This window comes from Streptomyces sp. A1277 (genome assembly GCF_004795015.1).
Classification (GTDB): domain Bacteria; phylum Actinomycetota; class Actinomycetes; order Streptomycetales; family Streptomycetaceae; genus Streptomyces.
The window spans coordinates 1-57,671 of sequence record NZ_SSBI01000045.1; the positions used below are offsets into that span (position 1 = coordinate 1).

The 57,671-nt window shown below is 72.7% G+C and carries 46 protein-coding genes and 3 pseudogenes (1 of these 49 running past the window's edge); 24 read left to right on the forward strand and 25 right to left on the reverse strand.

Going from position 1 to position 57,671, the window contains the following annotated elements; all coding sequences use genetic code 11:
- The 3 genes and pseudogenes from E6R18_RS34475 to ligA all read right to left on the reverse strand — a co-directional run.
- Positions 1-187: pseudogene (locus tag E6R18_RS34475) on the reverse strand (2-oxoglutarate dehydrogenase, E2 component, dihydrolipoamide succinyltransferase); the annotation flags it as partial.
- 116 nt (positions 188-303) lie between these two features.
- Positions 304-1,119, reverse strand: coding sequence for a rod shape-determining protein (locus E6R18_RS26095; RefSeq protein ID WP_136319350.1), 816 nt, complete (start codon positions 1,117-1,119; stop codon positions 304-306).
- A 238-nt stretch (positions 1,120-1,357) separates the two neighbouring features.
- Positions 1,358-3,472, reverse strand: coding sequence for an NAD-dependent DNA ligase LigA (gene ligA, locus E6R18_RS26100; RefSeq protein WP_168712439.1), 2,115 nt, complete (start codon positions 3,470-3,472; stop codon positions 1,358-1,360).
- Between the two features lie 253 nt (positions 3,473-3,725).
- Here ligA and E6R18_RS26105 point away from each other — a divergent pair, with 253 nt between their 5' ends.
- The 3 genes from E6R18_RS26105 (at position 3,726) to E6R18_RS26115 (ending at position 6,516) form a co-directional block, all read left to right on the forward strand.
- The gene (locus E6R18_RS26105; RefSeq protein WP_240799860.1) at positions 3,726-4,706 is read left to right on the forward strand and encodes a DUF1996 domain-containing protein; all 981 of its coding nucleotides are present in this window, start codon (positions 3,726-3,728) and stop codon (positions 4,704-4,706) included.
- Between the two features lie 77 nt (positions 4,707-4,783).
- Complete coding sequence (locus tag E6R18_RS26110) at positions 4,784-5,389, forward strand: DUF305 domain-containing protein (RefSeq protein ID WP_136319353.1); 606 nt, start codon at positions 4,784-4,786, stop codon at positions 5,387-5,389.
- 74 nt (positions 5,390-5,463) lie between these two features.
- Positions 5,464-6,516, forward strand: coding sequence for a LacI family DNA-binding transcriptional regulator (locus E6R18_RS26115; RefSeq protein ID WP_136319354.1), 1,053 nt, complete (start codon positions 5,464-5,466; stop codon positions 6,514-6,516).
- Between the two features lie 17 nt (positions 6,517-6,533).
- Here the strand turns inward: E6R18_RS26115 and E6R18_RS26120 are convergent, their stop codons facing one another.
- On the reverse strand, positions 6,534-8,642 hold the full coding sequence (locus E6R18_RS26120) for a phage holin family protein (protein WP_136319400.1): 2,109 nt from the start codon (positions 8,640-8,642) through the stop codon (positions 6,534-6,536).
- A gap of 119 nt (positions 8,643-8,761) precedes the next feature.
- On the reverse strand, positions 8,762-9,166 hold the full coding sequence (locus tag E6R18_RS26125; protein WP_136319355.1) for a hypothetical protein: 405 nt from the start codon (positions 9,164-9,166) through the stop codon (positions 8,762-8,764).
- Positions 9,167-9,389: 223 nt separating this feature from the next.
- Here E6R18_RS26125 and E6R18_RS26130 point away from each other — a divergent pair, with 223 nt between their 5' ends.
- Both E6R18_RS26130 and E6R18_RS26135 read left to right on the forward strand, forming a co-directional pair.
- Positions 9,390-10,172, forward strand: a complete 783-nt coding sequence (locus tag E6R18_RS26130; RefSeq protein WP_136319356.1) for an MBL fold metallo-hydrolase — start codon at positions 9,390-9,392, stop codon at positions 10,170-10,172.
- Positions 10,169-10,795 (forward strand): VTT domain-containing protein, encoded by a 627-nt coding sequence (locus E6R18_RS26135; protein WP_136319357.1) that lies wholly within the window; start codon positions 10,169-10,171, stop codon positions 10,793-10,795. The genes E6R18_RS26130 and E6R18_RS26135 overlap by 4 nt, the downstream gene beginning before the upstream one ends.
- 117 nt (positions 10,796-10,912) lie before the next feature.
- Here E6R18_RS26135 and E6R18_RS26140 read toward each other — a convergent pair whose 3' ends face one another.
- Genes E6R18_RS26140 through E6R18_RS26150 form a run of 3 tightly spaced genes read right to left on the reverse strand, consistent with a single transcriptional unit; the run spans position 10,913 to position 14,093 of the window.
- Entirely contained in the window at positions 10,913-11,959 is a 1,047-nt protein-coding gene (locus E6R18_RS26140) for an MBL fold metallo-hydrolase (RefSeq protein ID WP_136319358.1), read from the reverse strand.
- A gap of 36 nt (positions 11,960-11,995) precedes the next feature.
- Positions 11,996-13,246 carry an aminotransferase class I/II-fold pyridoxal phosphate-dependent enzyme gene (locus E6R18_RS26145; RefSeq protein WP_136319401.1) on the reverse strand — a complete coding sequence of 417 codons (1,251 nt, stop codon included), beginning with the start codon at positions 13,244-13,246 and terminating at the stop codon, positions 11,996-11,998.
- 55 nt (positions 13,247-13,301) lie between these two features.
- Complete coding sequence (locus E6R18_RS26150; protein WP_136319359.1) at positions 13,302-14,093, reverse strand: IclR family transcriptional regulator; 792 nt, start codon at positions 14,091-14,093, stop codon at positions 13,302-13,304.
- Positions 14,094-14,337: 244 nt separating this feature from the next.
- Here E6R18_RS26150 and E6R18_RS26155 point away from each other — a divergent pair, with 244 nt between their 5' ends.
- From E6R18_RS26155 to E6R18_RS26165, 3 genes are all read left to right on the forward strand, one after another.
- A complete protein-coding gene (locus E6R18_RS26155) occupies positions 14,338-15,843 on the forward strand; it encodes a bifunctional phosphatase PAP2/diacylglycerol kinase family protein (RefSeq protein ID WP_136319360.1) in 1,506 nt (501 codons plus the stop codon).
- Positions 15,844-16,019: 176 nt separating this feature from the next.
- A complete protein-coding gene (locus E6R18_RS26160) occupies positions 16,020-16,829 on the forward strand; it encodes a methyltransferase domain-containing protein (protein WP_136319361.1) in 810 nt (269 codons plus the stop codon).
- Positions 16,830-16,932: 103 nt separating this feature from the next.
- Entirely contained in the window at positions 16,933-17,286 is a 354-nt protein-coding gene (locus tag E6R18_RS26165; protein WP_136319362.1) for a VOC family protein, read from the forward strand.
- 10 nt (positions 17,287-17,296) lie between these two features.
- Here the strand turns inward: E6R18_RS26165 and E6R18_RS26170 are convergent, their stop codons facing one another.
- Complete coding sequence (locus E6R18_RS26170) at positions 17,297-17,845, reverse strand: AAA family ATPase (RefSeq protein ID WP_136319363.1); 549 nt, start codon at positions 17,843-17,845, stop codon at positions 17,297-17,299.
- 41 nt (positions 17,846-17,886) lie between these two features.
- Positions 17,887-19,857, reverse strand: coding sequence for a DUF5107 domain-containing protein (locus E6R18_RS26175; RefSeq protein WP_136319364.1), 1,971 nt, complete (start codon positions 19,855-19,857; stop codon positions 17,887-17,889).
- Between the two features lie 214 nt (positions 19,858-20,071).
- Here E6R18_RS26175 and E6R18_RS26180 point away from each other — a divergent pair, with 214 nt between their 5' ends.
- Together E6R18_RS26180 and E6R18_RS26185 are read left to right on the forward strand one after the other, a co-directional pair.
- Positions 20,072-20,419 carry a DUF6204 family protein gene (locus E6R18_RS26180; RefSeq protein ID WP_136319365.1) on the forward strand — a complete coding sequence of 116 codons (348 nt, stop codon included), beginning with the start codon at positions 20,072-20,074 and terminating at the stop codon, positions 20,417-20,419.
- A 396-nt stretch (positions 20,420-20,815) separates the two neighbouring features.
- Entirely contained in the window at positions 20,816-22,684 is a 1,869-nt protein-coding gene (locus E6R18_RS26185; RefSeq protein ID WP_136319366.1) for a transketolase, read from the forward strand.
- A gap of 25 nt (positions 22,685-22,709) precedes the next feature.
- Here E6R18_RS26185 and E6R18_RS26190 read toward each other — a convergent pair whose 3' ends face one another.
- From E6R18_RS26190 to E6R18_RS26220, 7 genes are all read right to left on the reverse strand, one after another.
- A complete protein-coding gene (locus tag E6R18_RS26190; RefSeq protein WP_136319367.1) occupies positions 22,710-23,255 on the reverse strand; it encodes a GNAT family protein in 546 nt (181 codons plus the stop codon).
- A gap of 70 nt (positions 23,256-23,325) precedes the next feature.
- A complete protein-coding gene (locus E6R18_RS26195; RefSeq protein WP_136319368.1) occupies positions 23,326-23,565 on the reverse strand; it encodes a DUF1049 domain-containing protein in 240 nt (79 codons plus the stop codon).
- Between the two features lie 127 nt (positions 23,566-23,692).
- Positions 23,693-24,637 (reverse strand): LD-carboxypeptidase, encoded by a 945-nt coding sequence (locus tag E6R18_RS26200; protein ID WP_136319369.1) that lies wholly within the window; start codon positions 24,635-24,637, stop codon positions 23,693-23,695.
- A complete protein-coding gene (locus E6R18_RS26205; RefSeq protein WP_136319370.1) occupies positions 24,634-26,625 on the reverse strand; it encodes a prolyl oligopeptidase family serine peptidase in 1,992 nt (663 codons plus the stop codon). The genes E6R18_RS26200 and E6R18_RS26205 overlap by 4 nt, the downstream gene beginning before the upstream one ends.
- 24 nt (positions 26,626-26,649) lie before the next feature.
- The gene (locus E6R18_RS26210; RefSeq protein WP_136319371.1) at positions 26,650-27,993 is read right to left on the reverse strand and encodes a M20/M25/M40 family metallo-hydrolase; all 1,344 of its coding nucleotides are present in this window, start codon (positions 27,991-27,993) and stop codon (positions 26,650-26,652) included.
- A complete protein-coding gene (locus tag E6R18_RS26215) occupies positions 27,986-28,819 on the reverse strand; it encodes a M55 family metallopeptidase (protein ID WP_136319372.1) in 834 nt (277 codons plus the stop codon). Before E6R18_RS26215 ends, E6R18_RS26210 begins: the two co-directional genes overlap by 8 nt.
- Positions 28,820-28,934: 115 nt before the next feature.
- On the reverse strand, positions 28,935-29,936 hold the full coding sequence (locus tag E6R18_RS26220) for an aldo/keto reductase (RefSeq protein ID WP_136319373.1): 1,002 nt from the start codon (positions 29,934-29,936) through the stop codon (positions 28,935-28,937).
- Positions 29,937-30,090: 154 nt separating this feature from the next.
- Here E6R18_RS26220 and E6R18_RS26225 point away from each other — a divergent pair, with 154 nt between their 5' ends.
- The gene (locus E6R18_RS26225; RefSeq protein ID WP_136319374.1) at positions 30,091-30,981 is read left to right on the forward strand and encodes a LysR family transcriptional regulator; all 891 of its coding nucleotides are present in this window, start codon (positions 30,091-30,093) and stop codon (positions 30,979-30,981) included.
- 70 nt (positions 30,982-31,051) lie between these two features.
- Here E6R18_RS26225 and E6R18_RS26230 read toward each other — a convergent pair whose 3' ends face one another.
- From E6R18_RS26230 to E6R18_RS26245, 4 genes are all read right to left on the reverse strand, one after another.
- Positions 31,052-31,771 carry a class I SAM-dependent methyltransferase gene (locus E6R18_RS26230; protein ID WP_136319375.1) on the reverse strand — a complete coding sequence of 240 codons (720 nt, stop codon included), beginning with the start codon at positions 31,769-31,771 and terminating at the stop codon, positions 31,052-31,054.
- 100 nt (positions 31,772-31,871) lie between these two features.
- Positions 31,872-34,316, reverse strand: a complete 2,445-nt coding sequence (locus E6R18_RS26235) for a SpoIIE family protein phosphatase (protein ID WP_136319376.1) — start codon at positions 34,314-34,316, stop codon at positions 31,872-31,874.
- 155 nt (positions 34,317-34,471) lie between these two features.
- Positions 34,472-36,919, reverse strand: a complete 2,448-nt coding sequence (locus E6R18_RS26240; protein ID WP_136319377.1) for an MFS transporter — start codon at positions 36,917-36,919, stop codon at positions 34,472-34,474.
- A 185-nt stretch (positions 36,920-37,104) separates the two neighbouring features.
- Positions 37,105-37,548, reverse strand: coding sequence for an SRPBCC family protein (locus E6R18_RS26245; RefSeq protein WP_136319378.1), 444 nt, complete (start codon positions 37,546-37,548; stop codon positions 37,105-37,107).
- 149 nt (positions 37,549-37,697) lie between these two features.
- Here E6R18_RS26245 and E6R18_RS26250 point away from each other — a divergent pair, with 149 nt between their 5' ends.
- A complete protein-coding gene (locus E6R18_RS26250; protein WP_136319379.1) occupies positions 37,698-38,744 on the forward strand; it encodes an Rv2578c family radical SAM protein in 1,047 nt (348 codons plus the stop codon).
- 132 nt (positions 38,745-38,876) lie between these two features.
- Positions 38,877-40,451, forward strand: coding sequence for an alpha/beta hydrolase (locus tag E6R18_RS26255; protein WP_136319380.1), 1,575 nt, complete (start codon positions 38,877-38,879; stop codon positions 40,449-40,451).
- A 54-nt stretch (positions 40,452-40,505) separates the two neighbouring features.
- Here E6R18_RS26255 and E6R18_RS26260 read toward each other — a convergent pair whose 3' ends face one another.
- Positions 40,506-41,081 carry an adenylosuccinate lyase gene (locus tag E6R18_RS26260; protein WP_136319381.1) on the reverse strand — a complete coding sequence of 192 codons (576 nt, stop codon included), beginning with the start codon at positions 41,079-41,081 and terminating at the stop codon, positions 40,506-40,508.
- A gap of 343 nt (positions 41,082-41,424) precedes the next feature.
- On the opposite strand from E6R18_RS26260, the gene E6R18_RS26265 reads away from it, so the two are divergent.
- The 11 genes from E6R18_RS26265 (at position 41,425) to E6R18_RS26315 (ending at position 55,860) form a co-directional block, all read left to right on the forward strand.
- Entirely contained in the window at positions 41,425-43,206 is a 1,782-nt protein-coding gene (locus tag E6R18_RS26265; RefSeq protein WP_136319382.1) for a 3-hydroxyacyl-CoA dehydrogenase, read from the forward strand.
- A gap of 91 nt (positions 43,207-43,297) precedes the next feature.
- Positions 43,298-44,113 (forward strand): TetR family transcriptional regulator, encoded by an 816-nt coding sequence (locus E6R18_RS26270; protein ID WP_136319383.1) that lies wholly within the window; start codon positions 43,298-43,300, stop codon positions 44,111-44,113.
- A 54-nt stretch (positions 44,114-44,167) separates the two neighbouring features.
- Positions 44,168-44,980: a GNAT family N-acetyltransferase gene (locus tag E6R18_RS26275; RefSeq protein ID WP_136319384.1), complete on the forward strand. Its 813-nt coding sequence runs from the start codon at positions 44,168-44,170 to the stop codon at positions 44,978-44,980.
- 390 nt (positions 44,981-45,370) lie between these two features.
- Complete coding sequence (ccrA, locus tag E6R18_RS26280) at positions 45,371-46,732, forward strand: crotonyl-CoA carboxylase/reductase (RefSeq protein WP_206308431.1); 1,362 nt, start codon at positions 45,371-45,373, stop codon at positions 46,730-46,732.
- Position 46,733: 1 nt separating this feature from the next.
- A complete protein-coding gene (locus E6R18_RS26285; protein WP_136319385.1) occupies positions 46,734-48,746 on the forward strand; it encodes a protein meaA in 2,013 nt (670 codons plus the stop codon).
- Positions 48,743-49,759, forward strand: a complete 1,017-nt coding sequence (locus E6R18_RS26290) for a CoA ester lyase (RefSeq protein WP_136319386.1) — start codon at positions 48,743-48,745, stop codon at positions 49,757-49,759. The genes E6R18_RS26285 and E6R18_RS26290 overlap by 4 nt, the downstream gene beginning before the upstream one ends.
- Before the next feature lies 1 nt (position 49,760).
- Positions 49,761-50,294 carry a MaoC family dehydratase gene (locus tag E6R18_RS26295; RefSeq protein ID WP_136319387.1) on the forward strand — a complete coding sequence of 178 codons (534 nt, stop codon included), beginning with the start codon at positions 49,761-49,763 and terminating at the stop codon, positions 50,292-50,294.
- Positions 50,291-51,496, forward strand: a complete 1,206-nt coding sequence (locus tag E6R18_RS26300; RefSeq protein ID WP_136319388.1) for an acyl-CoA dehydrogenase family protein — start codon at positions 50,291-50,293, stop codon at positions 51,494-51,496. Before E6R18_RS26295 ends, E6R18_RS26300 begins: the two co-directional genes overlap by 4 nt.
- A 181-nt stretch (positions 51,497-51,677) precedes the next feature.
- On the forward strand, positions 51,678-52,325 hold the full coding sequence (locus tag E6R18_RS26305) for a phosphatidylserine decarboxylase (protein ID WP_136319389.1): 648 nt from the start codon (positions 51,678-51,680) through the stop codon (positions 52,323-52,325).
- Between the two features lie 22 nt (positions 52,326-52,347).
- Entirely contained in the window at positions 52,348-53,166 is an 819-nt protein-coding gene (gene pssA, locus E6R18_RS26310) for a CDP-diacylglycerol--serine O-phosphatidyltransferase (protein WP_206308433.1), read from the forward strand.
- A gap of 315 nt (positions 53,167-53,481) precedes the next feature.
- Positions 53,482-55,860, forward strand: a complete 2,379-nt coding sequence (locus E6R18_RS26315; protein WP_136319390.1) for a discoidin domain-containing protein — start codon at positions 53,482-53,484, stop codon at positions 55,858-55,860.
- Positions 55,861-55,937: 77 nt separating this feature from the next.
- On the opposite strand, the pseudogene E6R18_RS26320 reads toward E6R18_RS26315, so the two are convergent.
- The 3 genes and pseudogenes from E6R18_RS26320 to E6R18_RS26330 form a co-directional block, all read right to left on the reverse strand.
- Positions 55,938-56,779, reverse strand: a pseudogene (locus E6R18_RS26320) (ABC transporter substrate-binding protein); the annotation flags it as partial.
- A 1-nt stretch (position 56,780) separates the two neighbouring features.
- A pseudogene (locus E6R18_RS26325) lies at positions 56,781-57,032 on the reverse strand (ABC transporter ATP-binding protein); the annotation flags it as partial.
- Between the two features lie 175 nt (positions 57,033-57,207).
- Positions 57,208-57,671: the final stretch of a glycerate kinase gene (locus E6R18_RS26330; RefSeq protein WP_136319391.1), read on the reverse strand. It continues 652 nt past the right edge of the window; 464 of the gene's 1,116 nt are visible here — the last part of the coding sequence; the start codon falls outside the window, past its right edge; the stop codon is at positions 57,208-57,210.

Genomic DNA, 57,671 nt, shown 5'->3' on the forward strand with positions numbered 1-57,671 from the left:
CCGAGGCGGGGGCGGCCACCGAGGCAGGCGCGGCCACCGAGGCGGGGGCGGTGGCCCGCGCAGGGGTCGAGGCGCGTACCGGGAGGCCGGGGGCGGCCGCAGCGGGCGTCCCGGCAAGCGCCGCCACCGCGCGTACGGGCAGACCGGCCCCCGCCGCCACGGGTGCGCCACCCGCGACGGTGAGCACCGCGAGGAACAGCGCCGCCAGGAACCGCCGTGTCGCCGAAGCGCCTGCGCCGGGTGCCGGGGTGGCCGGCCGGCTCCCGGGGTGCGCGTTCCCCGGGGGCGGCCCCGGGAGAGGGGTCACCCGGATCGGCCGGGCAGGGCGGGTGCGGCGGCGTGGCGGAGCACCGAGCTGAGGATCAGTCCGGCCCCGCGCACGACCGTGGTCGCCGGGTCGTCCGTGAGCCGGACCGGGACGCCGAGGCGGACCGCTATCCGGTTGGTGACGTCCGGGCGCAGGGCCCCGCCTCCCGCGAGCAGCGGCCCCCGGCGCAGGGCGCCGAGCAGCGCGCCGTGCCGGTCCTGCCGCCACATGGCCATGACCATGTCCAGGACGGCGCGGACCACGGCGGCGGGCGCCTCACCGGGTTCCAGGTCGCTGAGCCCGGTCTCGGCCAGCCGCGCGTCGCGCACCAGGCCGTCGACCAGCAGGGTCGCCTCGGTCAGCTCGGCGCCCAGGTCCACGACGAGGAGTGGGCCCCCGTCCTGCGGTCCGGCGTACGCGGCGGCGGCCCTGGCGCTGTCCAGGACGATGACGTCGCGGGGGCCGAGCGCGTGGAGCATCTCCCGGGCGGCGGCGCGGTGTCCGGGGCCGGCGAGGACGGGGTGGCTGAGGACGATCACCGTGTCGTCGCGGTCGTCGCCGAGGGCCCGGTCGGCGATGCGGGCCAGCATGCGGCCGCACGACTCCGGGTCCACGATGCGTCCGCGCCGGACGGGGCGGCCGTGGCCGTACTCACCGCCGTCGGCGCTCGCGGTATCCGCGACGACGCCCTGTCCGGGAATCCAGGCGCGGGTGCGGGAGCTGCCGAGGTCGAGCGCGAGCCCCCGGGTGGCGCCCCGGTAGTGCCGGTGGACGGAGCGGTCGTGCCGCCGTACGTCGCGCAGAGAACGCATCGCCCCTCACCCCCGGCCCGCTGCCGCGGCCGTCCACACACCCAGTGACCCGCTGATAGCGAGGCATGGCCGAGCCCTCACTATGCAATAGGGAGGCAAAGAAAGCCACTCCCAAGCAAAATCGAAGGATGCTCCACCGGGCCCGAACGGCTCGGCCCACCGGCCACCGCTTCGCCCCGGACCGCACCCCGCCGCACCGGCCCCCGTTGCCCCGGCCCCGCTCCGCACGGCGGACAGGTCAGGCATCGACGGGCAGGAACTCCCCGATCAGCTCCGCGAACTCCTCCGGCCCCGCGATCCGCACCCCCAGGTCCTCCGCCTTCGTCCGCTTGGATCCCGCCTTCTCACCGGCCACCAGCAGCGTGGTGCGCTTGGAGACGCTGGAGGAGGACTTTCCGCCGGCCCGCTCGATCAGCTCGTTCATCTGGTTGCGAGACAGCTTCTCCAGCGTGCCCGTCATCGCACCGGTGACCACCACGGTCATCCCGGTCAGCGGAAGCCCGCCCTCGCCGGTGCTTTCGCCGTCCGGCGCGGCGGCCCCTTCGCCGTCCTCGCCCGGCTCCGGCGGCGGGGTGGCGCCCGGCTCGGTCATGGTGAGCCCGGCGGCGACCAGCTTCTCGATCAGCGGGGCCAGCTCCACCAGCTCCGCGACCACGGCCGCCGCCTTCTCCTTGCCTATGCCGTCGACCCGCTGGAGCTCGTCCACGCCGGCGGCTCTGATCCGGTCCATCTCCGCGAAGTACCGGGCGATCCGGCGGGACATGGAACGTCCGGTGCCGCGCACGCCGAGGGCGCAGAAGACCCGGGACAGCGGCTGCGCGCGGGCCGCGTCGATCGCGGCCAGCAGATTGTCGGTGCTCGTTGCGCCCATCCGGTCGAGCGCGAGCAGCTGCTCGCGCTCCAGGGTGAACAGGTCGGCGAAGTCCGCGACCAGGCCGGCGTCCACGAGCTGGACCACGCGGGTCGTGCCGAGGCCCTCGATGTCGAGCTGGTCGCGCCCGGCCGCGTAGGAGATGGAGGCGACGAGGCGGCAGTCGCGGCCGCGCACACAGCGCCAGCGCTGCTCGTTGGTGTCGATGTCCGAACCGCACTGCGGGCACACCTCGGGGAACACGACGGGCTTCTCGTCACCGGTCCGCAGCTGGGCGACGGGCGCCTCGATGCGGGGAATGATGTCGCCCGCCTTGTAGACCATCACATGGTCGCCGATGCGCAGATCCCGGCGGGTGATGTCGGCCGGGTTGTGCAAGGTGGCGTAGCCGACTGTCGATCCGTCGATCTCGACGGGCTCCAGCACCGCGCGCGGCGCGATGATGCCGGTGCGGCCCACGTTCCACTCGACGCCGAGGAGGCGGGTGACCTTCTCGACGGCCGGCAGCTTGTAGGCGATGGCCCAGCGCGGCGCCCGGGTGCCGACGCCCGCGTCGCGCTGGTCGGCCGCCAGGTCCGCCTTGATGACGATGCCGTCGATACCGAAGGGCAACGAGGCCCGCAGCGCGGCGACTTCCTCGATCCGCGCCTGGACCTCCTCGACGGTGGTGACGGTGCGCGGCGCGACCTCGGTGTCCCCGGCGGTGTGCACACCGAGGCCCGCCACGTACGCCAGAGTCTCGCTGTGGGGCAGCTCGGCGAGCGTGGCGGTCGGTTCGCCGGAGTCGGGCAACGGCAGGGCCCCGTAGGCGAAGAACGTCATCTCCACCGTGTAGGCACGGTCCTTGGCGCGCAGGGTGCCGGCGGCGCCGTTGCGCGCGTTGGCGAAGGGGGCGCCGCCGTGGGCGGTGCGGACGGTGTTGGCCTGCTCGAACTGCTCCGTCGTCATGAGGACCTCGCCACGTATCTCGATCGTGGCCGGTTCGGCGAGCTGCCCGGGGAGTCCGACGACGGTGCCGATCGCATGCGACACGTCCTCACCCGCGGTGCCGTCGCCGCGGGTGATCAGCTGCTCCAGGCGGCCTTCGCGGTAGCGGGCGGCGATCGCGAGCCCGTCGAGCTTCGGCTCGACGCTCCAGGCGGTGACGGGCCGTCCGATCCGGCGCTCCAGCGAGGCGGTCCAGGTGGCGAACTGCTCGGCCGAGAACACGTTGTCGAGGGAGAGCATCGGCACGGTGTGCGGCACATCCCCGACCACCGCGCCGCCGGCCACCTTGCCGGTCGGCGATGCGGGCAGCACCTCCTGCGGATGCTCCTGCTCGTACGCGGCGATACCGCGCGCCAGCCGGTCGTAGGCGTCGTCGTCGAGCGTGCTCTCGCCCGTGGCGTAGTACGCGGCGGCGGCCTGCGACGCCTGTTCGACCGCAGCGGCGTAGGCCGCGGTATCGGCGAGCACAACAGCTGAGTTCGTCATGCCCTCCATCCTGCCGTCCACCACTGACAACGCACCGGCCACGACCTTCGGCCCCGGCCCCGGAAGGCCGGAGGGGTCCCCTCCGGTTTCCCGGGCGCACCCCTTTCGGTCAAGGCGCGCGAGAGAGCGCTCTCCAAAGCCCGGCACCCATCAACTGGCTCTACTTCACGGAAAACTGCCGTGCTGTGCGGTCTATTGACATGCCCGCAACACGCTTTTACGTTCCATGCAGAGAGCGCTCTCTCGCCCTGATCAGAACCCCATGATCAGGCCCCCCACTTCCCCGAACAGGAGTGCCGTGCTCTTCTTCCGTCAACGACGCACCGGCGAAGCCGGCCACCGCAGAGCCCTGCCGCCCAGGCGGTACCGCGCGGCGGCGCTCGCCGCCGCCGCGCTCGCCCTGACCTTCCTCCAGACCTCCACCGGCAGCGCGTCCGCCGGCCCGGCCACCGCGGCGGCCCCCGCCCCCAAGGCGGCCGCCGATGTCGTCCGGGTCGCCGAGTTCCTCGCCGAGTGCCCCTACACCCACCGGGCGCCCGACGACCCGATCATCTTCCCGGGCCTGCCCGGGGCCTCCCACATGCACAGCTTCTTCGGCAACGACTCCACGAACGGCAACTCCGACCTCGCCTCACTGGAGCGGGCCAGGAGCACGTGTTCCCCCGACATCGACCTGTCGTCGTACTGGGTGCCGACCCTGTACGACCGGAACAAGGAGGTCGAGCCCACCGGCACGACGTTCTACTACCTGGGCGAAGGCGTCCGGGACGACGTGATCCGGCGGATCCAGCCCTTCCCCCGGGGGCTGCGCATCGTCGCGGGGAACGCCAAGGCGACCGGCCCCGACGACAACACCATTTCCCGCTGGTCGTGCCTGCACCACGGCGAGGTCAACCCGTCGCACGACTTCGTCAACTGCCCAGCGGGCGCGATGCTGGAGTCGTACCTCGACTTCCCGCAGTGCTGGAACGGCAAGGACCTCGACTCGGCCGACCACAAGAGCCACATGGCGTATCCGGTCGGCGGCGAGTGCCCCTCGACCCACCCGGTGCCGGTTCCCAAGCTCCGTCAGGTGCTGCGGTACCCGGTCAACGGCGACCCGTCGCGGTTCCGGCTGGCGTCCGGTCCCGGCTACACGATGCACGGTGACTTCTTCAACGTGTGGCCCGAGGCCGAGATGGCGCAGCGCGTCCGCGACTGCATCAACGCCATCGTGAAGTGCGGGGCCAACGGCACCCCCTGATCCTCGCACCCCCCGTCCCCCGCCCGTCCGGGGCCCCGCGCCCCGGACGGGCTCTGCCCCCCGAGGGAACTCCCGTGATGAAGGCGGCCCGCAGCACCGCAGCGCTCGTCCTGCTCCTCCTCGCGGCCGGTTGCGCCGCTCCCGCGGACGGGAACCACCCGCCCGCACCGGCCTCCGCTCCCCCGGCCTCCGCTCCCCCCGCGTCCGCTCCCCCGGCCTCCGGAGCCCCCGCCGATCCGACGGATGCCGCCTGGGTCCAGCTGATGACCCCGATGAACGAGCAGGCCGTGGCGCTGCTCTCGCTCGCCGTCGACCGCGCCGGTGACGCAGGCGTGCGGCGCTGGGCGGCCGGGCTGCTCGCCTCGCAGAACGGTGAACTCGCCCGGCTGCGCCCGCTGCTGGCCCGGATGGGGCTGCCGGACACCAATGTGCACGAGGGCCACGACATGCCGGGCATGGTGACGGCGGACGACCTCGCCCGGGCCCGCACGGTGAAGGACGCCGCCTTCGACCGGTTCCTGGTCGCACAGCTGGAGGACCATCTGCGCCAGTCCGCCGAGGTGTCGCGTTCCGAGACCGAGGCCGGCACCCGGCCCGACGCCAAGCGGCTCGCCGCCGACCTGGTGGCGGCCCGGCGCACCGAACTGGACAGGCTCCCCGCCCTGCCCGGCGGCTCCGGCTGACCCGCCGGTCAACGTACTCCCAAGGCCCGCACAGTCGTTCACGTACCGGTCGTACCACCCGGTATAAAGACTGCATGACTGCCGACGCCCCGCTGCCCGCCCGTCCCGTCACCCTGGAGGACGTCGCCGGAGTGGCCGGGGTGTCACGGGCGACGGTGTCCCGGGTGATCAACGGGGCGACCACCGTGGACCCGGTGATGCGGCGGATGGTGGAGGCGGCGGTGGACGCCACGGGTTACGTGCCCAACCGGGCGGCCCGTTCGCTGGTGACCCGGCGCACCGACTCGATCGCCCTGGTCGTCTCCGAGCGGGAGCGGCGCACCGTGCCCGAGCCGTTCGTCGGCCGGATGTTCTCCGATCCGTACTTCGGGCGTGTGGTCGGCGGGCTCCTCGAAGTGCTGCGCCCGGCGGGCATCCAGCTGGTGCTGATGCTGGCCGACGACCGGGAGTCCCGCGACCAGTTGCTGTCGTACCTGCGCCACGGGCACGTCGACGGGGTGGTGCTGATCTCGTCCCACGCGGACGATCCCCTGCCCGGGCTGCTGCACGGAACCCGGCTGCCCGCCGTGCTCGCGGGGCAGCCGCTCAGACCGACCCCGCTGACCTACGTCGAGGCGGACCAGCGGGCCGGGGCGCAGCTGGCCGCCGACCATCTGGCCGCGCTGGGCCGCCGCCGGATCGGCACGGTGTCGGGCCCGCAGGACATGCCGGCCGGTCAGGCGCGGCTCAGCGGTTTCCTGGACGCGCTCGCGGTGCACGGCATCCGGGACGTGGCGACCGCCGAGGGCGACTTCACGCATGCCGGGGGCGCGGCGGCCATGCGGCGGCTGCTCGCGGAGCGTCCGGACCTGGACGCGGTGTTCATCGCGTCGGACCTGATGGCGCTGGGTGCCGTGCCGGTGCTGTTGCGGGCCGGCAAGGACGTGCCCGGGGACGTGGCCCTCGTCGGATTCGACGACAGCAGTGCTGCGCTGGCCTGCGATCCGCCGCTGACGACGGTCCGCCAGCCGGTGGAGGAGATGTCGGCGGAGATGGCCCGGCTGCTGCTGAAGCAGATCGGCAAGCCGGGCGACCCGGCCCCCTCCGTGATCTTCCACCCGACCCTCGTACGGCGGCAGTCCGCCTGACCCGGGGCGTCGGGCGGTCAGATCCGGGCGCCCGTTCCGGAGTCCTTGCCCTGTCCGCGCCCGGTCCGGCGGCCGGCCCGGCCACCCGGCCGCCCGTCCGGCCGCACCGGCACCTCGGGGCCCGATGCCTCGCGCAGCCAGCACCGCAGGACCCGGTGGACGGCCTCGGCGCCCACGAGTGCGTCCGGCCGCTCCCCGTCCTCGTGCGCGAGGGCGTCCAGCGGGTCCGTCATCTCGCGCGGCCACAGCAGGAACGGCCGGGACTGGTCGCCGCCCAGGCCGCCGTGCGAGCCGATCTGCTCCTCGAAGGCGTGCACGGTGCCGGTGGCGGGGTCGTACATGGAGTTGACCATCACATCGGCGACGTGCGGGAAGGTGTCCGTACGCCGGATCGCGTCCGCCGCCCCCGGCCCGTACGGGGCCAGTGGTCCCCGGCCGTCCACCAGGTCCGCCACCGGCACCCGCGCCCCGTCGCGGGCCAGCAGCACCGAGCCGTGGTGCTCGCTGCGGACGAGCAGGAAGCCGATGCCGGGGTGGTTGGCGAGCGTGGAGAGCAGGGCGGGGTGGCGGCGCTCCAGCTGCTCCAGGGATGCGCGTCCCTTGATGTCGGGGAAGGAGATCAGACCGAGGTTCCCGGAGGCGAGAACGATCGGGTCGGAGGGCTTCGCGACGTGCTCCTCCTGGCCCTCGGTGACCGGCCGGTGCAGCGCGATCCGGACCGCGTCGCGTGCCTCGGACGCGCTGCGGGTGCGCTGGGCCCTGCGGGGCACCGGCAGTCCGCTGCCCGCCCGCACCAGGTCCTTGAGGGTCAGCCCGTACACGCCCGCGAAGGTGTCCCCGGGGCTCTGGCCGTGGTCGGACAGGAGCACGATCCGGTAGGTGCGCGGGGTGTGCTCGGCGACCTTGGCGATCAGGGCGAGCGACCGGTCGAGTCGGGCGAGGACCTTCTCCGCGTCGCGGCTGCGCGGCCCGGAGTGGTGCGCGACCTCGTCGTACGCCACCAGGTCGGCGTAGACCGCGGTGCGCCCGGCGAACATGTCGCCGATGACGGCGGCGACCACCACGTCGCGTTCCACGACGGTCGCGAAGGCGCGGATGAAGGGGTACAAACCGCCGCGCTTGATGCGGGGCGTCTCCTTGCGGATGCGGGCCCGGGTGGACTGGGCGATCTCCCGGCAGACCTCCGCGACGAAGGAGCCGGCGGTGCGGACGGCGTTGGCCGGGTCGGAGAAGTAGGCGAAGTACCCGGCCCGCGACCGGCGGCCCTTGCCGAGCCGGGCGGCCATCGACAGGACGAGCGCGAGCTGGCGGGCGCCGCCGCTGAAGAGGTTGCCCCGGCTGGCGCCGTCGAGCGCGAGCAGTCCGCCGTCCCCGGTGCGGGCGACGGCGCGGCGCTGGAGCTCCAGGGCGCTCGCCGGTTTGCTGGAGACCATCACGACGCCGGTCTCCTTCTCGTACCAGCGGAAGGCGGGGACGTCGTGGTTGCTGCCGTGCAGGATGCCGAGCTGGCTGGCACCGGTCTGGCTGGACCAGTCCGTGCGCCAGGGGGTGAGCCGGTGCCCGTCGGGGTCGGCCAGCCAGTGCGCGACGGTCGGCATCACGCTCCCGGCGGCGGCCTGGACGAGGGCGTCGTGGCCGACCCCGTCCAGCTGGATGAAGACGGTGCCCGGCGGGCCCCCGCGGGCGTCGTCCGTGCCGCTGCGCCGGCGGCGCCGGTCGGCCAGGCGGGAGAGCCGGCGGCGGTAGGCGTTGTCGTCGCGGACGGCGAGCGCGGTGGAGGTCGCGGAGGCGACGGCCGACATCACGGCCGCGACGACGACGGCGGTCTCCGGGGCGGCGGCGCCCCGGCCGTCCGGAATGAGTCGCAGCGCGATCAGCAGCAGCGAGCCGTTGAGGAAGAAGACGAGCATGCCGAGGACGAGGGCCGGCACGATGAGCAGGGCCCGTACGAGCACCGGCCAGACCAGCGCGGAGAGCAGCCCGAAGGCGCCCGCGCCCCAGGCCGCGGTGAACGCGGTCTTGGTGACGGTGTCGCCGTCCTCGGACTGGAGCCGGAAGTCCGGGAGGATGCCCGCGAGCGCCAGCATGGTGAGCGTCGAGACGGCCCAGACCGCGATCACTCGCATCAGCGCGCTGCCGGCTCGCCGCCATCGCCTGTCCACGCCCTTGTCACCTCACGTCCGGGCCCTGCCGTTCCGGGCCCCGCCTCAGCCTTTCACAGGGGCTCGCGCGGGCTTGCGGGCGGTCAGCAGCCGTCGTATCCGGCGGTCGGCATGGAGAGCCTGCGGTGCACTCCGGCCTTGTGGTCGGCGGTGTAGGACGGCTCGTGGAGCCCGGCGATCTCCAGGCGTACGCCGCGCCGCTCGCACTCCGCGGTGAACTGCGGCACCGAGGCCAGGGCGCGGGCGAGGACCCGGTCGCTGGGGGCGACGAACAGCTCGACCTCGCCGCTGTCGACGTCGGCCCACAGCGCGGGGTGGTCGGGGCGCAGCCCGTAGAGGCGCAGCTGCCGGGTGACGGTGTAGCCCTGGTCGGCGGCCCAGCGGGCGCACATGGCGTGCTGGCCGCGGGTGTCCACCAGGAACGGATCGCTGTCCAGTTCTTCGAGCGGCGTGAGACTGGCGATGGCCGCCACTCGTACGTCCCCCATGGCCGTCTCCCCGTGCTTGTCCTTTGACCTCGACCCTATGCGCCCGCTCCCCGGCCCCCAGGGCGCGTACCGGGGCGGTGAGGGGGCGCACGGGGGCACGGCCCGAGGCCCCGGAATGCCGGGTGCGCCGGGGTGCGCGAACCGGAGCGGGGTGACTGCCCGTAGGCTCGTCGGGCAGGTGTGGAGGGTCCGAAGGGCCCGGTGAGCAGGAGGAGGAGACGACGTGCCGGTGGAGATCACCTGGTGGGGTCATGCCACGTGCACGATCGAGGACTCCGGGGTGCGCTTCCTGACCGATCCGCTGTTCGCGCGGCGCTTCGCGCATCTGCGGCGCCGCCGCGGCGCGCTGCCCGGCCCGGACGCGGCCGTCGCCGACGTGGTCCTCATCTCGCACCTGCACTCCGACCATCTGCATCTGCCGTCGCTGGCGCGCGTCGCCCCGGGTGTCCGGCTGATCGTGCCGCGCGGCTCGGTCCGGGCGGTCCCGGGGCTGCGGCTGCTGCGCAGGACGCGCGGGCTGCGGATCACCGAGGTGGCGGCGGGCGACGCGGTGCGGGTGGGCGAGGTGCGGGTGCGGGCCGTCCCGGCGCTGCACGACGGCCGGCGCCTCCCGCTGGGCCCGCACCGCTCCCCCGCCCTGGGGTACGTGGTCGAGGGCGCGGCCCGCACGTATTTCGCCGGGGACACCGGGCTCTTCGACGACATGGCGAAGGCGGTCGGCCCGGTGGACGTGGCCCTGCTGCCGGTCGGCGGCTGGGGGCCCCATCTCGGCCAAGGGCACCTGGACGCGGGGCGCGCGGCGGAGGCGCTGACCCGGCTTGAGCCGGCCTCGGCGGTGCCGGTGCACTACGGCACGTACTGGCCGATCGGGATGGACGGGGTCCGGCCGCACGAGTTCCACGCCCCGGGCGAGGAGTTCGTGCGCAAGGCCGCGCTGCGGGCGCCGGGGGTCGTGGTGCACCGGCTGGCGCACGGGGAGCGCGTGCGGCCGGAGGGCTGCGCGTGAGCGAGTTCCTGCGGCAGACGGCGCAGCTGCCCGCGGAGTCGACGCAGCAGGCCGTCGGCTATCCGTCGCTGTTCCTGCTGGTGGCGCTGGGCGCGCTGGTCCCGGTGGTGCCGACGGGCGCGCTGGTGAGTTCGGCGGCCGTGGTGGCGTTCCACCAGTCCTCGCCGTTCTCCCTGCTGGTCGTGTTCGCGGTGGCGTCGGCGGCGGCCTTCCTGGGGGACGTATCCCTGTACTGGCTGGGGCAGCGCGGGGTGCGGTCGAAGAACGGGTCGCGGTGGCTGCGGACCATCCGGGACCGGGCCGCGCCGGAACGGCTGGAGCAGGCGCAGCGGAAGCTGGACGAGCACGGGGCGACGGTGCTGGTGCTGTCCCGGCTGGTGCCTGCGGGGCGCATACCGGTGATGCTGGCGTGTCTGCTGGGCCGGATGCCGATGCGGCGGTTCGCCCGGGGCGATGTGCCGGCCTGTCTGGCGTGGGCGGCGACGTATCAGCTGATCGGCATCCTGGGCGGTTCGCTGTTCCCGGAGCCGTGGCAGGGGGTGGTGGCGGCGGTGGGTCTTACGCTGCTGATCAGCGGGGCGCCCGCGGTGTGGCGCCGGACGCGGGCGCGCTGGGTGCGGTGACCCGGGCGAGGTGGCGCGCTGGGTGCGGTGACCCGGGCGAGGTGACCTGGGTGCGGTGACCCGGGCGAGGTGACCTGGGTGCGGTGACCCGGGCGAGGTGACCTGGGTGCGGTGCGCTCAGCCGGCCGGGGCCTCCAGCAGGCGTGAGCCGCCGATCGGCAGGTCCCAGAGCCGTTCGCGCGGGTGGCCGGCGCGCTGCCAGGCGGTGCGCAGCCGGCTGAGCGGTTCGAGCACCGGCTCCGCGGACAGCAGGAACGTCGCCCAGTGCATCGGGGCCATGGCGTGGGCGCCCAGGTCCTCGTACGCCTGCACGGCCTCCTCCGGGTCGGTGTGGACGTCGCCGAGCCACCAGCGCGGTTCGTAGGCGCCGATCGGGAGCAGGGCGAGGTCGATGCCGGGGTGGCGGCGGCCGATCTCGGTGAACCAGTGGCCGTATCCGGTGTCGCCGGCGAAGTAGATCCGGCCGCCGGGGCCGGCAGCGGCGGTGTCCTCGATGACCCAGCCGCCCCACAGCGAACGGCAGGTGTCGGTGAGGGTGCGCCGGGACCAGTGGTGGGCGGGCACGAAGTCGAAGCGGACGCCGCCCAGCCGGGCGGACTCCCACCAGTCGAGTTCGGTGACCCGGTCGAAGCCGCGGCGGCGGCACCACTGGCCGAGGCCGGCGGGGACGAACAGCGGGGTGTGCCGGGGCAGCCGGCGCAGCGTGGGGGCGTCGAGGTGGTCGTAGTGGTTGTGGCTGATGACGACGGCGTCGACGGGTGGCAGGTCCTCCCAGCGGACGCCGACGGGGGTGATCCGGGCCGGGGTGCCGAGGATGCGGCGTGACCACACGGGGTCGGCCAGGACGGTGAGGCCGCCGGTGCGGATGATCCAGCTGGCGTGCCCGGCCCAGGTGACACAGCTGGAACCGGCCGGGACGGGCGGCAGGGGCTCGGGGGCGTACGGCAGGCGGCGGATGTGGCGCAGTCCCTCCGCGTTGGGCCGGATGGAGTGCTCGCGGGCCAGCCGGGACATGGCGAGGACGCCGGGGAGCGGGGCGGTCAGCCGGTCCGCGAAGCTCCTGGGCCAGGCGCGCACCTCGCCGAGCGGACGCGGTGGGACGATGTCGCCGCAGGACACCGGGGGTGCGTCCGGGGCGGGGGAGCGCTCGGTCCGGTCCGTCATCGAGGGGCTCCCGTCCAGGAGTGCGCCGGCACGGCGTCAGCGCAGTTCGTCGAGGGCTGCTCGGAAAATGCTCAGGGCTGCCGCGACATGCGGCAATTCGAGGGGCGCCGTGGCGGTGAGCGACCGGTTCTGCTGCTCCGGGGTCGCGCCCAGCAGTGATCCGGTGCCCAGCCGTACCCGAAGGGCCCCGAGTTCGTCGCCGAAGCGGTGGCCGCCGGGGGCGGGCGCGTTGAGCCGTGCGCTGAGGTACTCCTCCAGTTCGAGCGAGTCGGTGACCCCTCGGGCGGCGAGCCGGGAGCGCAGCGGGCCGAGGTCGGCGTAGAGGTGGCGGCCGGCCTGCGGGGGCCGGGCCAGGGCGCCCGTCGCGAGCACCGCGCGGTGGGCCTCGGCGGCGACACGGGCCTGGAGGGCGGCGGCGCGGCGGACCCGTTCGGTGACGGCGTCCGGTTCGCCCAGCGCGTGGGCGGCGGCCGCCGCGACCGGTCCGGCGACGAAGGCGCCGAGCGCGGTGAGGATGTCCAGGGTGCGGGCCCGGCGCGCGGCGGAGCGCCCGGTGCCGGGGAACCGGGCGACGGCGACCGGCCAGGCGGGCGGGGTCAGCGCCCCGTACAGCCCGGAGACGACCGTCACGTCGTCCGGGCACATCTCGGCCGGGCTGACCAGCACGGTGTCCTGCGGCCTGTGCAGGGTGTCGCGCCAGGTCTCGTCGCTGACGATGTGCAGGCCCTCGGCGACGGCGGCCTCGCACGCCTCGCGCACGAGTTCGGGCGGGGCGACGGTGGCGGTGGGGTCGTCGGCCACGGAGAGCAGCAGCAGCCGGGGCCGGCCGCCCTCGGCGCGCACCCTGCGTACGGTCTCCAGGAGCGCGTACGGGTCGGGCACGCCGCCGCACTCGGCGGGGGTGGGGACCTGGTAGGCGGGGCGGCCGAGCAGCCGGGCCTGTGGGATCCAGGAGGCGGGGCAGGGGCGCGGCAGCAGCACGTCGCCCCCGTGCGCGGCGACCAGGGCGAGCAGCAGCGGGGAGGTGCCGGGGGCGGCGGCGACCTGGTCGGGGCCGCCGCGCAGTCCGCGCCGCGCCCAGTAGGCGCAGGCGGCCTCGCGCAGGACGGCCGATCCGCCGGCGGGTTCGGGCGCGGCCCGGTCCGCCGCTGCCGCCAGCACCTCGGCCAGTTCCGGCAGGACGGGGAGCCCGGGCCAGGGGGCGGGCGGTCCGTACCGAACGGGTCCGCGGTCCTCCCGGACCGTGTGCGTGCCGTGCTCGTGGCCCCCGGTCCGCTCCCGGCCCATCCGGGCCTCCTTCGCCGCCGCTCGGTCGATCACTCGCCGTTCGCCCTCCGGACCTTTATACGAGGGAACGAGGCGACGCGCCCCCCAGGTGGTGTCCGAGGCGGCCGGACAGCTCGTCGGCGCCCTCGACGGCGAGCGCGGCCAGCTCCTGCTCGCGCTCCTCGTTCCAGCGGATCATCGGGACGGAGACGGACAGCGCGGCGACGACCAGCCCCGAGCGGTCGCGTACGGGCGCGGCGACACAGCCCACGTCGGGGTCGGACTCCTGGCGCTCCACCGCGACGCCTCGCTCCCGCGCGGCGTCGAGCGCGGTCCGCAGCTGCGTTTCGTCGGTGATGCTCTCCGGGGTCATGCCGGTCAGTGCGAGCCCGTCGAGCCGGGCGCCGAGGTCCCGGGCGGGCAGCGAGGCGAGCAGCATCTTGCCGACGGCCGTGCAGTGGGCGGGCACCTTGCGGCCGGCCGCCGCCACCATGCGGACCGCGCGGGTGGAGTCCGCCTGGGCGATGTAGATGACGTCGGCGCCCTCCAGGACCGCCACGTGCACCGCCTCGCCGCACGTCTCGGCCACCCGCTGCGCCACTTGCCGGCCCTCGGCGGCGAGGTCGAGCTGCTCCGCGTACCGGCTGCCGAGCTGGTACGTGCGGACGCCGAGCCGGTAGCGGCCGGGCCGGTCGGGGACCGTGACCAGGTAGGAACGGGCGGCGAGCGTGGTCAGCAGCTCGTGGACGGTGGTACGGGGGAGCTGGAGCTTGCGGGTCACTTCGGGCGCGGAGAGCGTGCCGTCGCCGTGGAGGAAGAGTTCCAGTACGTCGAGCGCCCTGGTCACCGCGGGGACGAGTCGCCCCATGGTCGTGCACCACCCTCTCGTTCGGCATGCCGGTCGGTGACCGGCATCACGAACGCAGGCTAAGCGCGGCGGACTTGCCGGGGCAACGAGGGGGTGACGCCGGGCACGCGGCACTCGCCCGCCGGGACGCTTTGCCCCTCTATGAGACCGGATGGCGGCCGGACATCGGCCCTCGGCCCGCGCTGCCGCCGCCCTCCGGCGCGCCTGCTGGTTCGGGGCGGCGTTGCCGGGTATTCGCTGTTCCATGTCGTCAGCGAGCATCCCTTCCGTCCCGTCACGGCTGACCGGACTGCGCGGCCGGCTCCACAGCCGCGATGTCGCCGTGTTCCAGAACCTGGCCCGGCGGCACTGGCCGGCCGCCGGCCCCGTGCTGCCCCGGCTGAGCCGGAGCGCCAACCACGGGCTCCTGTGGGTCGGGGCCGCCGCCGGCATGGCCGCCTTCGGGGGCAGCGCCCGGGCCCGGCGGGCCGCGCTGCGGGGCGTCGCCTCGCTGGCGGTGGCCTCGGCCGCGATCAACACCGTGGGCAAGGGGGCGGTCCGCAGGCAGCGGCCGATACTGGACGCCGTGCCGGTGATACGGCAGCTGAAGCGTCAGCCGGTGACCACCTCGTTCCCCTCGGGACACGCCGCGTCGGCCGCCGCTTTCGCCACCGGGGTGGCGCTGGAGTCGAAGGGCTGGGGGGCGGTGATCGCGCCCTTCGCGCTGTCCGTGGCCGCGTCCCGCGTCTACACCGGGGTCCACTACCCGAGCGATGTGCTGGCCGGTGCGGTTCTGGGCGTGGGGGCGGCGTTCGCCCTGCGCGGGGTCATACCGACGAGGAATCAGCTGCCGGCTCCCGGCCGCCCTCCGGCCGAGGCGCCCGCCCTGCCCGACGGGCAGGACCTCGTGGTCGTCGTCAACCAGGAGTCGGGCACGGCCACGGCCACCGCCTCGCTGGTCAAGGACGCACTGCCGGCGGCGGAGGTGATCGAGTGCCCGCCCGACCGGCTCTCGGCCGAGCTGGAGAAGGCGGCGGGCCGGGGCCGGGCGCTGGGTGTGTGCGGCGGTGACGGCACGGTCAACCAGGCGGCGGCGGTGGCGGCCGTGCACGACGTGCCGCTCGCGGTGTTCCCCGGCGGGACGCTCAACCACTTCGCGTACGACCTGGGCATAGAGACGGTCGCGGACGCCTGCGCCGCGCTGGGTGCGGGGAGCGCGGTCCGGGTGGACCTCGGCCGCTTCCGGCCCGGTCCCGAGGGGCCCGGCGGCGCCCACGGCTACTTCCTCAACGCCTTCAGCCTGGGCGTGTATCCGGAGCTGGTCCGGATGCGGGAGCGCTGGTCGCCCCGGATCGGCGGCTGGCCCGCCGGAGTCCTGGCGGCCCTGCACGTGCTGCGTGGCGAACGTCCACTGGAGGCCGAACTCCAGGGAAAGTGCCGCCCGTTGTGGCTGCTGTTCGTCGGCAACGGCCTGTTCCAGCGGATGGGCCCGGCGCCGGGCCGGCGGCACAACCTGGCGGACGGCCTGCTGGACGTACGCGTGGTGCACGGCGGCCGGACCCCCGGCCTCAGGCTGCTGGCCGCCGCCGTGGCGGGCCCGCTGACCCGCTCCCCCACGCACGCCGCCGTCCGCCGCCAGCGGGTGCGGGTCTCCGGACTCAAGCCCGGCACTCCGTACGCGTACGACGGTGAAGTGGCGCACAGCGGCAGTGAGTTGATGATCGACAAGCTGCCGGAGGCGTTGACGGTCTACTGCCCGAGGCCCGTGTAGGGAGCCCGGAGCACAGAGGCGACCAAGGGCGGCCGACGCCGAGTCGGCCGCCCTTTCGCATGCACCGCGCCTGTCCACATCGCAAGATGCCCATCTCATCATTCGGCAGCAGGGCCTACGGTGGTCCTACCGATCAGCGCTTTCGCGGTTCGCGTTTCGAGAGAGGATGCACGGCCATGCCGAAGGAGACCGCCGTCTACACCCACGGCCATCACGAGTCGGTGCTGCGCTCGCACCGGTGGCGCACCGCCGCCAATTCCGCGGCCTACCTCATCGGCGAACTCCGCCCGGGCCTGAGCGTGCTGGACGTGGGCTGCGGCCCCGGCACCATCACCGCGGACCTGGCCGAGCTGGTCGCCCCCGGCCGGGTGACGGGGCTGGACACCACCGACGAGATCCTGGGCCAGGCGGCCGCGTCCGCCGCCGAAAGGGGCCTGGAGAACGTCGAGTTCGCCGTCGCGGACGTACACGCCCTGGACTACCCCGACGACTCCTTCGACGTGGTCCACGCCCACCAGGTCCTCCAGCACGTGGGCGACCCGGTGCAGGCGCTGCGCGAGATGCGCCGGGTCTGCCGCCCCGGCGGCGTCGTCGCGGCGCGCGACAGCGACTACGCGGCGATGACCTGGTTCCCCGAGTCGCCGGGCATGGACCGCTGGCAGGAGCTGTACGGCCGGGTGGCCCGCGCCAACGGCGGCGAGCCGGACGCCGGACGCCGGCTGCTGTCCTGGGCCCGGCGGGCGGGGTTCACCGACATCACCCCCACGGCGGGCTCCTGGTGCTACGCCACCCCGGAGAGCCGGGCGTGGTGGAGCGGCCTGTGGGCGGACCGTACCGTCGGCTCGGCGTACGCGGGGCGTGCGGTGGACGGCGGCCACGCGACGGCACAGGAGCTGGCGGAGATCGCCGAGGCGTGGCGCGCGTGGGGCGAGCAGGGCGACGGCTGGTTCATGGTTCCGCACGGCGAGGTGCTCTGCCGCGCCTGAGTACACCGCCCCCGGACCCGGGCCCGGGTCCCGGTCCCGGGGGCGGCCGCTCCCCCGCCCGAATCGATCACGCGGAACCGGCCTGCCAACTACCCTGGTGGGCATGGAAATCCTGGGAACCACGCTGCGTATCTGCGTCGACGACCTGGAGGCCGCGGTGGCCTTCTACGAGGAGCTCACGGGCGGCCGGGCGCTGCGCTTCGAGCGCGGCGGGGTCTCCGTCGCGGCCATCGGATGCTTCCTGTTGATGAGCGGCCCCGAATCGGAGCTGGAGATCCTGCGCAAGGTGACCGCGACGATCGCCGTGAAGAACGTCGACGAGGCGCACGACGCCCTGACCCGGGTAGGCGCCCGCGTCATCGCGGGCCCCGTCCCGACCCCGGTCGGCCGCAACCTGATCGCCGTGCACCCGGACGGCTCGGTCTTCGAGTACGCCGACCGCAACCTCGCGGCCTGAGGCGGGGCCCTCAGACCACGGCCCCGGGCAGCCCGGTCCGCTCCAGCACCCGGTCGGCCAGCTCGCGGGTGGGCAGCTCACCGTCCGGCACCACGGTGTCCTCCCGCAGGCTGCCCACGGCCGCCACGCACTCGGCGATCCGCGCCTTCCCCCAGCGCCGCACCGCCTCGTCGCCCTCCGGGTCGCCGGGTACCACCACCCGGTCGTGCAGGCGCTGTTCGAGGACTCCGGCCGAGACGTCGAGGAAGAAGTGGTGGACCGGCACGCCCGCCTCGTCCAGGGCGCCGAAGATCTCGTCGGCGTACTGCCGGCGGACCACGGTCATCGGTGCCAGGACCGGCCGCCCGTACTCCTCGACCAGCCCCCGGGCCAGCGACGCCACCTGCTTGCGCCAGAGCGGGATGTGCTGGAAGTCGCCGTCCGGCGCCTCCACGATCCCGCGCAGCACGAAGCCGACGTGCTCGGGGTCGTAGACGAGGGCGTCCGGGAGCCTGCGGTGCAGCTCCGTGACCAGCGTGGTCTTGCCGCTGCCGAACGCCCCGTTGATCCAGACGATCACGTATCGATGCTCCCGTTCCCCGCTCCCCGTACCGCGTGCCGTCAGCTTCGCGGACGCATCCGGTAGTTGTACACGTCGGGCAGCGGTTCGTCCGTGAGCTGTTCCCACACCTCTTCCAGGATCTCCGCCCCCTCGCGCAGGTCGGCGACCTCGAAGCCCGCGTCGAACAGGGCGCGTGCGGCGGCGATTCGGCCCTCCGCGATCAGCAGCCGGGCCTCCAGCAGACGGAAGCGGCCCCGCTCGCGGATCGCCGGGGGCAGCGCCGCCCGGACCGTGCGGACAGCCTCGGTCCGGCGCGCCGCGAGCAGCGCCTCGATCGCCTCCCGGCCCAGGGCCGCGGTGGCGGCGGTCCACGCCTCGTCACCGTCGCGGCGCTCCGCGCACAAACCGTCGAACGCCTCCGCGTAGTGGTCGGCGGCCCGCTCGCGCTGGCCGCTCTCCTGCGCGGCGACGGCCAGGCAGCGCAGCAGCGGCCAGCGGGACGAGGCGGCGGCCAGGCCGCGTTCCCAGCTGCGGACCGCCTGGGCGCGGTCACCGGCGTGCCACTGCGCGACGCCGAGGTGGTACTCGGTGAGCGGTTCGGCGGGGGCCGTCTCCAGCATGTCGCGCCAGTGCCAGGAGACCAGGGTGGGCCCGGGCGGGGCCGGCTCGGACGCTGCGGGGAGCGTGCCCTGCTCCAGCAGCTCCAGCCAGGGCGCCTGCTGCTCACCGAGCGTGGAGTCGGCGAACGGCGTGCCGGGCAGCTTGTACCGTCCGCGGCGCACCTCCAGGGCGCCCCAGCCGGAGCCGGTGGCGAGGCTCTCGCCCGGTTCGGTGTCGGCACACGCGCGCCAGGCGGCGTAGGCAGCGTCCACATCGGCGCGCGGCAGGGCGGCGGCGAGCCGCTGCTCGGTCTCTGTACGGGCCGCCGCCCAGTCGGTGCCGTGCACGGTGGCGGGGTCGGCGGCCAGCGGCCCGTACGACTCCAGCCAGCTGAACTCGCCGCCCGGCTCCAGCGGTATGTGCTCCAGCTGGGTACGGGCAAGGCCCGCCTGGATCTCGGCGTAGCCGCCGGTGCCGGGTCCGGTGAGCCATTCCTGCCAGCGCCGGCCGCCGGGGCCCCGGCCCCAGAGGAACAGCTTGCGGCCGCGCAGCAGGTCGGTGGAGGTCTGGACGAGCCCGTGGCCGTGCTCGTCCAGGGAGGCGATCCAGCGGCGGGCGCCGTCCGGCAGCTCGTAGAAGTAGTCGGCGGGGTACTCGCTGCGCAGCGGGTAGGTGCGGTCGGTGCCGCCGGACTCGGGGACCGGGACCCGGGTCAGCGTCCGCTCGTACCCGAAGTGCCAGGCTTCGTCGGCGGGGGCGAGGACCCGGGTGCGTTCGTCCTCGGGAACGGCGATGTTGGACCACCAGTAGACGGGTGCGGGCTGCTCGTGCGGGTTGCGTATCCGGACGCCGACGTGCAGGAACGCGGAGTCGTCGGGCAGCCACAGGTCCACCTGGAAGGGCAGGTCGCGCAGCCGCTCCCACTCCCAGAGCCGGACCATCTCGCCGCCGTCGGGCGCCGGGACGCGGGCCGCGTGCACCGGGGCGCAGGAGAGGGTGGTGTGGCCGGTCGCGCCGATGTTCCATTCGATGCCGCCGGAGAACCAGGCCCCGTTGAGCGCGAAGTCGGCGGGCTGGAGGACGGGGTTGGCGTGGACGAGGTCGCGGCCGGCCGGCTTGTGGACGAGGGAGTGGACACGGCCGCCGAGCCCCGGCAGCACGGTGACGCGCAGGTGGTCGTTCTCGATGACGATGGCGTCGAGGCCCGTGGGGGTGCGCTCGCGCCCGTATCCGTCGATGGTGCGGACGGGCAGGACGGTGGCCAGGGGTGCGTGGCCGAGCTGGCGGGCCATGTCGCGCGGGAGGCCGGCCCGGTCACGGTCGTCGATGACATGCGTGCCGTCCAGCGGCCGCAGCGCGGGCAGCGGGTTCTCCGGCCCCGTCGCCGCGGCGGGCAGGGTCAGTACGGCACGTCGTACGGTGGTGGCCAAGGCAACCTCGCTCCCTCGCGCGGGCCGCCACAGGTCCGGGCGTCCCCCGATGACCATGGAACACTCCGGTCGCCGCCCGGACCAGGGGCTCAGGCGTCACTCTTCGGCAAAGGGCCCGGCCGCCGCCCGCCCGGAATTCCGTTTCGCCCCGCTCCCGGCCCCCGTACGCTCGCTTCGCGAACGGAACGCGGCAGGCGAGAGAACGGCGGGACACATGGGCACGCAGCACACGTACCGAGTGATCGTGCGCGGCACGTGGGAGGGGCTGGCGGACGCGGCGCGCGAGCGGCTGCTCGCGGAGGTGGAGGAGCACGGCCTCGCCGCGATGCAGTTCACCGAGGAGGGCTCGCTGACGTACGACCGGGTTCTCAAGCACTTCAGTTTCCGGTACGTGGTCGTCTCGGACGCCGAGGACGGCGAGGAGATGGCGGCCGCGCTCGCCGAGGACCGGGCGCAGACGGCGCTGCGGGAGGCCGGTTACGGACACGGCGAACTGCGGTCGACGGCGACGGACATGGACACGATGAAGATCAATTACAAGGATCGCGGCAGGGCTCGCTGAGCGGCCGTACAGCGCGGCGCCGGCCCCCGCGAGGAGCCGGCGTCGCAGACCTCGATGGCGGCCTCCGCGAACTGGACCGTTTCGGGGTTGTAGTGGAAGCTCCAGCACCGGCCTGCCCCGTCCGGGCGGTCACGGCGAGCAGTGCGGTGGCCACGAGGGCGCCGAGCTTGGCAGTCATGCTTCGCATGAGGGCAACTCCGTGCGTCGAGGCGTGGTCGTCACGCCCATTCACCACGGACGGCAAACAATGATTACGCGCGGTGACGTTACTGCACGGAATGCGCTCTCCTCGAACCACCGGGTCGGCGCAAAGGGGGCAACCTGCGCCCGGGAGGTGATGGACCGGGCTAATTCGGGAACCCGTCTCGCATCGCCCCCACACGAAAGGCCCGGACCATGACCACCGAACAGACCACCACGCTCGGTCCCGACAGCGATCTCACCGAGGTCTTCGAGCTCGCGCAGCAGTTGCGGGTGGACTCGGTGCGCGCCAGCACCTCGGCCGGCTCCGGGCACCCCACCTCCAGCCTGTCCGCGGCCGATCTGATGGCCGTCCTCATGACCCGCCATCTGCGCTACGACTGGGACACCCCCGACAACCCCGCGGGCGACCACCTGATCTTTTCCAAGGGCCACGCCTCGCCCCTGCTCTACGCCATGTTCAAGGCGGCCGGTGCCATCAGCGACAAGGAGCTGATGACGACCTACCGCCGCTTCGGCCACCGGCTGCAGGGCCACCCGACGCCCGAGCTGCCCTGGGTGGACGTGGCCACCGGTTCGCTCGGCCAGGGCATCGCCTACGGCGTCGGCATCGCGCTCGCCGGTCGGGACCTGGAGAAGCAGCCCTACCGGGTGTGGGTGCTGTGCGGCGACAGCGAGATGACCGAGGGGTCCGTATGGGAGGCCCTGGACAAGGCAGGCCGGCACAAGCTCGCCAACTTCATCGCCGTCATCGACGTCAACCGCCTCGGGCAGAGCGGCCCGACCGAGCTGGAGTGGGACACCGACACCTACGCCCGCCGTGCCGAGGCGTTCGGCTGCCGCGCCATCGTCGTCGACGGCCACGACCTCACGGCGATCGACCGGGCCCTGAAGACCGCGGCGGACGGCACGGCCCCCACCGTGATCGTGGCCAAGACGGTCAAGGGGCGCGGGGTGAGCGAGGTCGCGGACCAGGAGGGCTGGCACGGCAAGCCGCTGCCCTCGGACATGGCCGACCGCGCCATCGAGGAGCTGGGCGGCGTCCGCGACCTGCGGGTGAGCGGCGCCCGGCCGCCGAAGGCCGCGCCCGCCGCCGCGCAGACCGCCGGCGCCGTGGAGCTGCCGCGCTTCGACAAGGGGGACGAGGTCGCCACCCGGGTCGCGTTCGGCAAGGCCCTGGTAGCGCTCGGGGTGCGGCCCGACGTCGTCGCCCTGGACGCCGAGGTCGGCAACTCCACGCACTCCGAGGACTTCAAGAAGGCGTACCCCGAGCGGTTCTTCCAGGCGTACATCGCCGAGCAGCAGATGATCGCCGACGCCGTCGGCATGGCCGTGCGCGGCTACCGCCCCTACGCCACCACCTTCGCCGCCTTCCTCACGCGGGCCCACGACTTCATCCGCATGGCCGCCGTCTCGGACATCACGATGGCCCTGTGCGGCACCCACAGCGGGGTGGAGATCGGCGCCGACGGGCCCTCGCAGATGGGCGTCGAGGACCTGGCCATGATGCGCTCGGTACGCGGCTCGACCGTCCTGTACCCGAGCGACGCGACCTCGGCGGCGGCGCTGACCGTGGCCATGGCCGATCTCGACGGCATCTCCTACCTGCGCACCACGCGCGGCGCCTACCCCGTGCTCTACGGGAGCGAGGAGACGTTCCCCATCGGCGGCTCCAAGACCCTGCGCACCGGCGACGACGACCAGGTCACCCTCGTCAGCGCCGGTGTCACCCTGCACGAGTGCCTGGCCGCCGCCGACCGGCTGGCCGAGGACGGCGTCCGGGCCCGCGTCATCGACCTCTACTCCATCAAGCCCATCGACGTCCGCGCCCTCACCCGCGCCGCCCAGGAGACCGGGGCCCTGGTCGTGGTCGAGGACCACCACCCGGAGGGCGGCATCGGGGAGGCCGTGCTCTCCGCGCTCGCCTCGTCCGGCAGCCATCCCGCCTTCACCCACCTCGCCGGGAGCAACCTCCCGGGATCCGGCACCACCGACGAACTGCTCGGCGCGGCGGGGATCTCCCGCACTCACATCGCCGAAGCGGCCCGCCGCCTGGTCGGATAGGAGGCCGCCGCCGGGGTGCGCGGTGTCAGCGCATCTCGGCGGTGATCGCCCAGCGTTCGTGGTCGCGCCAGGCCCCGTCGATGTACAGGAAGTCCGGCGAGTAGCCCTCAAGGCGGAAACCGGCGCGGCGGACGAGGGCGATCGAACCCTCGTTGTCCGGCTGGATGTTGGCTTCCAGCCGGTGCAGGCCGAGCGGGCCGAAGGCGTGGTCCAGGACGAGGCCGAGCCCTTCGCTCATGAGTCCGCGGCCGACCGCGTGGGCGAAGACGCCGTAGCCGAGCGCTCCGCAGCGGAAGCCGCCGCCGACGATGTTGTTGATGTTGATGAACCCGGCGATCGCACCGTCGGCCGGCGCGTGCCGTTCGCACACGAGGAAGCCGGCCCGCGTCGGGTCGTCGATGAGCGCGCCCGCGTAGGCGGCGTACGTGTCGGGGCCGGTGGGCGGGAACAGCCAGGGGCGGTGCACGGCACCGCTCTCCCGGGCCCGGGACGTGAACTCGTCGGCGTCGGCGAGTGTGAAGGGGCGGATCGCGGTACGCGGCCCCTCGGCCAGATAGTTGGTGTCGGACATCGCTCCAGCGTAGAGCGGCCGTGCCGGGCAGGCGCGTGAGCCGTGCCCGGCACGGCCGGTCCGCCCGGGCCTACTTGGGCCGCCTGCGGAAGACGTAGGCGCCGCACGCCATGCCCGCCACGAACATCACGACGAGCCACACGTAGAGCGGCGCGGTCACCAGCGGGACGATGAGGCGGACCTTGACGTCCTTGGTGTTCTCGGCGATGAACACCACCGACAGAACCGCGGTGACGAGGACCAGAATGCGGCCGGGGGTGAACGCCCCGCTCCCGCTCTTCCCGCTGCTCGACACGTCCTTCGGGCTCATGAGCAGCCCCTTTCCCGGCCCCGGTACGGCCGTCGCCCGGGGCTCCAGGATGGCTCCGCACCCGCCCCGGCAGGCACTGGTGCCCGACCATTCGGGTGACGGGGCAGGGCAGGCGGTACGTGGCGGGTCAGAGCAGGGCGGGCACCTCGGCGGTGAGGGTGGCCGGGCCGCCGTCCGCCGGGGCGTCGAGCACCGCCGGCACGCCGAGCGGGACGGTCAGTCCGGTCGGTCCGTGCCCGAAGCCGAGCTCCTCGACGACCGGGACGCCCAGCGGCCCGAGCCGGTCCGCGAGCACCGCCCGGACCTTCTCGTACGGCCCGCACCCCGCCCAGGACCCGCAGGCCACCCCGGCGACGCCGTCGAGCGCGCCGGACCGCAGCAGCTGGGTGAGGATGCGGTCGAGGCTGTACGGGTCCTCGGTGGTGTCCTCGATGAGGAGCAGCCCGCCGTGGGCCGAGGCGCGGGCGTGCGGGGTGCCGAGGTCGGCGGCGAGCAGGCTCACACAGCCGCCGTAGGTGATGCCGCGCGCCCGGCCCGGCACCAGCGCCCGCGCCTCCTCCAGGCCCAGCGTGCGCACGGTCTCCGGTGCGAACAAGGTGGCCCGCAACGACTCCTGGGTGCGCGGATCCTTGAGGAATGCCTCCGTCCCCACCATGGGGCCGTGCAGGGTGGCGAACCCGGCCCGCAGCGCGAACGCCTCGTGCAGCACGGTGATGTCGCTGTAGCCGACGAACACCTTGGGCCCGGCCGCGCGTACCGCCGCCCAGTCCACCAGGTCGACCATGCGGTGTGCCCCGTAGCCGCCGCGCGCGCAGATCACCGCGTCGACGGACGGGTCGCACCAGGCGTCCAGGAGGTCCCGGGCGCGCCCCTCGTCGCTGCCGGCGAGGTAGTCCAACCCCCGGTGCGCGTCGAGCACATGGGGCATCGGAACGGGGTCCAGGCCCCAGCCGCGCAGGATGTCGAGGCCGGGCTCCAGACGGTCGGCGGGCACGGGGCCGCTCGGGGACACGACGGCGACCTTCGCGCCCGCGCGCAGCCGGGCCGGGCGGGTCAGCGGGGCGGGGGTCACTTCTTCAGCTCCAGCGGCGGCACGTCCGGGCGATCGAAGCCGAACACCTGCGCGTACAGGGAGAGTTCGGACTCCACGGCGTCGATCATGGTGTCGGCGCGGCGGAATCCGTGGCCCTCGCCCGGGTAGGTGCGGTACGCGTGCGGGATGCCGCGCCCCTCGACGGCGGCGAGGAAGCGTTCGCACTGCACGGGCGGGCAGATCGGGTCGTCCTCGCCCTGGAGCAGCAGGAACGGCGCGGTGAGCCGGTCGGTGCGGGTGACCGGGGAGCGTTCGCGGTAGCGCTCGGGGACCTCGGCGAGCGGTCCGACCAGCGTCTCCAGGTAGTGGGATTCGAAGTCGTGGGTCTCGTCGGTGCCCCAGCCGGTGAGGTCGAGGATGGGGTAGATGACGGTGCCGCAGGCGTAGACGTCGGTGCCGGTCAGCGAGGCGGCGGCGGTCCAGCCGCCGGCGCTGCCGCCGCGTACGGCGAGGCGGTGCGGGTCGGCGGTGCCCTCGGCGGCGAGCGCCCCGGCGACCGCCGCGCAGTCCTCCACGTCCACGACGCCCCACTGCCCGCGCAGCCGGTTGCGGTAGGCCCTGCCGTATCCGGTGGAGCCGCCGTAGTTGACCTCGGCGACGCCGATGCCGCGTGAGGTGAAGTAGGCGATCTCCAGGTCCAGGACGAGCGCGGCATGGCCGGTGGGACCGCCGTGCGCCCACACCACGTAGGGCGGGAGTTCGTCCTCGGGCCCGGTGCGGTCGGGGTTGCGCGGCGGGTAGACCTGGGCGTGGATCTCGCGTCCGCCGGGACCGGTGAAGGTGCGGACGACGGGTTCGGGATAGTACGCGGGATCGACCGCGTCCTCGTGCGGGGCGCCGATGATCCGGGTGTGCCCGGTCGCCGTGTCCAGCTCCACGATCTCGTACGCGCTGTGCGGGCTCGCGGCGATTCCGGCGACCCGGCTGCCCTGGACGGTGAGGGTCGGGGCCCACTCCGTCCAGGGCCCGGCGATGTCCACGAGGTCGCCGGTCTCCGGGTCGAGGATGCCGAGCGTGGTGGGGCCCTTGCCGTGGAGGGTGGCGATCAGCCCGTTCTCCAAGGGGCGGAACCAGACCTGCCCGAGCTTCCACAGCGGTCCGGCGAACTCCTCGTCCCTGGCGCAGAGCGCGACCGGCTCGCCGCCGTCCGGGTCGAGTCGGTAGAGGTTCCACCAGCCGCTGCGGTCGCTCGCCAGGAGCAGGTGCCCGTCCGCGGTCCACTGGATCTGCGGGACCGACTCGTCGGGGCCGCCGACGAGGGTGCGGGCGTCGCGGAAGGTGCCGTCGTCCGCGATGTCGGCGACCACCACCTCGGTGCCGTCCCAGGGCATGCGCGGGTGGTCCCAGCCGATCCAGGCGGCACGCCGCCCGTCGGGCGAGACCTCGGGCCCGGTGACGAACCGGTGCCGCTCCTGGTCGAGTTCGCGTACGGCGGACCGGTCGTCGGCCGCCGACCCGTCGAGCGGTACGGCGGCCAGGACGCGCCGCAGTGCGGTGGGCGCGTCGCCGGTGAACTCCTCCAGGACGCACCAGACCTCGCCGGCCGGGCCCCGGTCCGGGTGCAGGCGCGGGTCGGCCCAGCGCAGTCCGCCGCCCACGGCGGAGACCGGGGTGAGCGGCCACGGCTCGCGGGGGCCGTCCGGCTCGTAGGCGTAGAGCCGCTGGTCGTCGAAGTGGACGAAGACGATCAGCGGGCCGCCCTCGGTCCGCGCGGTGCCGGCCCAGGGCTGTCCGCCGTATTCGATGACGCGGCTGCGGGCGTTCCAGGGGGCGGGCAGTGCGGTGGTGGTGGTGCCGTCCGCCGCCCGGCGGACCAGGGCGCGCCGGCCGGCCTCGGCCGGGCGCGGTTCCGTCCACCACAGCTCGTCGCCGACCGCTCCGGCGTACTCGGGCCGGCCGTCGTGGGAGGCGGCCAGCGCGGCGCCGATCGGTGAGGGCCAGCTTCCGTGGGCCTGTGTGGATGCCATGTGTACGAGTCTCCCCCGGGTGGTTCAGGCGGTGCGCAGATAGTGGTCCAGGACCCGGACGCCGAAGTGCAGGGCGTCGACGGGGACCCGCTCGTCCACGCCGTGGAAGAGGGCCTGGTAGTCGAAGCCGACCGGCAGCTTCAGCGGCGAGAATCCATAGCCGGTGATGCCGAGCCGGGAGAACTGCTTGGCGTCGGTGCCGCCGGACATGCAGTACGGCACGACGTGCCCTTCGGGGTCGAACCGCTCGATGGCGGCCCGGAGTTTCGCGTACGTGGGTGAGTCGACGGGGGCCTGGAGGGCGACCTCCCGGTGGTGGAAATCCCAGTCGACCGAGGGCCCGGTGAGCCGGTCCAGGGTGGTGCGGAACTCCTCGTCGCCGCCGGGGACGGTCCGCCCGTCGATGTAGGCGGTGGCGTGGCCCGGGATGACGTTGACCTTGTAACCCGCTTCCAGCATCGTCGGGTTGGAGCTGTTGCGGACGGTCGGTGCGACGAGGGCGGCGGCCGGTCCGATCTTGCCGAGGAGTTCGTCGACGTCGAAACCGGGGGCGTCGAGGTCGGGGTGGATGCCGTGGAGTGCGGCGATCTCGGTGAGGGCGGCGCGGACCGTCGGGGTGAGGCGGACGGGCCACTCGTGCTCGCCGATGCGGGCGACGGCGGCGGCGACCGCGCTGACGGCGTTGGCCCGGTTGACCTTGGAGCCGTGGCCGGCCTTGCCGTGGGCGGTGAGCTTGAGCCAGCCGGTGCCGCGCTCGCCGGCCGCGATGGGGTAGAGCGGCATGTTGGGGCCGGCGTGGAAGGTGAAGGCGCCGGATTCGCTGATGCCCTCCGTACACCCCTCGAAGAGGGCGGCGTGCCGGTCGGCGAGGAAGCCGGAGCCGTCGTCGGCGCTGGCCTCCTCGTCGGCGGTGTACGCGATCACGATGTCGCGGCGGGGGCGGATTGCGGCCCGGGCCCAGAACCGGACGACGGCCAGGACCATCGCGTCCATGTTCTTCATGTCGATGGCGCCGCGCCCCCACACGGTGCCGTCGCGCACCTCGCCGGAGAAGGGGTGCACGGTCCAGTCGGCGGCCTCGGCGGGCACCACGTCCAGGTGGCCGTGGACCAGGAGCGCGGGGGCGGCGGGGTCGGTGCCGGGAATCCGGGCGACCACGTTGGTGCGGCCCGGGGTGCGCTCCAGGAGTGCGGGTTCGAGTCCGGTGGCGGCGAGGCGCTCGGCGACGTACTCGGCGGCGGGGCGTTCGCGGCAGTCGCCGCCGCCCCGGTTGGTGGTGTCGATGCGGATCAGTTCCGAGGTGAACGTCACCGATTCGTCGAGCGCGAGGGCGTCGACGGAGTCCTGGGGGGCGGTCGCCTCAGCCATACTGCTCCTCCACGGCGGCCGACACGATCGTCGTCACCGCCTTGAACGTGCGGATACCTTCGTACATCGTCGCGCTGGTGTAGGCGACACGCCTCTCGCCACTGGGCGCGACACCGGGGACGACGGTGGCCGCGGCGGCCAGGTGTTCGGCGTCGAACTCCAGCTCCACGGTGAACGGCCCGCCCTCGGCCGGCGTGTACCGGCCGGCCAGCGCGACGGCCTGCTCGGCGGCGGCCCGGATGTCGGCGGCGGTGCGGGCGGGGGTGCGGCAGACGGCGGCGTAGCGCGACACGTAGTCCTTGACGGCGACCTTCCGCGCCTCGGGGGCGTACCCCTCGGCGTCCACGCAGGTCAGATCGTCCCCGGTGACGAGGACGACGGGGACGCCGTACTCGGCGGCGACATGGGCGTTGAGCAGCCCCTCGCTCGCCCGGACCCCGTTCAGCCAGACCCCGGTGATGGAGTTGGCGAGGTAGGTGTGGGCGAGGACGCCTTCCGTGCCGGCGCCCGTGTGGTAGCCGACGAAGGCGACGGCGTCGACGTCCCCGTGCTGGATGCCCTCGACCATGCTGAGCGACTTGTGCTTGCCGGTGAGCATCTGGACGCGGTCGTCCAGTCGCTCCAGCAGGAGGTTGCGCATGGTCCAGTGGGCCTCGTTGATCAGCACCTCGTCGGCTCCCCCGTCGTAGAAGCCGAGGGCGGCGGCGTTGACGTCGGAGGTGAACAGGGAGCGGCACCGCTCCCACTGCGGCGTGCCGGGCAGCACGTCGGCCGGCCAGGTCACGCCGGTGGCGCCTTCCATGTCTGCGCTGACGAGGATCTTCATGCGGCCACACGGTACGCGCCGCAGAACGCGCAGGCCAGGGCCGCCGGGACCTCCACAGGTCCATTCCAATGACGGCCCCGGGCGGCCCGTGACGGCCGCCCGGGGCGCCGGGGCGTCAGCGGCGCTTGGCGCCCTTCAGCAGCTTCTCGATCCGGCTGAGCTCCTTGTCCGTGAACTCCAGGTTGCGCACGGCCTCGACGCTGTTCTCCAGCTGGGCGACGCTGCTCGCGCCGACCACGGCCGAGGTGACGCGGCCGCCGCGCAGCACCCAGGCCAGGGCCATCTGGGCGAGGGACTGGCCGCGCGCGGAGGCCAGCTCGTCCAGTTCGCGCAGCCGCGCCACCAGGTCGGGGGTGACCGCGTCCGCCGACAGGAACGGGCTGCTGCCGGCGGCGCGGGAGCCCTCCGGGATGCCCTGGAGGTAGCGGTCGGAGAGGATGCCCTGCTCCAGCGGGGAGTACGCGATGGAGCCGACGCCCAGCTCGTCCAGGGCCGTGAGCAGCCCGTCCTCCACCCAGCGGTCGAGCATCGAGTAGCGCGGCTGGTGGATGAGGAGCGGGGTGCCGAGGTCCTTCAGGATGCGCGCGGCCTCGCGGGTCTGCTCGGGCGAGTAGTTGGAGACGCCCACGTAGAGCGCCTTGCCCTGCCGCACCGCCGAGTGGAGGGCGCCCATCGTCTCTTCGAGCGGGGTCTCGGGGTCGGGCCGGTGGGAGTAGAAGACGTCGACGTAGTCCAGGCCGAGCCGGGTGAGGCTCTGGTCCAGCGAGGCGAGGAGGTTCTTGCGCGAGCCCCACTCCCCGTACGGGCCGTCCCACATCAGGTAGCCGGCCTTGGTGGAGACGACGATCTCGTCCCGGTGGGCGGCGAAGTCGGTGGCCAGCGCACGGCCCATCGCACTCTCGGCGGAGCCGGGCGGCGGGCCGTAGTTGTTCGCCAGGTCGAAGTGGGTGATGCCGAGGTCGAAGGCCCGGCGCAGGATCTCGCCCTGCGTCTGCGGTGTCCGGTCCCCGCCGAAGTTGTGCCACAGACCGAGCGAGAGGGCCGGCAGTTTCAGGCCGCTGCGCCCGGTGCGCCGGTAGGGCATGTACTCGTAGCGGTCGGCGGACGGGATGTACATGCGAGGCTCCACGGGAGAGACGTTCCGGTTCGCCGGACGGGACACCGTCCGGCTTCGCCCGGCCGGGGGACGGGCACCGCTCCAGGCTCGCTCACATCGATCCAGCAGTCCAACAGGAGATTCCGCTTGGATTCAGGGCCTATATTTCTCAATCATGGAGTTGCGCCAGCTGGAACATTTCGTCGCGGTCGCCGAGGAGCGGCATTTCACCCGGGCGGCCGAGCGGGTCGCCGTGTCGCAGTCCGGCCTCTCCGCCTCCGTGCGGGCGCTGGAGCAGGAGCTGCGGACCCCGCTGTTCAGCCGGACCACCCGCAGCGTACGGCTGACCGAGGCGGGGCGCGCCCTGCTGGTGGAGGCCGAACGGACGCTGGCCGGGGTGCGGGCGGCGAAGGACGCCGTCGACGCGGTACGGGGTCTGCTGCGCGGCACGCTGTCGGTGGGCGTGGAGCAGTGCGTGGCGGGGCTTCGGCTGCCCCGGCTGCTCGCCGCCTTCCATCGCGCGCACCCGCACATGGACATCCGGCTGCGCCAGGAGGGCACGGCGAAGCTGGTGGACGGGGTGGCGGGTGGCCGGCTAGACATCGCGTTCGCCGCGACGGTGAGCCCGGCGGGGTGGCGCGGCGAGCTGGTGCCGCTGGCCCGGGAGCCCATGGTGCTGCTGTGCGCGCCGGGCCACCGGCTGGCGGCGGCGGAACGGGCCGGCTGGGCGGAGCTGGCCGGTGAGCCGTTCATCGACTTCCACCCCGACTTCGGTCCGCGCCGCGCGGCCGACGCGGCGTTCTCGGCGGCCGGGGTGCGCCGCACGGTGGCTCTGGAGGTGACCGACGTGCACAGCCTGCTGGAGCTGGTGCACGAGCAGTTGGGCATCGCGGTCGTGCCGCACCACTTCTCCCGCAAGCCCGAGGCGCAGGGGCTGTCGGCGGTGCGGCTCGACGGGGCGGCCGAGGCGTTCTACGAGAGTGTCGTGGTCCTTCCCGAGGCGCGGGCGATGAGCCCGGGCGCGCGGGCCCTCATGGCGCTGGTACGGGAGGAGGCCGGGCGCTGACCGGGCCGGCTCGGTCACTCAGCGCCTCGGCGGACCTCCCGGCCGTCTCCGGGGCCGGTGCGTGCCGGGGTCAGCCGGCGGCCAGCACGAACCACCTCGCCGGCAGGTCGATCCTGGTCCCGTCGGGCAGCGTCTCGGTCTGCGGCAGGACCGTGTCCCCGCTGTCCAGGGTGGTCAGCCCGGCCGCCTTCAGCAGCTTGGGGACCTCCTCCTCGGTGGCGCTCGCCGGTTTGAGCCCGTGCTCGAAGACCCGGCGCAGCTTTACCGGCGGCCCGTCCGGGCCCTGCGCGGCCCGTTGCAGCACTTCCCTGGAGGCGGGGGTCAGCTCGGCGACGAAGGCCCGGCCCCGCTCCCCCAGCAGCGTCGCCACGGCCGCGGCGACGGCCGGCCGGGCCTCGGGGTCGCTCTGGTGGATCACGGCCCGCATGTAGACGTTCGTGTCACCGATCCGCTCGTGCAGGGCCCGAACGGCGTCGGCGTCGGTCAGGTCGAGCTGGGCGAACTCGGCGACCCGGCCGGGGTCCGCCCGCCGGGCGTGCTCGATCGCGGCGTGCGAGAGGTCCACCCCGACCGCCCGGGCGAACAGGGTGGCGAGATGGCGGGTCTGCGTACCGTTGCCGCAGCCGAGGTCGACCACGGGCAGGGTGGCGTCCGCGTACGGCAGGAGCAGCCGGCTGTGCGGTACGGCGCTCAGCGCGGCCTCCGCGTCCCAGATCGCCTCGCCGGGTTCGTCCGACGTGGCCGCCCAGTACCCTTCCCACGCCTCACGGTATTGCTGTGACACACCCATGCGTACTCCCGAGTCCCGTCGTGCACACTCATTTCGCTCAGCCAGGGACTACTGCCCCGAGGGGCCTCGGGGCAAGGGGGCGGACACAACTGCCTTCCGTTTACCAGCTGTTGGCCCGGGGTCGGGGGAACCGGGAGAGGGCCAGCTCGAACCAGACGGTCTTTCCGCGTGCCGTGCCGCTGGTGCCCCATTCGCGGGCCAGGCTGCTCACCACCACGAGGCCGCGCCCGCACTCGTCGCTCTCGGTGACGCCGAGGAGCGAGGCGGGAGCGGGCTCGTCGTCGCTGACCTCGCACAGCAGCGCGTCCGTGCGGACCAGCCGGAGCCCGATGTGGTGGGTGCGGCCGTGCTTGACTGCGTTGGTCACCAGCTCGCTGACCATCAGTTCGGCGGTCTCCACGGCGTCGGGCAGCTCCCAGTCGAGCAGCTTGCCGCGTACCAGGCGGCGGGCCCGGGAGACCTCGCGCGGGTCGAGGGCGAGCTGCCATTCGGCGACGTCGTCGTCCCCGATCCCGTTGAGCCGGGCCATCAGCAGCGCGACGTCGTCCTTGCGGCCGCCCCTGGGGTTGAGGGCCCGGATGATGGTGTCGCAGGCGTCGTCCATCGACGCGGCGGGGTGGGCGGCGGAGGCGCAGAGCGCGGCGAGCCCGGCCCCGATGTCCTGGCCGCGCACCTCGACCAGGCCGTCCGTGCACAGGACCAGCCGGTCGCCGGGGCGCACCGGCACGGTGGCGGTCTCGAAGGCGACGCCGCCGACGCCGATCGGCGCCCCGGTCGGCAGGTCCAGGAGCTCCGCCCTGCCGTCCTCGGCGCGGACCAGGACCGGTGGGATGTGGCCCGCGTTGGCGATCTGGAGCTCGTTGCCGATGGGGTCGTAGACGGCGTAGAGGCAGGTCGCGAGGTACTGCTCGCCGAGGCGCTGGGCCAGGTCGTCCAGGTTGCGCAGGAGCTGGGCCGGTGGCAGCTCCATGGTGGCCATGGTCAGGACGGCGGTACGCAACTGGCCCATCATCGCGGCGGAGTTGAGCCCGTGACCCATCACGTCGCCGACGACGAGCGCGGTGCGCGAGCCCGGCAGTTTCACCGAGTCGAACCAGTCGCCGCCGATCCGGCCGAGCCGGGTGCCCGGCAGGTAGCGGGTGGCGATGTCGCAACCCGCCATGCGGGGCTCGACGTTGGGCAGCATGCTGTCCTGGAGCGTCTCGGCGACGTTCTCCTGGTAGGTGTACATGCGGGCGTTGTCCAGGACGAGTCCGGCCCGGGCCGCGAGTTCGGCGCCGGTGGTGCGGTCCATGTCGTCGAACGGCTCGCGGCCGGGACGGCGCATCAGCACCATGAAGCCGAGCACCACGTCGCGGGCCTTGAGCGGCACGATGAGCAGCGAGCGGTGGGTGATCAGGGGCCGCAGGTCGCGCTTCTCGAACTCGCCCGAGATCCGGTTGCTCAGCTCCTCGCTGACGTAGGGCACGATGACCGGCTCGCCGGTGACCATGCACTGGAAGAACGGGGTGTGCTCGGGGAAGGCGATGGACTCGCCGACGGGCACGGTGTCGTCCCAGCGGCCCGGTTCGTCGTTGTGCTCGACCCAGACGCGGTGCCAGATCGTGGTGACGTCGGGCGGCCCGTCGGGGAAGCCCTCACCGGCCAGGACGGCGGCGCGCAGATGCGTACCGGCGAAGTCGGTGAAGCGGGGCACGGCGGCGCTGGTGACCTCGCGGATGGTGCGTTCGAGGTCGAGGGAGGTACCGATGCGGCCGCTGACCTCGTTGAGAAATTCCAGCCGCTCCCGGACCGCCGCGTATTCGAGGTCCAGCTCGGGACGGGGCACGGCGCGCGGGGCCGCCGCCTCGTCGCCGCGCCGCTCCTCCTGCGCCGGCAGACCTCCGGCGCGTTTGGGCACACCCCAGTCCGGGGTGACGGGGATGCGGTCGTGGTGGCTGAACTCCAAGACCGGGTAACCCAGTTCGAGGACCTGGGCGACGATCCTCGTGGCCTCCTGGACGCTCATGTTCGGCAGGATCTCCGGCAGCCGTGCCGACAGCTCCGGGTAGCCGGGGAAGTCGGTGTGGGCGGCGAATCCGGGTGCGATCGTCCGGACCTCCGGACCCTCGCCGCCTTCCGTGCCCCCGAGTCGGGCGCAGTCGGCGGCGAGCACGAGCAGCCGTTCCGGCCCGGGGCCGACGAGCGGGTAGGCCCACCACAGCACCTCGATCCGGCCGCGGCCCGGTTCGTCCAGCCGGGCGCGCCCCGCCGCCGGGTAGGCGGAGTCGCCGCTCAGCGAGGTATCGAGCGCGGGCCCCTGATCGGCGTACACCCCGTCCGTCGAGGCGCCACCGCTGGGTGACAACACCCCGGCGACGGGGAGCAGTTCACCGGCCGGGCAGCCCACCGCCTCCTCGCGGGCGACCCCGAAGAGCTTTCTCGCGCCGGTCGACCAGTGCGAGACGAGTCCGTCCGTGTCGACCACGACCACGGCCAGCGGTACCCGGCCCGCCGCGGTGTCACGCGGCTGTGGTGTCCTCTGCGGCGGCACACCGAGGTCCATGAGGGGAAGGCTCCTTCCTCACCGCGACATTCCGCGGCGCGTGACTCCACGGTACGGGGCCGCGACCGGCGTCCGTGGGTCATCGGCGGAATCACCCACGGGGGTGGTGCGCCCGGCGCACCCGGCGGCGCACCACCCCCTCGCGGCCCGGGCGTTCAGTCCTCGTGGCCCAGCTGGAGGTCGCGCTCGGTGCGCCCGCCGCCCGCGACCTGGAGGACGGTGGCCACCGGCGGGTAGCCGGCCGCGATCACGGTGTACTCGCCGGTGGACAGGTCGACGAACCGGAACGCCCCGTCCGGCCCTGTGGTCACGGTGTCCACGACGTTGCCGGCCGCGTCCAGGAGCGTGACGCGGGCGTCCTCGACGGGCCGCCCGGCACTGGCCCGGACGATGCCGCGCAGCACGGCGCCGCCGGCCAGCTCGATGTCCTGCCGGGTCTCCCTGGCCGCCTGCACGCTGACCGGGAGCGCGGCTGGCCGGAACGCCGGGGCGGAGGCGGCGAGGGTGTACTCGCCCGCCACCAGCTCGGTGATCACGTAGCCGCCCTCGCGGCCGGTACGCGTGGAGGCGACGACCTCGCCGCGTACGTCGGTCAGGGTGACGGCCGCGTCCCGTACGGGCACTCCGTCGGCGGTCACCACGGTGCCGGCGAGCCGGCCCGCGCCGCCGAGCACCACGTCGAGCTCGACGGGGCGTTCGCCGACGGTGACGCTCACGGCCTGCGGCTGGTGGCCCCCGGCGGCGGCGATCAGGACGTACGAGCCGGCGCCCGGCACGCTGAGCGCGTACCGCCCCTCCTCGCCGCTGGCGCCCCGGCCGACCTGCTGCCCCTGGACGTCGATGAGGGTGAGGGCGGCGCGCGGCACCTTCGTACCGTCGGGGTGCTGGACGCTGCCGGAGACCGGGACTCCGGAGAGGTGGCCGGCGGAGTTGGCGCCCGGGTCGGTGCGGGCGGAGGGGATCGAGGCGGGTTCGGCTGCGGTGGTTTCGGAACTGTGGGACACCAGCGGTTTCTCCTTGAGGAAGAAGGCGAAGAACAGGCCGAGCACGAGGACCGGCACGAGGTAGAGGAAGATCCGGGGCATCGCGTCGGCGTACGCCTGGATGTAGGCGTCCCGCAGGGCGGGCTCCATCGCGTGCACCAGCTGCGGGCTGATCGATTCGGGGTCGGGGAGGCCCGCCCCGGTGGGCAGCCGCACGGCGAGCGCGTCGGCCAGCCGCCCGGCGAACAGGGTGCCGAAGACGGCGGCGCCGACGCTGCCGCCGATCTGCCGGAAGTAGTTGTTGGCACTGGTGGCGCTGCCGAGGTCGGCGGGGCGTACGGAGTTCTGCACGGCGAGGACGAGCACCGGCATGATCAGCCCGATCCCGAGGCCGAGGACCGCCTGCGCGATGCTGTACTCGATGCGCGGGGTGTCGGTCTCCAGCCGGGACAGCAGCCACATGCCGATCGCCGAGAGGGCGCTGCCGGCGATCGGGTAGACGCGGTAGCGCCCGGTGCGGGAGATGAGCTGGCCCGAGACGACGGAGGCGCCGACGATGCCGCCCATCATGGGGAGCATCAGCAGCCCGGACTCGGTGGCGCTCGCCCCGTCGACCATCTGGAGGAAGGTCGGCAGATAGCTGGCCGCACCGAACAGCGCGACGCCGACGACCGCGCCGACCAGGGCCGTGACGTTGAAGACCGAGTCGCGGAACAGCCGCAGCGGGATGATCGGTTCGTCGGCGCGGCGCTCGACGGCGAGGAACAGCAGAGTCGTTCCGGCGGCCCCGGCTCCCAGCCCCAGGATGGTTCCCGAGCCCCAGGCGTACTCCGTACCGCCCCAGCTGGTCAGCAGCACCAGGCAGGTGGAGGCGGCGGCGAGCAGGGCGGCGCCGAGGATGTCGAGCCGGGGGCGCACGGTGGGTTTGGGGAGCTTGAGGACGACGGTGATCACGGCGAGGGTGACCAGGCCGAACGGCACGTTGATGTAGAAGCACCAGCGCCAGGAGGCGTGGTCGGTGAAGAAGCCGCCGAGCAGCGGGCCCGCCACGGAGGCGAGTCCGAAGGCGGCGCCGATGAGCCCCATGAACCGGCCGCGCTCCCGGGGCGGGACCACGTCCGCGATGATCGCCTGGACGCCGATCATGAGCCCGCCGCCGCCGACGCCCTGGAGGGCCCGGAAGGCGATCAGCTGGTCCATGGTGCGGGACCAGCCGGCCAGCGCGGAGCCGACGACGAAGACGACGATGGCGAACTGGAAGACGCCCTTGCGCCCGAAGAGGTCGCCGAGCTTGCCGTAGAGCGGCAGTCCGATGGTGGAGGCGAGCAGATAGGCGGTGACCGCCCAGGACATCTTCTCCAGGCCGTGCAGCTCGCCGACGATCTTCGGGAGCGCCGTGGCGACGATCATCTGGTCGAGCGCCGCGAGCAGGAGCGTGAGCATCAGCCCGACGAAGATCAGCCGGATGCGGCGCGGGTCCGTCGCGGTGTCACCGGGCCCACCGCCGGCGACGGCTTCCGTCGCGGCGGGCGGCGGCGGGGGCGGCGCGGCCGCGGGCGCGGCTTCGGCCCCCTCCGGACCGCCCGGCTCGTCCTCCACCAGAGTGATGCCACCCACCACGTGCCGCTCCCCTCGTCGCGCTGCCGCCCATTTCTCGCATCGTGCGACAAGCGAGGGCAAACGCGACGGGGGGCGCTGACGGCGCACTCAGGGGGCGTATCCCCCGGTGGGAGCCACTACGGCGCACAACCGCCCGGCCGCAAAAACCACCCGAACCGGTGAGGCCGGGCGGGCGGGACGGAGGGTCAGTTCTCGACCTGGGCGGCGAGGTTCTGCAGCAGCTCGTCGTAGATGCGGCCGAGTCCCTTGGGCGCGAAGGTCTTCTCGAAGAAGCCGCCGATGCCCCCGGCCCCGTTCCACACGGTCGTGACGACGGCCTTGGACCTGCCCTCGCCGGCGGGGGTGACGGTCCAGGTGGTGACCATCGACGAGTTGCGGTCCTTCTCCACGAGCTGCCCGTCGGTCGGCTCGCTGACGTCGAGCAGGCAGTCGCGCACGCGCTTGCTGGTGGCCTGGAGCTTCCAGTGGACGACGGTGCCCTCGCCGTCGCCGCCCTCGCGCACCTCGTACTCGCTGAAGTGGACGGGCAGCACCTTGCCCCGGACGTCCTTGTAGTCGGCCAGCGCGTCGAACACCGCCTCCGCGTCCGCCGCGATGATCCGCTCCGTCGTGGCTTCGACCTGCGCCATGGCTGTTCCTCCAGCACTCGGTTCTTCAGGGGTGTGCTGAGCCAACCACCTCGGGGGTCGGGCTCAAAATCCGGTCCGGGACGAAGGGGAGAAAACGATCATGGGAACAAGTGTTCTATTCTCGGTCCAGAGCTATCGAGGAGGCGTCCATGCGCTGGGACAATCTGGCGGAGAACAACGCCAACCACCCCACAAGCGGTACCGGTGCGCTCTTCGCCGCGGACGCGGTGACGACCCGCACCTTCGACACCCCGGAATTCCGGGGCATCACCTTCCACGAGATCCGGGCCCGCTCGATCGTGAACCGGGTGCCCGGCGCATCCCGGATGCCGTTCGAGTGGACCGTGAACCCGTACCGCGGCTGCACCCACGCCTGCGTCTACTGCTTCGCCCGCAAGACCCACAGCTATCTCGACCTCGACACCGGACTCGGCTTCGACTCGCAGATCGTCGTGAAGGTCAACGCGCCCGAGCTGGTCCGCCGCGAGATCGCCTCGCCGCGCTGGCACGGCGCGCACGTCGCGATGGGCACGAACGTCGACTGCTACCAGCGGGCGGAGGGCCGCTACCGGCTGATGCCCGGCATCCTGACCGCCCTGCGCGACCACGCGAACCCCTTCTCCATCCTGACGAAGGGCACCCTGATCCTGCGCGACCTGGAGCTCCTGCGGCAGGCCGCCGAGGTCACGGAGGTCGGCGTCTCGGTCTCGGTGGGCTTCGTCGACCCCGAGCTGTGGCGGACCGTGGAGCCCGGCACGCCCTCGCCGGAGCGCCGCCTCGACGTCGTCCGCGCGCTGAGCGAGCACGGCATCGGCTGCGGGGTGCTGATGGCGCCGGTCATCCCCCACCTCGGCGACAGCCCCGACCAGCTGCGGGCGACGGTCCGCGCGATCGCCGCCGCCGGGGCGACCTCGGTGACCCCGCTCGTCCTGCATCTGCGCCCCGGCGCCCGGGAGTGGTTCATGCAGTGGCTGGGCCACCACCACCCGCACCTGGTGCGGCGCTACGAGCGGCTGTACGCGGACGGCGCCTACGCGCCCACCTGGTACCAGCGCCGCATCACCCGGCACGTCCATGAGCTGGCGGCCGAGTACGGCATCGGGCCCGCGCACCGCGGCGCCGCCCGCCGCCTCCCTGTGCGCGAACCGCAGCCCCCCTTGGACGGCTCCGAACCCACCCAGCTGACCCTGCTCTGAACCGGCACCGCCCGAGCACCCGGGCAAACGGGTCATCTCTCACCCCAACAGGTCCTCCCGTCCCCGAATGCGGGGAACATGCGGCGGGGGCTGCGTCCGGCGCAGCCGTGTTCCCCCACCACGGGAGGCCATATGACGAACCGTCCAGGAATGCTGCTCGCCGTCGGGGTGACGGTCGCCGGTCTGGTGACCGCCGCCCCGACGACAGCGACGGCGGACACCGCACCGCTCGCCTGGAAGGACTGCGCGACGAAGTCGTACCCGACGCTCCAGTGCGCGACGGTGCGCTCCCCGCTCGACCACGACGACCCTGCGGGCCGCAAGGTCACCCTCGCCCTGACCCGGGTTCCGCACACCTCGAAGACCCTCCAGGGCCCGCTGCTGGTCAACCCGGGCGGCCCCGGCGGCAGCGGCCTGTCGATGGCCGGTTTCGTCGCCGCCTCGCTGCCGAAGGAGGTGGCCGCCCAGTACGACGTGATCGGGTTCGACCCGCGCGGCGTCGGGAAGAGCCGGCCGGCCCTGGACTGCCTGCCCGGGTACTTCGACCCGGTCCGGCCCGACCCGGTGCCGCAGTCCCTCGGGAGTGAGCGGGTCAACCGCAACCGCGCCCGTGACTTCGCGGCGGCCTGCGGCGAGAGGTACCCGGACCTGCTCCCGTACATGGACACGGTGAGCGTGGCCAAGGACCTCGACGTGATCCGGCGCGCGACCGGCGCACGTCAGCTCAACTACTTCGGCTACTCCTACGGCACCTACCTCGGCGCGGTCTACGCCAAGCTGTTCCCGGACCGCGTCCGGCGCCTGGTCCTCGACTCGAACGTCGACCCGGACGGCGTCTGGTACGACGACAACCTCGCCCAGGACTACGCGTTCGACACCCGCCACAAGGCGTTCGCCGCCTGGGTCGCGAAGTACGACGGCACCTACCACCTCGGCAGCGACCCGGCGAAGGTCGAGGCGGCCTGGTACCGGATGCGGGACGCGGTGAAGAAGCGTCCGGCGGGCGACAAGGTCGGCGCGGGCGAGCTGGACGACACCTTCCTGCCGGGCGGCTACTACAACGGCTACTGGCCGGTCCTGGCCGAGGCGTTCGCCGCCTATGTGAACGACAAGGACGAGAAGCCGCTGACCGAGGCGTTCGAACGGTTCGCCGCGGTCGACACGGACGGCGACAACGGGTACGCGGTCTACACGGCGGTGCAGTGCCGGGACGCCTCGTGGCCGCGCGACTGGAACGTCTGGCGCAGCGACGCCTGGCGGGTGCACGGCAAGGCGCCCTTCATGGCCTGGGGCAACACCTGGTACAACGCGCCGTGCGCCGACTGGCCGGTGGAGCCGCTGAACCCGGTACGGGTCTCCAACCACAAGCTGCCCCCGGTGCTGCTCTTCCAGGCGACGGACGACGCGGCGACCCCGTACGAGGGCGGCGTCACCCTGCACCGCAAGCTGCGCGGTTCACGCCTGGTGGTCGAGCAGGGCGGCGCCAACCACGGCATCACCCTGAGCGGCAACGACTGCCTGGACCGGTACCTGGCGGACTACCTGGCCAAGGGCGCCGTGCCCCGCGCCGGGCGCGGCGACGTGGACGCGGTCTGCGCGAAGACCCCGGACCCGGAGCCGGAGACCACCAAGTCGGCGCGCCCGGCGTCCCGGCCGGACGGGGACCGGGGCAGCGCCCTGCACGGGCTGCTGGGTTTCCGGGGCTGACCGACGAGACACCGCCGAGGGGCGTGCGCGGAGAGACCGCGTGCGCCCCTTCGCTCATGGCCCCGGCAGCCGGCCGAGCGCCTTTCGGGCCGCGTCCGCCAGGCGGGGGCGAGGCAGCGCGGCCTCCAGGACCGGGCGGGCGCGGTCGTCGCCGAGGCTGCCCAGGCCCTCCACGCAGGCCAGGGCGACGCGCCAGTGCGGTTCGTCCGGGCCCAGGAGCCGGGACAGGGTGGCGACGAGGGCGGGCACGGACTCGGGGGCGCGCAGGGCGGCGAGGAGGCGGACCGGGTGCAGGGCGTAGGCGGTGCGCAGGGAGTTGGTGGCGAGCGCGGCGGCGGCGCGCGGGGTGCGGGGGTCGGCGAGGCGGGCCAGGGCGTGGGCGGCGCTGACACAGCGCTCGGGGTCGCGGTGGTTGAGGAGGAGCACCAGGGGTTCGAAGGCGCGGCGGTCTCCGGCGCAGCCCAGGCGGAAGGCGGCGATCTCGCGGGCCCAGAGCGGGCGTTCGTGCTCGACGAGGACCCGGGCCAGTTCCTCGTCGTCCTCGGTGGCGAGCAGTCGGCGGTAGGCCGCCGAGTCCCCCGCCTCTTCGGCCAGCCGGTGCGTCAGGGAGCGCAACTCCGCGTCATCCATGACTGTCAGCGTAACGGCGGGCACGCTGCGTATCGATGGACCCCGGAAATGTGGTCCGTACCACAACCGAGCAGGGCTGGCGCGCTCGTTACTCGCCGGTTAAGCTCAGGTGAGCGGGGCATTGTCCCGCCGGCTCCGGTGGCCTGGTGACGCAGCCACCCGGAGTGTTGTCGGTTCGGCAGCTGTACGAGACGTGACTCCGGGACAGAGTCCGTCGCTCCCTTTCCCTCCCGTGCGTGGATCACGCCCGGTGGTCGAGCACCACGACAGGCAACTCCCGCACGGCGTGCGCCTCACGCGCCCCGTGCGTCCCTCAGTCGTCACTCATCCCTGGAGTCCCGTGATGGACACCCCTCTCTCCACCATTGCCGTCGTCGGCCTCGGCACGATGGGCACCGGCATCGCCGAGGTCCTGGCCCGGTCCGGCCGCGAGGTCATCGGCATCGACGTCGACGAAGCGGCCGCCCGCCGGGCCGTCGCCTCCCTGGAGGCGTCCACCGCCCGCGCCGCGGAGCGCGGGCGGATCACCGAGGAGGAGCGGCGCGACGCGCTCGCCCGCTTCCGCACCTTCTGCGACCTCCAGGCGGCCGCCGACGCGGAGCTGGTCATCGAGGTCGTGCCGGAGTCGTACGAGATCAAGCAGCAGGTCTTCCGGGAGCTGGACGCGATCGTCTCCCCCACCGCCATCCTCGCGACCGGCACCAACGCCCTGTCGGTGACCCGGCTCGCTGCCGAGTCGCAGCACCCGGAACGGGTGCTCGGCCTGCACTTCTTCAACCCGGCACCGGCGATGAAGCTGGTCGAGGTGGTCTCGTCGGTGCTGACCGCCCCGCCGGCCGTCGCGGCCGTCACCGAACTCGCCCGCAAGCTGGGCAAGGAGCCGGTCTCGATCGGCGACCGGCCCGGATTCGTCGCCGACGGGCTGCTCTTCGGCTACCTCAACCAGGCCGCCGCGATGTACGAGGCGAACTACGCATCGCGCGAGGACATCGACGCGGCGATGAGGCTGGGCTGCGGTCTGCCGATGGGCCCGCTGGCCCTGCTGGACCTGATCGGCATCGACACGGCCCGCACGGTCCTGGAGGCGATGTACTCCGCCTCGCACGACCGCCTGCACGCCCCGGCGCCGATCCTCGGCCAGCTCGGCGCGGCCGGGCTGACCGGCCGCAAGGCGGGCCGCGGCTTCTACACGTACGCCGGGCCGGGCAGCCAGACCGTGGTGCCGGACGCGCTGACGCCCGCCCCGCGCGGCGAGGAGTCCGCCGGGCGCACCGTGCGGTCGGTGGGCGTCGCGGGCTCCGGCACGATGGCCTCGGGCATCGCGGAGGTCTTCGCGAAGGCCGGGTACGACGTGGTGCTCGCCGCCCGCGGCCAGGAGAAGGCGGACCTCGCCAAGGGCCGGATCGCCAAGTCGCTGGAGCGTTCGGTCGCCAAGGGGCGGCTGACCGGGGAGGCGCGGGACGAGACGCTGGCCAGGATCTCGGCCGCGGGCTCGCTGGACGCGTTCGCCGGGGTGGACCTCGCCGTGGAGGCGGTCGCCGAGGACCTGGCGGTCAAGCAGCAGCTGTTCGCCACGCTCGACAAGGTGTGCCGGCCGGGCGCGGTGCTCGCCACCACCACCTCTTCGCTGCCGGTCGTGGCGATCGCCCGGGCCACCGGGCGGCCCGAGGACGTCGTCGGGATGCACTTCTTCAACCCGGCGCCCGCGATGAAGCTGGTCGAGGTCGTGCGTACGGTGCTCACCGCCGACGACGTGCACGCGACGCTCCACGAGGTGTGCCTGAAGGTGCGCAAGCACCCGGTGGACTGCGGGGACCGGGCCGGCTTCATCGTGAACGCGCTGCTGTTCCCGTACCTCAACAACGCCATCAAGATGGTCGAGGAGCACTACGCGTCCCTCGACGACATCGACGCCGCGATGAAGCTGGGCGGCGGCTACCCTATGGGCCCGTTCGAGCTGCTGGACGTGGTCGGCCTCGATGTCTCGCTGGCCATCGAGAAGGTGCTGCACAACGAGTTCCGCGACCCGGGCCTGGCGCCCGCACCGCTGCTGGAGCACCTGGTGGCCGCGGGCTGCCTCGGCCGCAAGACGGGACGCGGCTTCCGCGAATATGCCCGGCGCTGACCGGGGGGCCGGCTGGGGCGGGTTGCTCGGCCCTTCGGGCGGCCCGCCCCCGCAGGCGCGCTCTCCTGCACCGATGCAGTACGTTCACAGCATGTCCCAGCCCGCCAGGTCCTCCCGTGTGTCCGCCGCGCCCGACGTCCCGGAAAGTGCCGCAGGCACCCGTGCCGCCGCCCAGCGGCTCAAAATGCGCCGTGAGCTGGCCGCCGCGGCGATGGAACTCTTCGCGACGAAGGGGTACGAAGCCACCACGGTCGACGAGATCGCGGGGGCGGCGGGCGTGGCCCGGCGGACTTTCTTCCGGCACTTCCGCTCCAAGGAAGAGGCGATCTTCCCGGACCACGACGACACCCTCGTGCGGGCCGAGGCGGTCCTCAACGCCGCCCCCGCGCACGAGCATCCGCTCGACACGGTGTGCCGGGGCATCAAGGAAGTCATGCGGATGTACGCGGCCAAACCCGCGGTCTCCGTGGCCCGTTACAAGCTGACCCGTGAGGTGCCGACCCTGCGGCAGGCGGAGATCGCCTCGGTGGCCCGCTACGAGCGGCTGTTCACCCGTTATCTGCTGGGCCACTTCGACGAGCGCGACCACCACCCCGGCAACGACGACCCGCTCCTGGCGGAGGTCGCCGCGTCCGCCGTCGTCACCGCGCACAACCATGTGCTGCGCCGCTGGCTGCGGGCGGACGGGCAGGGCGATGTGGAGGCGCAGCTCGACCAGGCTTTCGCCATCGTCCGGGACACGTTCGGGACGGGGATCGGCGCGGGCCGGACCGCCGGGGCCGAGCCCGCGAAGCCGCCGGCCGCCTCGGTGCAGACCCAGGGCGAGGTGCTGGTGGCCGTGGCCCGTACGGACGCGCCCCTGGACGAAGTGATGCGGACGATCCGGCAGGCCCTGAAGGAGCGCTGAGCCGGGCCGGGAAACCCGGTTGCCGGGGCGGGGTCCCGGTGCTGGGGTGTGCGGATGAACGATCATGTGACATCCGACCGCGCCCGGCTCCTCGCCGACTTCGACCGCGAGATGCGCGAGCACGCCCGCTCCGACGGCCCCGGCGTCCGCGTCGAACGCACCGGTGACGTCGTACGGCAGACGGGCGCCGCCCACGACTGGAACGGGGTGGTGTGGTCGTCGCCGGACCTGGACGGCCCCCGCGCGGACGCGGCGATCGCCGCCCAGGTGGCGCACTGCGAGCGGCTGGGCTGTGAGGAGTTCGAGTGGAAGCTGTACGGGCACGACCGGCCCGGCGATCTCGGGGCACGGCTGCTGGCGGCCGGCTTCGAGGCCGAGGAGCCGGAGACCCTGCTCGTGGCGCCGGTCGCGGACCTGGCCACGGCCGTGCGGCTCCCGGAGGGTGTCCGGCTGCGGGTCGTGCGCGGCGAGGCCGACGTGGAGCTGATGGCGCGCGCCCATGAGCAGGCGTTCGGCTCGGACTGGTCGCGGCTGCGCCACCAGGTGCTGGCCCGGCTGAGGCAGGCTCCGGAGCATTTCGTGGGGGTGCTGGCCATGGCGGGCGACGAGCCGGTGAGCTCGGCCCGGATGGAGCTGTACCCCGGCACGGGGTTCGCGGGGCTGTGGGGCGGGGGCACGGTGGCGGCGTGGCGCGGACGGGGCGTGTACCGGGCGCTGGTGGCCTTCCGGGCGGGCGTGGCGGCGGAGCGCGGCTGCCGGTACCTCCAGGTCGACGCGACCGAGGACAGCCGCCCGATTCTCCAGCGGCTCGGCTTCACGGCGCTGACCACGACGACCCCGTACGTGTACCGCCCCGCATGCCCCTGACGCACAGACAGGGGCATACCGCCCCATACCACTCCCCGTGTTGCTCATGCGTGGCAGCCGTCTGACAATTGAGGGAAATTACTGGCACCGAGTGCCTTGCCAGCTGTCACGCAGTGCCATACGTTGAAGGCGTCCGGGCGGCCGGCGTGCTGGGATCTCACGTACGCCGGCTGTCCCCGCAAGCCACGTGCCTGCGCGCCCGGGCGCCTGCGTCACCAGGCAACCCTTCTGCTCCACAGAGCAAGCAGCCGAGCACCACCCCGCCGAACCGACGGCACACCTCCAGACCCGTCCCCCCTGTTCTCAGGGACCCCTCGAGCGTTCCCTCAACGCTTCCCCAAGCTCTCGACTTCGCTCGAGCAGGGGAGACCCCATCCGCCGGAGGCACCCGTGAAGGAAATCCTGGACGCGATCCAGTCGCAGACCGAAGCGAAGAGCGGCTCCGCCGCCGTCACCGCCGCGGACTTCGCGGCGCTGCCCATCCCGGAGTCGTACCGCGCGGTCACCGTGCACAAGGACGAGGCGGAGATGTTCGCCGGGGTCGAGAGCCGCGAGAAGGACCCGCGCAAGTCCCTCCACGTGGAGGACGTGCCGGTGCCCGAGCTCGGTCCGGGCGAGGCCCTGGTCGCGGTCATGGCCAGCTCGGTGAACTACAACTCCGTCTGGACCTCGATCTTCGAGCCGGTCTCGACCTTCGGCTTCCTGGAGCGCTACGGCCGGGTCAGCGAGCTCACCAAGCGCCACGACCTGCCGTACCACGTCATCGGCTCCGACCTGGCCGGCGTCGTCCTGCGCACCGGCCCCGGCGTCAACGCCTGGAAGCCGGGTGACGAGGTCGTCGCGCACTGCCTCTCGGTCGAACTGGAGTCCTCGGACGGCCACAACGACACGATGCTCGACCCGGAGCAGCGCATCTGGGGCTTCGAGACCAACTTCGGCGGCCTGGCGGAGCTCGCACTCGTCAAGTCCAACCAGCTGATGCCGAAGCCGGACCACCTCAGCTGGGAGGAGGCGGCGGCCCCCGGGCTCGTCAACTCCACCGCGTACCGCCAGCTCGTCTCGCGCAACGGCGCCGGCATGAAGCAGGGCGACAACGTGCTGATCTGGGGCGCGAGCGGCGGCCTCGGCTCGTACGCCACGCAGTTCGCGCTGGCCGGCGGCGCCAACCCGATCTGTGTCGTCTCCAGCGACCAGAAGGCGGAGATCTGCCGGAAGATGGGCGCCGAGGCGATCATCGACCGCAACGCCGAGGGCTACAGGTTCTGGAAGGACGAGCAGAACCAGGACCCGCGCGAGTGGAAGCGGTTCGGCAAGCGCATCCGCGAGCTGACCGGCGGCGAGGACGTGGACATCGTCTTCGAGCACCCGGGCCGCGAGACCTTCGGCGCGAGCGTCTACGTCACCCGCAAGGGCGGCACGATCGTCACCTGCGCCTCGACCTCGGGCTACAACCACGAGTACGACAACCGCTACCTGTGGATGTCCCTCAAGCGCATCATCGGCTCGCACTTCGCCAACTACCGCGAGGCGTGGGAGGCCAACCGCCTGATCGCCAAGGGGAAGATCCACCCGACGCTCTCCAAGGTCTACTCCCTGGACGACACCGGCCAGGCGGCGTACGACGTGCACCGCAACCTCCACCAGGGCAAGGTCGGCGTCCTGGCACTGGCACCGCGCGAGGGCATGGGCGTGCGCGACGAGGAGATGCGCGAGCAGCACATCGACGCCATCAACCGCTTCCGGGACGTCTGACATGAGCGGCCGTCAGAAGGACCGCCCCTGGCTCATGCGGACGTACGCGGGCCACTCCACGGCCGAGGCGTCCAACGAGCTCTACCGGCGCAACCTCGCCAAGGGCCAGACGGGTCTGTCGGTCGCCTTCGACCTGCCGACCCAGACGGGGTACGACCCCGACCACATCCTGGCCCGCGGCGAGGTCGGCCGGGTCGGCGTGCCCGTGTCCCACCTCGGCGACATGCGCCGGCTGTTCCAGGACATCCCCCTGGAGCAGATGAACACCTCGATGACGATCAACGCCACCGCCATGTGGCTGCTGGCGCTCTACCAGGTCGTCGCCGAGGAGCAGGGTGCCGACCCGGGCAGGCTCCAGGGCACCACGCAGAACGACATCGTCAAGGAGTACCTCTCGCGCGGGACGCACGTCTTCCCGCCCGGGCCCTCGCTGCGGCTGACCACCGACATGATCACGTACACGGTCAACCGCATCCCCAAGTGGAACCCGATCAACATCTGCAGCTACCACCTCCAGGAGGCCGGGGCCACCCCGGTCCAGGAGATCGCGTACGCGATGTCGACGGCCATCGCCGTCCTCGACGCGGTGCGCGACTCCGGGCAGGTGCCCGAGGAGAAGTTCGGGGCCGTGGTCGCGCGGATCTCGTTCTTCGTGAACGCGGGCGTCCGCTTCATCGAGGAGATGTGCAAGATGCGCGCCTTCGGCCGCATCTGGGACGGGGTCACCCGCGAGCGCTACGGCATCACGGAGGCCAAGCAGCGCCGGTTCCGCTACGGCGTCCAGGTCAACTCGCTCGGCCTGACGGAGGCGCAGCCGGAGAACAACGTCCAGCGCATCGTGCTCGAGATGCTGGCCGTGACCCTCTCCAAGGACGCCCGCGCCCGCGCCGTGCAGCTGCCCGCCTGGAACGAGGCGCTGGGGCTCCCCCGGCCCTGGGACCAGCAGTGGTCGCTGCGCATCCAGCAGGTCCTGGCCCACGAGAGCGACCTGCTGGAGTACGAGGACATCTTCGCGGGCTCGCACGTCATCGAGGCCAAGGTGGACGAGCTGGTCACCGACTCGCTCGCCGAGATGGACCGGATCGAGCAGATGGGCGGCGCCATGGCGGCCGTCGAGTCCGGCTACCTCAAGTCGGAGCTGGTCTCCTCGCACGCCGAGCGGCGGGCCCGGATCGAGGGCGGAGACGAGAAGATCGTCGGCGTCAACGTGTACGAGACGACCGAGCCCAACCCGCTCACCGCCGACCTCGACGGGGCGATCATGACGGTCGATCCGGCCAACGAGGCCAGGGTCGTCGCAGCCCTCCACGAGTGGCGCGACAACCGCGACGAGCCCCGCGCCACCGAGGCGCTGGCCGCACTGAAGAAGGCCGCGGCGGGCACCGAGAACCTGATGGAGGCGACCGTCGAGTGCGCGCGCGCCGGGGTCACGACCGGCGAGTGGTCCTGGGCGCTGCGGGACGTCTTCGGCGAGTTCCGGGCGCCGACCGGGGTCTCGTCAGCCCCGGTCGCGGTGATGGCCGAGGAGGGCTCGCCGCTGGCCCTCGTACGCGAGAAGGCCGCGCGGACCGCGGCGGACCTGGGGGTCGGCCGGCTGCGTCTGCTGGTCGGCAAGCCCGGCCTGGACGGGCACTCCAACGGCGCGGAGCAGATCGCGGTGCGCGCCCGTGACGCCGGGTTCGAGGTCGTCTACCAGGGCATCCGCCTCACGCCCGAACAGATCGTCTCGGCCGCCGTCGCCGAGGACGTGCACTGCGTCGGCCTGTCCATCCTGTCCGGCTCGCACGCCGAACTGGTGCCGGACGTGCTGACCCGGCTGCGCCGCACCGGGGCCGGCGACATCCCGGTCATCGCCGGCGGCATCATTCCCCCGGCCGACGCCGAGGCCCTGATCAGGGCGGGTGTCGCCGCCGTGTTCACCCCGAAGGACTTCGGTATCACGGAGATCATCGGCCGTATCGTCGACGAGATCCGGAAAGCGAACAAGCTCGACCCTCTGGAGGTCCCCGCATGACCACGCCCGCCCCGTCGACCGCCACCACCCCGAAGTCGGGCGGCTCCGCCCCGCGCCCCTTGAACCGCCTGCGTCCGCGCCGCTCGTGTCTGGCCGTGCCCGGCTCGAACCCGCGGTTCCTGGAGAAGGCCCAGGGCCTCCCGGCCGACCAGGTGTTCCTGGACCTGGAGGACGCCTGCGCGCCGCTCGCCAAGGAGGGCGCCCGCCACACCATCGTCGACGCGCTGAACAACGGCGACTGGGCGGGCAAGACCCGGGTCGTGCGGGTCAACGACTGGACGACGCACTGGACGTACCGCGACGTCATCACGGTCGTCGAGGGCGCGGGGCAGAACCTCGACTGCATCATGCTGCCGAAGGTGCAGGACGCCCAGCAGGTCGTCGCGCTGGACCTGCTGCTCACCCAGATCGAGAAGACGATGGGCTTCGAGGTCGGGCGGATCGGCATCGAGGCGCAGATCGAGAACGCCAAGGGCCTCGTCAACATCGACGAGATCGGCGCCGCGTCTCCCCGCCTGGAGACGCTGATCTTCGGCCCGGCCGACTTCATGGCGTCGATCAACATGAAGACCCTGGTCGTCGGCCAGCAGCCGCCCGGCTACCCGGCGGACGCCTACCACTACATCCTGATGCGCATCCTGATGGCGGCCCGTACGCACGACCTCCAGGCGATCGACGGCCCCTTCCTGCAGATCCGCGACGTGGACGCCTACCGCGAGGTCGCCGGCCGTGCGGCGGCGCTCGGCTTCGACGGCAAGTGGGTGCTGCACCCGGGTCAGGTCGACGCGGCGAACGAGGTGTTCTCGCCCTCGCAGGAGGACTACGACCACGCCGAGCTGATCCTGGACGCCTACGACTGGTGCACCTCCGAGGAGGGCGGCAAGAAGGGCTCGGCGATGCTCGGCGACGAGATGATCGACGAGGCCAGCCGCAAGATGGCCCTGGTCATCGCGGGCAAGGGCCGGGCGGCCGGCATGCAGCGCACCTCCAAGTTCGAAGCACCGGAGGTCTGATATGCAGTTCGGACGCACTTACGAGGAATTCGAGGTCGGTGCGGTCTACAAGCACTGGCCCGGAAAGACCGTCACCGAATACGACGACCACCTCTTCTGCCTGCTGACCATGAATCATCACCCGCTGCACATGGACAGCAACTACGCGGAGCAGACCACTGATTTCGGCAAGAACGTCGTCGTCGGCAACTACATCTACTCGCTGCTGCTCGGCATGTCCGTGCCGGACGTCTCCGGAAAGGCCATCGCCAACCTGGAGGTCGAGTCGCTGAAACACGTCGCGCCGACGTTCCACGGCGACACGGTCTACGGCGAGACGACGGTCCTGGACAAGACCCCGTCGAGGTCCAAGAGCGACCGCGGAATCGTTTATGTGGAGACCAAGGGCTACAAGCAGGACTCCACGCTGGTCTGCGTGTTCCGCCGCAAGGTCATGGTCCCCACCGAGACGTACATCAGAGAGCGGGGCGGGGAGCAGCCCGGCCGCCCGGAGCTGAACCAGCCTGCGCAGAAGAACGTGGAGAAGCAGTCATGACGCGACTCGCCCAGACGGCCGGTCTCAACGACGTCCAGCAGGAGATCCTCTCCACGGTCCGGGATTTCGTCGACAAGGAGATCATTCCGGTCGCGACCCGGCTGGAGCACCGCGACGAGTACCCGGCCGAGATCGTGGAAGGGCTCAAGGAACTCGGCCTGTTCGGGCTGATGATTCCCGAGGAGTACGGCGGTCTGGGCGAGTCGCTGCTCACCTACGCGCTGTGCGTGGAGGAGATCGCCCGGGGCTGGATGAGCGTGTCGGGCATCATCAACACCCACTTCATCGTGGCCTACATGCTCAAGCAGCACGGCACCCAGGAGCAGAAGGACACCTTCCTGCCCCGGATGGCGCTGGGCGAGGTGCGGGGCGCGTTCTCGATGTCCGAGCCGGCGCTGGGCTCGGACGTGTCGGCGATCAGCTCCAAGGGCGTCAGGGACGGCGAGGAGTACGTCCTGAACGGCCAGAAGATGTGGCTGACCAACGGTGGCACGTCCTCCCTGGTCGCCGTCCTGTGCCGGAGTGACGAAGGACACCCCGAGGGCACGGCCCCGCACAAGTCGATGACCACGTTCCTGGTGGAGAAGGAGCCCGGCTTCGGCGAGGTCCGGCCCGGGCTCACCATCCCCGGGAAGATCGACAAGATGGGCTACAAGGGGGTCGACACCACCGAACTCATCATGGACGGACTGCGCATTCCGGCCAATCGTGTCCTCGGCGGCACCACCGGCCGAGGGTTTTACCAAATGATGGACGGAGTGGAGGTCGGCCGCGTGAATGTGGCGGCCCGTGGCTGCGGTGTCGCGCAGCGTGCCTTCGAACTGGGCGTTTCCTACGCACAGCAGCGCCAGACCTTCGGAAAGCCCATCGCGCAGCACCAGGCGATCCAGTTCAAGCTGGCCGAAATGGCCACCAAGGTCGAGGCCGCCCATGCGATGATGGTAAACGCGGCACGCAAAAAGGACTCCGGGGAGCGAAACGACCTGGAGGCAGGGATGGCGAAGTACCTCGCCTCCGAGTACTGCAAGGAAGTCGTCGAGGACGCCTTCCGTATCCACGGCGGCTACGGCTTCTCCAAGGAGTACGAGATCGAGCGCCTCTACCGCGAGGCCCCGATGCTGCTGATCGGCGAAGGTACCGCCGAGATCCAGAAAATGATCATCGGGCGCCGACTCCTTGAGGAGTACCGTTTCCAGGGTTGATTGCCCCTTTCGCGGCGATTTAACCGCGAAGAAGATCACACCCTGTCATCCTCAACCGGTGCCTTCCAGACGTCCGACTCGGCTGCTGGCTTGCCCAGTTGCGGCCAGCAACCGATAACATCGCCGGAAAAGCCGCCGTCCCCCGTTGCCAGCGCGGCCTCATCCGCTACGAAGGTCATCCATGCCCGACAGCCATACCTCTGCACCCCGCGGCCGGGTCCGCATCGCACGCGGAGCTTCGCCGTGGCTCCTGCCGACCGTCGCCACCGCAGCCCTGAGCCTGACCCGCGCCCGCCGGTCCGGGCGCTGGGCGGCGGTCGCCGTGCCCACCACCGCGCTCGCGGCGGGCATGCTCTGGTTCTTCCGCGACCCGGAGCGAGAGATCACCGGGGGGCGCGTCATCTCACCGGCCGACGGCGTGGTGCAGAGCATCATGCCGTGGAAGGACGGGCGCACCCGCGTCGCGATCTTCATGAGCCCGCTGAACGTCCACGTCAACCGCGCGCCGCTGGCCGGCACGGTGACGTCGGTCGAGCACGTGCCCGGTGGCTTCGTCCCCGCGTTCAACAAGGAGAGCGAGAACAACGAACGCGTTGTCTGGCACTTCGACACCGAACTGGGTGACATCGAGATGGTGCAGATCGCGGGTGCTGTCGCCCGTCGCATCGTCCCCTACATCCCGCAGGGCACGAAGGTGGAGCAGGGCGAGCGCATCGGGCTGATCCGCTTCGGCTCGCGTGTCGACATCTACCTTCCGGAAGGTGTGGACGTCGCGGTCGAGGTCGGCCAGGCCACCACCGCGGGGGTGACTCGCATTGACCGTGATTGATCCCGACACACAGGCCGGCTGGGTGCCGGAGGCCGAGGACGGGGACGACGCCGAGGACATGCCGCTCTCGATGCGGCTGTCGATAGCGGACACCCTCACCCTCGGTAACGCCACGTGCGGGTTCATGGCCGTGTACTTCACGACCACGGGCATCCTCATCCCGCACCTCACGGGCAGCGACGAGAGCGGGATGGCGCGGCACTCCGCGGCCACCGCCGTGATCCTCATGCTCATGGCAGCGGTCTTCGACCTGTTCGACGGGCTCGTGGCCCGCAAGCTGCGTTCCTCGCCGATGGGCGCCGAGCTGGACAACCTCTCGGACCTCATCAGCTTCGGGCTCGCCCCGGCGTACTTCGTCCTCGTGTACGGCATGGTCGCGGACGACGCACACCAGCGGGTCTCGGCGCTCGCGGCGATCGTGGTGCTGCTGGCGGTGGTGCTCAGGCTTGCGCGGTTCTCCTGCGTGACCATGAAGGACGGCATGTTCCAGGGCATGCCGAGCCCCTTCGGAGCGCTCACGGTCATCTCGATCGTGCTCCTGGAGCTGCCCTTCGTGCCGACGCTGCTCGCGATCATCGGGGTGGCGTGGCTGATGGTCAGCCGGGTCGAGTACCCGAAGCCGCGGGGCGTCCTCGCGGTGGCGATGCTCGGCTGGATCGTGGCCGCGATGGGGCTCCTGGCGGCGTGGGCGTTCGACGCCCCCGGCGGCCAGCTGCTCCTGCAGACCGGCTGCGCGCTCCAGGTGGTCCTGGGCGCGGTCATCCCGCTCTTCGCGACCGCACGCCGCGTGAACACCTTCCGCGGCAACCGGCGCGAGGCACGGGCGGCGCAGCTGCCGTAACCCGCCGTACGACGGACACGAGGGCCCGGATGCCGACAGGCATCCGGGCCCTCGTGCGTTGCGGGCCGCAGCGCCTTCTGGGCCGTCGCGTTCCGGCGTACCGGAGCCGCGAGGCGTAAGCGCTTGCACCCCTAGGGGCGGACGGGCCGGGGATTCCTCCTCAATCCCCGCACAGCTCACATTTTTCCTAGGTTTACGTCACTAATTTTAGTCCGCAGAGCGAATTCTTGCGCAGCGCCGTGGACTTCCTTGCGACGGTGCTCCTAGCCTGTGGGACGTCCGAAGAGCCCCACGAGCCGCAAGGACGACTTCGACGTGACTTCACCACCCAGACGCCCCCTGCTCAGGCGGTCCGTATCCGCCTCGCTCTCCCTGGCACTCGCCGCGTTCGGCACCGCCGCCGCCGTGGTTCTGTCCAGCGCACCGGCCGCCCAGGCGGCCGGTGTGCCCGCCCCCTCGCCGCTCGCGGTTCCCGGCCGCGGCGCGACCGTACCGTTCAAGGAACAGGAGGCCGAGTACGCGGCCACCAACGGCACGCTGATCGGCCCGAACCGCCTCTACGGCACGCTGCCCTCCGAGGCATCGGGCCGGCAGGCCGTGACGCTGGACGCGGTCGGTGAGTACGTGGAGTTCACGCTCACCGCCCCGGCCAACGCGATGTCCTTCCGGTACTCGCTGCCGGACAACGCCGCGGGCACGGGCCGGGACGCCTCCATCGACGTACGGGTGAACGGCGCCTCGCCCAAGGCGGTGCCGGTCACCTCGAAGTACGGCTGGTACTACGGCGGCTACCCGTTCAACAACAACCCGGGCGACACCAACCCGCACCACTTCTACGACGAGGCCCGGACCATGTTCGGGTCCACCCTCCCGGCCGGCACGAAGGTCCGGCTGCAGGTCTCCTCGACCTCGGCCTCACCGTCGTTCACCATCGACCTGGCGGACTTCGAACAGGTGGCCGCGCCCACCGCGAAGCCCTCGGGCGCGCTCGACGTCGTCGCCGACTTCGGGGCCGACCCCACCGGGGCCGCCGACTCGACCGCCAAGATCCAGGCGGCCGTCGACGCGGGCAAGGCGCAGGGCAAGGAGGTCTACATCCCGCAGGGCACCTTCCAGGTCCGCGACCACATCATCGTGGACAAGGTGACGCTGCGCGGCGCCGGCCCCTGGTACTCCGTGCTGACCGGGCGCGACCCGTCGAACCGGAGCAAGGCCGTCGGCGTCTACGGCAAGTACGCCGCGGCCGGCGGCAGCAGCAACGTCACGCTCAAGGACTTCGCCATCATCGGCGACATCCGGGAGCGGGAGGACAACGACCAGGTCAACGCCATCGGCGGGGCCCTGTCGAACTCGACCGTCGACAACGTCTGGATGCAGCACACCAAGTGCGGCGCCTGGATGGACGGCCCGATGGACAACTTCACCATCAAGAACAGCCGCATCCTGGACCAGACCGCCGACGGGGTGAACTTCCACTACGGCGTCACCAACTCCACCGTCACCAACACCTTCGTCCGCAACACGGGTGACGACGGTCTGGCGATGTGGGCGGAGAACATCCCGAACGTGAAGAACAAGTTCACGTTCAACACGGTGATCCTGCCGATCCTCGCCAACAACATCGTCACGTACGGCGGCAAGGACATCACCATCTCCGACAACGTCATGGCGGACACCATCTCCAACGGCGGCGGCCTGCACATCGCCAACCGCTACCCCGGCGTCAACTCCGGTCAGGGCACGGCCGTCTCCGGCACCACCACGGCGGCCCGCAACACCCTGATCCGCACCGGGAACAGCGACTACAACTGGAACTTCGGGGTCGGCGCGATCTGGTTCAGCGGGCTCAACGAACCGATCAACGCCACGGTCAACATCTCCGACACGGAGATACTCGACAGCTCCTACGCCGCGATCCACCTCATCGAGGGCTCGTCCAACGGGCTGCACTTCGACAACATCAGGATCGACGGCGCGGGCACCTACGCGCTCCAGATCCAGGCGCCGGGCACGGCCACGTTCAACAACGTCGTGGCCACGCACATCGCGCAGTCCAACCCGATCCACAACTGCGTCGGCAGCGGCTTCCATATCACCCGGGGCTCCGGGAACTCCGGCTGGTACGCCGACCCGCCGGCCTGCACCGGCACCTGGCCGGCCCCGGTGTGGACCAACGGCGGCGTGCCGGGCGGCGGCAGCGGCCCGACCGACCCCACGGACCCGCCGACCGGCCCGACTGACCCTACGGACCCCCCGACCGACCCGCCGGCCGAGACGGGCAACCTCGCCCAGGGCCGTAGCGTCACCGAGTCCGGCCACGCGGACGTGTACGGCGCGTCCAACGCGGTCGACGGCAACGCGGACACCTACTGGGAGAGCACCAACCACGCCTTCCCGCAGACCATCACCGTGGACCTCGGCGCCGCGAAGGCGGTCAAGCGGCTGGTCCTGAAGCTGCCCCCGGCGGCCGCCTGGGCCACCCGCACGCAGACGCTCAGCGTGTCGGGCAGCACCGACAACCAGACGTACACCTCGCTGAAGGGCTCCGCGGGCTACACCTTCAACCCGTCGAGCGGCAACAAGGCGACCGTCACCCTGCCCGGCACGTCGGCCCGCTATCTGCGGCTGACGTTCACCGCCAACACCGGCTGGCCGGCCGCGCAGCTCTCGGAACTGGAGGCATACACCAGCTGACCGGCACACGGAACACCGGCGGGCGGCACGCGCGATGCGTGCCGCCCGCCGGCCGTCCCGCGCAAACAGGACCACTCGACGGTGTAGGACTTCGCCGCGGCCTCGGCCGGCCGGACCACCTTCAGACCGCCGGGGGTCTCGTCGTCCGGCTTCATGATCACGCTCTGCCGGGTGGAGGGCGCGGCCGGGTCGGAGAAGTCGTGCGACATCCCGAAGTCGCCGCCGAAGTCCGTGACGGTCAGCAGCGCCTTGTCGATGCCCTCGCGGGTGAGGTCCTTCGCCGCGCACGCCTTCTTCAGCGCCTCCCCGTACAGCCGGGCCGCCGTGTACCCGGCGATGAGCCGTTGTCGAGACCGTCCTTGGGGTAGGCGGCGGCGTACTCCTCGCAGAGCTCGGCCGGCCCTGCGCCCGGGTCGCCGATCGGGAGCGTGGAGGCGGCCACGTAGTAGTCCTTCATCAGGGCCGGGCCCGCCTGGGTCTTCAGCAGCTGCGGGGCGTACGCGGAGTTGTTGCCGATGACCGGGACCCGGAAGCCGGTGGCGGCGGCGACCCCGACCAGCAAGGCGGCCCGGCGCGGGCCCGCGCTGACGACGACGGCCTTGACACCGGCCTGCTTGAGGGCGGCGACCTGGGCGGTCATGTCGTTGTCGGTGGGCTTGGTCTTCTGCTCGACGACGGTGAGACCCGCCTGCTTCGCCGCGTACTCCGATCCGGCCAGCGCGTTCTCGCCGTAGTCGCCCTCGAAGTAGACGTGGCCGATCCGGTCGCCCTCGGCGATGCGCCTCTCGGCGAGCAGGTAGTCGATCGCGTTGATCGTCTCGACGTCGTACGTGGCGCCGATGACGCGGATGTACGTGCTGCCGAGCAGGTTCGCCGGCCATGCCTGCGGCAGGACGAGTCCCTTGTCCCGGCCGTCGATGCTGCTCGCCGCCGGACAGCAGCCCGGCGCTCTGGTGGGCGCGCCGGGCGAGCACCGGGAACAGCTCGTGTACGCGCCCGAGCGCATCGGCCGCCGCCCTGCGCCCGCCGGGGGCGCCGAGGGCGCCCGCCCGCAGGTTGCCGGCCACCGTCATCCGGGCGAACACCTGCCGCCCCTCGGGCACTTGGACCACTCCGGCGGCCACCACCCGGTCGGGGCGCAGCCCGTCCAGGGGCTGCCCGTCGAACCGGACGGCGGGGGTGGAGTGGGTTGTGCGGGCGCACAGAGCGGGGCGGGGCCGCCCTGCGGCGGGCTCGCCCCCTACCCGCCCCTTCCCTTGACCGGGGGCTCCGCCCCCGGACCCCCGCTCCTCAATCGCCGGAGGGGCTTGAAGACCACCGCATGGGGTCTGGGGCGGAGCCCCGGTTTCAGCGCAAGAAGTCCCGCGCGATCGACTCCGCCACCCGCTCCAGCAGCGGCCCCGCCTGGGCCATGCACACCGCCGGATCCGGCTCCAGCTCCGTCAGGGCGTACGCGCGCCGGATCCCGGCACGGCCCAACGCCTCCGGCGCCAGCGCCAGGCGGCCGCAGACCGCGACGACGTCGATGCCCGCCGCGCGGGCCGCCGCGGCGACGCCGGCCGGGGCCTTGCCGTGGAGGGTCTGGGCGTCGAGGGAGCCCTCGCCGGTGATGACGAACGTGGCCCGCTCCAGCGCCGGTGCGAAGCCGAGGACGTCGAGCATGACCTCGATCCCGGGCCGGAACCGCGCACCGAGTGCGACGAGCGCCCCGTACCCGATGCCGCCCGCCGCCCCGGCGCCCGGCAGCTGGGCCTGCTCGGGCCCCAGCAGGGAGGCGTAGTGGGCGAGTGCCGCGTCCAGCACCGCGATGT

Coding starts and splice junctions, on each gene's coding strand:
- E6R18_RS26095 (WP_136319350.1), bottom strand. CDS start 1,119: ATGCGTTCTCTGCGCGACGTACGGCGGCACGACCGCTCCGTCCACCGG.
- ligA (WP_168712439.1), bottom strand. CDS start 3,472: ATGGAGGGCATGACGAACTCAGCTGTTGTGCTCGCCGATACCGCGGCC.
- E6R18_RS26105 (WP_240799860.1), top strand. CDS start 3,726: ATGATCAGGCCCCCCACTTCCCCGAACAGGAGTGCCGTGCTCTTCTTC.
- E6R18_RS26110 (WP_136319353.1), top strand. CDS start 4,784: ATGAAGGCGGCCCGCAGCACCGCAGCGCTCGTCCTGCTCCTCCTCGCG.
- E6R18_RS26115 (WP_136319354.1), top strand. CDS start 5,464: ATGACTGCCGACGCCCCGCTGCCCGCCCGTCCCGTCACCCTGGAGGAC.
- E6R18_RS26120 (WP_136319400.1), bottom strand. CDS start 8,642: ATGCGAGTGATCGCGGTCTGGGCCGTCTCGACGCTCACCATGCTGGCG.
- E6R18_RS26125 (WP_136319355.1), bottom strand. CDS start 9,166: ATGGGGGACGTACGAGTGGCGGCCATCGCCAGTCTCACGCCGCTCGAA.
- E6R18_RS26140 (WP_136319358.1), bottom strand. CDS start 11,959: ATGACGGACCGGACCGAGCGCTCCCCCGCCCCGGACGCACCCCCGGTG.
- E6R18_RS26145 (WP_136319401.1), bottom strand. CDS start 13,246: ATGGGCCGGGAGCGGACCGGGGGCCACGAGCACGGCACGCACACGGTC.
- E6R18_RS26150 (WP_136319359.1), bottom strand. CDS start 14,093: ATGGGGCGACTCGTCCCCGCGGTGACCAGGGCGCTCGACGTACTGGAA.
- E6R18_RS26155 (WP_136319360.1), top strand. CDS start 14,338: ATGTCGTCAGCGAGCATCCCTTCCGTCCCGTCACGGCTGACCGGACTG.
- E6R18_RS26160 (WP_136319361.1), top strand. CDS start 16,020: ATGCCGAAGGAGACCGCCGTCTACACCCACGGCCATCACGAGTCGGTG.
- E6R18_RS26165 (WP_136319362.1), top strand. CDS start 16,933: ATGGAAATCCTGGGAACCACGCTGCGTATCTGCGTCGACGACCTGGAG.
- E6R18_RS26180 (WP_136319365.1), top strand. CDS start 20,072: ATGGGCACGCAGCACACGTACCGAGTGATCGTGCGCGGCACGTGGGAG.
- E6R18_RS26185 (WP_136319366.1), top strand. CDS start 20,816: ATGACCACCGAACAGACCACCACGCTCGGTCCCGACAGCGATCTCACC.
- E6R18_RS26190 (WP_136319367.1), bottom strand. CDS start 23,255: ATGTCCGACACCAACTATCTGGCCGAGGGGCCGCGTACCGCGATCCGC.
- E6R18_RS26195 (WP_136319368.1), bottom strand. CDS start 23,565: ATGAGCCCGAAGGACGTGTCGAGCAGCGGGAAGAGCGGGAGCGGGGCG.
- E6R18_RS26205 (WP_136319370.1), bottom strand. CDS start 26,625: ATGGCATCCACACAGGCCCACGGAAGCTGGCCCTCACCGATCGGCGCC.
- E6R18_RS26210 (WP_136319371.1), bottom strand. CDS start 27,993: ATGGCTGAGGCGACCGCCCCCCAGGACTCCGTCGACGCCCTCGCGCTC.
- E6R18_RS26215 (WP_136319372.1), bottom strand. CDS start 28,819: ATGAAGATCCTCGTCAGCGCAGACATGGAAGGCGCCACCGGCGTGACC.
- E6R18_RS26220 (WP_136319373.1), bottom strand. CDS start 29,936: ATGTACATCCCGTCCGCCGACCGCTACGAGTACATGCCCTACCGGCGC.
- E6R18_RS26225 (WP_136319374.1), top strand. CDS start 30,091: ATGGAGTTGCGCCAGCTGGAACATTTCGTCGCGGTCGCCGAGGAGCGG.
- E6R18_RS26230 (WP_136319375.1), bottom strand. CDS start 31,771: ATGGGTGTGTCACAGCAATACCGTGAGGCGTGGGAAGGGTACTGGGCG.
- E6R18_RS26235 (WP_136319376.1), bottom strand. CDS start 34,316: ATGGACCTCGGTGTGCCGCCGCAGAGGACACCACAGCCGCGTGACACC.
- E6R18_RS26245 (WP_136319378.1), bottom strand. CDS start 37,548: ATGGCGCAGGTCGAAGCCACGACGGAGCGGATCATCGCGGCGGACGCG.
- E6R18_RS26250 (WP_136319379.1), top strand. CDS start 37,698: ATGCGCTGGGACAATCTGGCGGAGAACAACGCCAACCACCCCACAAGC.
- E6R18_RS26255 (WP_136319380.1), top strand. CDS start 38,877: ATGACGAACCGTCCAGGAATGCTGCTCGCCGTCGGGGTGACGGTCGCC.
- E6R18_RS26260 (WP_136319381.1), bottom strand. CDS start 41,081: ATGGATGACGCGGAGTTGCGCTCCCTGACGCACCGGCTGGCCGAAGAG.
- E6R18_RS26265 (WP_136319382.1), top strand. CDS start 41,425: ATGGACACCCCTCTCTCCACCATTGCCGTCGTCGGCCTCGGCACGATG.
- E6R18_RS26270 (WP_136319383.1), top strand. CDS start 43,298: ATGTCCCAGCCCGCCAGGTCCTCCCGTGTGTCCGCCGCGCCCGACGTC.
- E6R18_RS26275 (WP_136319384.1), top strand. CDS start 44,168: ATGAACGATCATGTGACATCCGACCGCGCCCGGCTCCTCGCCGACTTC.
- E6R18_RS26285 (WP_136319385.1), top strand. CDS start 46,734: ATGAGCGGCCGTCAGAAGGACCGCCCCTGGCTCATGCGGACGTACGCG.
- E6R18_RS26290 (WP_136319386.1), top strand. CDS start 48,743: ATGACCACGCCCGCCCCGTCGACCGCCACCACCCCGAAGTCGGGCGGC.
- E6R18_RS26295 (WP_136319387.1), top strand. CDS start 49,761: ATGCAGTTCGGACGCACTTACGAGGAATTCGAGGTCGGTGCGGTCTAC.
- E6R18_RS26300 (WP_136319388.1), top strand. CDS start 50,291: ATGACGCGACTCGCCCAGACGGCCGGTCTCAACGACGTCCAGCAGGAG.
- E6R18_RS26305 (WP_136319389.1), top strand. CDS start 51,678: ATGCCCGACAGCCATACCTCTGCACCCCGCGGCCGGGTCCGCATCGCA.